A 56,797-nucleotide genomic window follows, 5' to 3' on the forward strand; every position below is an offset into this window, starting at 1 on the left:
CCCGGCAAGCCTCTTACGTTCCCCTGAAATCGATTCCAAGAACCCGTCTAGCCACTCCCCGGAGGCAGTTGATGCGCAGAAGTACCGGGACCCGCCTGGTGCTGTCCCTGAGCCTGTGCGGGGTGCTCACCGCCACCGCGCTCGCGTCCAGCCAGGCGGCACCGCCGGCCACCGAGGGGAACGCCGCCGAGGCGAACGCGACGGCGAACGCCGCCGACAGCGACTTCTTCTCGACCGTCGAGATCGACCCCGCCGCCACCGTCGGCGCCCCCTCCGTCGGGGACAACGTCAACCACGGCGACCTGTGGCCCAACTGCTGGGCCGACGACGACAACGTGTACACCGCCTACGGCGACGGCGTCGGTTTCGGCGACGTGTACAGCGACATCGGGGTCGCCAGGATCACCGGGACACCTGGTCAGCTGACAGGTGAGCAACTGGCCACCGAGGTCAGCCAGGCGTGGACGCCGGAGCACTCCCGCAAGCCCACCGGGATGGCCTGCGTGGACGGCGACCTCTATCTCGCCGTCCAGGACCTGGCGTTCGACTTCAACGACGCGCCGGCCGCGACCATCGCGCGCTCCACCGACAAGGGGCGGACCTGGGAGTGGGACACCTCCGCGCCGATGTTCGGCGACGGCGTGTTCACCACGGTGATGTTCCTCGACTACGGCAAGGACTACGCGAACGCGCCAGACGACTACGTCTACGCCTACGGCCTGGACCACAACTGGCGCGACTCGTTCAACGACCGGGTCCCCGACCCCGTCGACCTGTACCTCGGCCGGGTGCCGAAAGACGCCGTGACGGACCGCGCCGCCTGGGAGTTCGTCAGCGGCACGGACGGCTCGGGCGACCCGACCTGGTCGGCCGACATCGCCGACCGTTCGCCGGTGCTCCACGACGACCGGCACATCTACCAGGACGTCTTCGGCGAGGGGCGGGTGGAGAACACCACCGTCCTGAGCCAGGGCGGCATCGTCTACAACGAGGGGCTCGACCGCTACCTCTACACCTCGTGGACGGAGTACACCTTCGAGTTCTACGAGTCGCCGACCCCCTGGGGCCCCTGGGAGCGCTTCGACTCGCAGGACTTCGGCGGCTATCCGTGGCCGACGACGAAACACGGCGGCTACGGCGTGACGATCCCGTCCAAGTACATCAGCGAGGACGGCCGTTCGATGTGGATACAGTCCAACGTCTGCCCCTGCGGCGGCGGTTTCCCACCGGGTGAGCACTGGGCGTACACCTACTCGCTGCGGCAGATGCACGTCGAGCCCCGGGTGCCGAGCGAGCCGGAGAACGCGGCCGACCCGGCGCGCAACCTGGCGACGGAGCCCGGCACCACGGGCGTCGAGCGCGCGATCCACTTCGGCGGTCCCTCCGTCTACAACGACGGAGACCTGACGGCCAGTCAGGACGACTGGAACGACGAGCGGAAGTCCGAGAGTTGGTGGGGCTACACCTGGCCCCGGGAGTACACGATGGACCGCGTCGTCTACACGACGGGCGAGATGTTCGCGGACGGCGGCTGGTTCACCGGCGCCCCACGCGTCGAGGTGCGGCAGGACGGCGTCTGGACGGACGCCGGCGCGGTGACGGTGGAACCGCCGTACCCGGGCGACGCCTCGGCGGGGCCGAACCGCTCCTACACGCTCACCTTCCCGGAGACGGAGGGCGACGGGGTGCGGGTGATCGGGGCGCCGGGCGGCGACCGCACGTTCACCTCCATCGCCGAGCTGGAGGTCTACTACGGCGGCTGAGCACCACCCGTGCGCGCCTGAACGCGCCCGGCGCCGTCCCCGCCAGGCTCTAACCCGGCGGGGACGGCGCCGGAAGGCGCTCCGGCCCCCCGGTGCTGTCGCGGACGCTCAGCCCCGTGCGCAGCACCACGGTCTGGAGCGCCTTGTCGGAGCCGGCGATGCGCTCCTGGAGCAGCTTGGCGGCGGTGAACCCCAGCTCGTAGGACGGGAGTTCCACGGTGGTCAGGCTGGGCCTTACCAGTCCTGCCCAGGGCACACCACCGAAGGAGAGCACCCCGAACTCCGGTGGTGTCACCCCCGCTTCGCGCAGCACCTCCAGCGCGCCCACGGCCATCAGGTTGTTGGCGACGAAGACGGCGTCCGGCGGACGTTCCATGGACAGCAGGTCGGTCATCGCGGCCCGGCCGCCGCCCACCTTGAAGTCGGCGTAGCGGACGTAGGCGGTCAGCGGGTCGTCACCGTCCTCGGGGGTGAGGGTACCGTCGGCGAGCGCGTCGCGGAGCGCGGAGCGGTAGCCGGCCAGCCGTTCCTCGGAGGTGGAGGCGCCCTCGGGACCGGTGACGCAGGCGATCCGCCGGTACCGGGCGCGCAGCAGGTGCTCCGTGGCGGCCTCGCCCCCGTACTGGTTGTCCACCAGCACGGCGTCCACCAGCGCGCCGCGCGGCCTGCGGTCCACGGCCACCGCCGGCATCCCGCGCGCGGCCAGCGGGGAGAGGTCGGTCTGGGTGCGGGAGGCGGCGGCGACGATGACGCCGGCCATCTGCTCGGCGAGCGCTATGCCGAGGTAGCGGCGCTCCTTGTCGATGTCCTCGTCCGTGTTGCACAACACCACGGAGAGACCGGTCTGTTGGGCCGCGTCCTCGACGCCGCGCGCCAGCGAGGTGAAGAACGGGTTCTCGATGTCCGGGATGAGCAGCCCTATGACGCTGCCTCGTTGCTTGCGCAGCGACTGGGCGACGCGGTTGGGCTCGAAGCCCAGCTCGGCCGCCGCGCGCCGCACCCTGGCCGCGCGCTCGGGGGTGACCCGGCCGCCGTTGAAGACCCGCGAGACGGTGGCCGGCGAAACGCCAGCGGCCCGAGCCACATCCGTGATGGTCGTCATACGCTCCGCATCCCCACCCCCGGTTCGCCGACCGGGCTCTTGACACCGCTGTAGGGCGACCCTATGTTCGCGTGAAAAGGATTTCAAGCGCAGCCGCTCAGGCCCGCGGGAGCCAGGGGCGCCTGCCCAACCAAGACCAGTGTTTTACTGCTAAAACACCGCGTGACATTCTCAGTTCTCTTTGAAATCGATTTCAGATCTGGGGGCTTGATGCCCCATCAAACGGTCCAAGGGGTGACCTACCAACGATGACGCACCTGGGAGTTGGACTCGACGGACTGGCGCAGCGCAGCCGGGCCGTGACCCGGTCCATCAGCGCGGAGAACTTCACCGGCGCCAAGGGCGAGGGCGGCAAGGCCGACGAGGGAACGGGCGCCCGCGCGGCGAGCCTGCTGGGACGGGGGTGGAAGGTCTCCCCCAGCATCGAGATCGCCCCGGGCGAGACCGCCACCCTGGCCGACATCCAAGGCCCCGGCAGGATCACCCACATCTGGTGCACCACGGCTCCGCACCGTGCCTGGCGCGGCACGTTGCTGCGGATGTACTGGGAGGGCGAGGAGGAGCCGGCCGTCGAGACCCCGCTCGGCGACTTCTTCTGCAACGGCTGGAACACCTTCAGCCAGGTCTCCTCCCTGCCGGTGGCCGCCAACCCCAACGGGGGGTTCAACGCCTACTGGCCGATGCCGTTCGCCGACTCGGCACGGATCACGCTGGAGAACCTGTCGGCCGAGACCGTCACGCTGTACTACCAGATCGACTACGAGCTGTCCGACGAGCGGAACGAGGACACCTCCTGGTTCCACGCCGTCTGGCGGCGCAGCCGCCCGGTGCCGGAGGGCGAGGTGCACACCCTGCTGGAGGGGGTGCGCGGCGCGGGGCACTACGTGGGCACCTATCTGGCCTGGGGCGTCAACAGCCCCGGCTGGTGGGGCGAGGGCGAGGTGAAGTTCTACCTCGACGGGGACGACGCCTACCCGACCATCTGCGGCACCGGCACCGAGGACTACTTCGGCGGCGCCTGGAACTTCGACGTCACCGGCGAGGGGTACACCGCGTTCTCCACCCCGTACCTCGGACTCAACCAGATCCTGCGCCCGGACGGGCTCTACCTGAGCCAGCAGCGGTTCGGGATGTACCGCTGGCACATCCCGGACCCCGTGCGGTTCGCCGAGGACCTGCGGGTGACCGTGCAGAGCCTGGGCATCGGCCCCGGGCACCACAACGGGCTCCCGCACCGCTACCGGCCGACCAGCGACGACATCGCCTCGACCGCGCTGTTCTACCTGGACGCGCCGAGCGCGCCCGGCGCCCGGCCGCCCGCGCCGGGCCTGCTGGACATCGAGGTGGACTGAACGACCCCGTCCCGGGCGGAGCCGCCGCCCGGGACCGATACCAACACCTAAGGACAGGAGCACGGACCATGCTCCAGCACGACAACGTTGTCGCGCGCCCCGGTCGACCACCCGGCCGCGCGCCCGGCCGGGGCAGCTCCCGCCGGGGCTTCCTCGCCGGGGCGGCGGGGGTGGCGACGGCGGCCGCCTCGCCGGCACTGCTCACGGGGTGTGGCTCGGGCGGTGGCAGCGGCGGGAAGCTGACCTTCTGGAACCAGTACGCCCCCCAGCGCACCGAGGACCCGGCCGTGCAGCGGCAGTCCCAGTGGTTTATCGACCTGGTTGACCAGTGGAACGCCACGCACGACCGGCAGATCGAACTGGTCTTCATCCCCAATGCCACCTACACGGACGGCGCCAAGCTGCCGTCCGCGTTCGCCGCCGAGTCGGGGCCCGACATCTTCCTGATCTCCCCGGGCGACTTCCTGCGTTACTACAACGGCGGGGTGTTGACCGACCTCACCCCGTACATGGACCGGGAGGCCATCGCGGACTACGGCGACTCGCTGGAGACACGCACCGTGGACGGCAGGGTCTACGCGCTGCCGATGGAGGTGGAGCCGCTGGCGATCTACTACTCGGTCTCCGCCTTCGAGCGGGCCGGCCTCTCCGAGGGGGACATCCCCACCACCTGGGACCAACTCCTCGACGTCGGCGACCGGTTGCGCGGCGACACCCGTGCGGGGCTGGCCTTTGACACCGAGCCCGGTTACTACCAGAACTTCACCTGGTACCCCTGGATGTGGCAGGGCGGCGGCGAGGTCTTCGCCGAGGACGGCTCGGTGACCGTCAACTCCCGGGCCACTCGGCAGGCCCTCCAACTCTGGCAGGACGCCGTCCAGTTCGGCATCTCCCCGCGCACCATGCCGGCGGCGGGTGACCTGTTGAACGCCTTCCAGGGTGACAACGTCGCGATGTGGCAGTCCGGCATCTGGGAGGTCGCCAGCTTCCGGGCCCACGCCCCCGACTTCGAGTACGGGGTCTTCAAGCTCCCCGTTCCGGACGGCGGTTCCTACACGACGGCGATGGGCGGCTGGGCGTTCTGCGCCAACGCGCAGGGCAAGGACCCGGAGGCGGCCGCCGAGTTCTGCGCCTGGGCGCTAGGAACGATGGACGAGCGCTGCATCAACCGCATGGTCGAGTGGTGCACCGTCGCCAAGACGGACATGGCGCCCCGGCAGACCGTGCTGGAGCTGGGCGAGGCGTCCGGCGGCTACGACTTCTGGGCGATGAAGAAGTTCCGCGACGAGATCTTCCCCGGTGGGCGCGGGGAGCCGCGCTACCCACCGGTGGTCTACAAGGCACTCTCGGACGCCATCCAGGGCTCCATGCTCGCCGGCCGCGACGTGGCCGGCCAGGCGGAGCGCGCGGAGGCCGCCATCCAGGCCTACGTCAAGAGCTACGAGGGGGCGAGTCTCATATGAGCGAGACCGTCGCGCCCGAGACGCGCACGCACGCCCCCGGGGGCGCCCAGCCGCGTCGCCGGGAGCGTCGCGGGCTGAGCAGGAAGCACCGCGAGTGGGTGGCGGCCGGGCTGTTCCTGGCGCCGGACGTGGTCGGACTACTGATCTTCGTCGCCGTTCCCATGGTGCTCTCGATCGCCCTGGGCTTCTTCCAGGTGAGCGGCTTCGGCTCCTACACCTGGGTCGGGCTCGGCAACTACGAGCGCATGATGAACGATCCGCTGTTCTGGGACTCGATGCGCATCACCGGACTGTACGTGGTGGTGCTGGTCCCGGTGCTGTTCTGCGTGAGCCTGGGGCTCGGACTGCTGATCAAGCAGAAGCTGCCCGGCATGGCGGTCTACCGCACGGCGCTCTTCCTGCCGTACGTCATCAGCCTGGTCGTGGTGGGCCTGCTCTGGAAGTTCATGCTGGACGACCAGGTGGGCGTCGTGAACCGCGCGCTGCGCTCACTCGGGATGGAGGGCGAGTCCTGGCTGGGCGACCCCAAGTTCGCGCTGTTCTCCGTCATCGCCGTGATGGTCTGGGTGATGATGGGGTACTACATGATCATTTTCCTGGCCGGGCTCCAGGACATCCCCGCCGAGTACTACGAGGCGGCCCGCATCGACGGCGCCGGCCCCTGGTCGACCTTCCGCAACATCACCTGGCCGCTGCTCCGCCCGACCAGTTTCTTCGTGCTGCTGATGTCCACCGTCGCCGCCATCACCGGCGGCCTGGACCTGATCTTCGTGCTGACCAACGGCGGTCCCGCCAACGGCACTTCACTGGCGATCTTCTACATCTACCAACAGGCGTTCGGCTTCGGCGAGTACGGCTACGCCTCGGCCATGGGCTCGTTCCTGGTGCTGATCATGGTCGCGTTCTCCGCGGTGATCTTCGCGGTCACGCGCGGCGGGAGGTTCGACAATGACAGCTGAGAACCGCGCCAGGCGCACCGGGCTGACCGTCGTCGCGATCGTGCTCTCCGCGATCACCGTCTTCCCCGTGCTGTGGATGGCGACCTCCTCGCTCAAGCCGCGCGACAGCGTCACCGACGGCCGACTCATCCCGCGCGAGGTGACGTTCGACAACTTCGTCTACGTCTTCACCGAGGTGCCGTTCGCCCGCTACATGTGGAACAGCTTCTTCATCTCGGCCGTGATCACCCTCGCGGCGCTGCTGTTCCACTCGATGGCGGCCTACGCGCTGGCCCGGCTGCGGTTCCCCGGGCGCGAGGCGATCTTCCTGTCGATCTTCGCGACGCTGCTGGTCTCGGCGCCCGTGGTGCTGATCCCGCTCTTCCTGGTGGCCAAGGAACTGAACCTGCTGGACAGTTACGCCGGTCTGATCATCCCGGCCATCTTCAACGCGTTCGGCATCTTCCTGCTGCGCCAGTTCTATCTCGGCTTCCCCCGGGAGATCGAGGAGGCGGCGATCGTCGACGGCGCGGGACACTGGCGGATCTACTGGAGCATCGTGCTTCCGATGTCGAAGCCGATCCTGGCCGCGTTGACCGTCTTCTTCTTCCTGGCCAACTGGAACGCCTTCGTCTGGCCACTGGTAGCGACCAGTAGCGAGGAGCTGACGGTGGTCCAGCTCGGCATCGCCTCCTTCCAGACGCAGTACGCCTCCAGTTGGAACTACATCCTGGCCGCGGCCACCGTCGCGGCACTCCCGATGCTGGCACTCTTCTTCGCCTTCCAGCGCCAGATCGTCGAGTCCATCAAGACCTCGGGCATGAAGTCCTGACGCCCGACACGCCACGGCGCCCCACGACGGCGCCGTGGCGGGACCGCCCGCCCCGACGCGGCACGCGTCGTTCAACCCCCGCGGAGGAAAACGCACCATGGCACGTATCGGCCTGCTCTCCCTCTCCGACGGCCGCGACTTCGTCCACCGCGACGTCACCGACCACATCGACCGCGCCGGCCGCGAACTGGCGGCCGTGCTCACGGCCGCCGGACACGAGGTGATCACCGCGCCCGAGCAGGTCAGCACCAACGAACTGGCCACCTCCCAGGCCCGTTGGCTGGCCGACCAGCACCCCGACGTCACCGTCATGCACCACTCGGTGTGGACGTTCCCGCACTTCACCATGCTCGCCGCCGAGGCCACGCCGGGGCCGCTGCTGCTGGTCGCCAACATCGACCCGCAGTTCCCCGGCATGGTCGGGATGCTGGCTGGCGGCGGCGGCCTCGACCAGATAGGGCGGGTGCACGCCCGCGCCTGGGGTGACCTGAACGACCCCGCCGTCGTCGGGCGCGTCCTCACCCAGGTGCGGGCCGCGGCCGCCGTGCAGGGGCTGCGCGGCTCCACCTTCGGCCGGATCGGCGGCCGGCCCATGGGGATGTACACCGCGGTGGCCAACCCCGACCAGTGGATGCGGCAGTTCGGCGTGGACGTCGAGGAGATCGACCAGTGGGAGATCGTCCGCCGCGCCGACAACGCCGACCCCGCCCGGGTCCGCGCCGGGCGCGAGTGGATCGAACGCCACGCGGCCGGCGTCCACTACGACGGGAAGCAGCTCACCCCGGAGCTGCTGGAGCGGCAGATCCGCTCGTACTACGCGATGCGCGAGCTGATCGACGAGTGGAACCTGGACTTCTCCGGCATCAAGGGCCAGCCGGAACTGACCACGCACTTCTGCACGATGGACGTCGCCGAGGCGTTCCTCAACGACCCCTACGACTGGGAGGGCCCGAAGGCCACCCATGTCACCGCCACCGAGGCCGACATGGACGGCGCGTTGACGATGCAGCTGCTGAAGCTGCTCACCGGCGACCCGGTGCTCTTCGCCGACGTGCGCCACTACCACGCCGACCGCGACCTGTGGGACCTGTGCAACTCCGGTCAGCACGCCACCTGGTACGCGGCACGCTCCGACGACCCGGCGGAGAACCTCTCCCGCGTGAACTTCCACCCGGAGGTCTTCTACTTCCCCGCCGGCGGCGCGTCCGTCCAGCACCTCGCCGCCCCCGGCGACCTGACGTTCGCCCGGCTGACGCGGCTGGACGGCGAGTACCGTATGCAGGTGACACGCGGCAGCCTGGAGAGCTACGACGACGCCACCAACGAACGGCTGATGCGCGCCTCCACCTACGAGTGGCCGCACGCGTTCGCCCGGCTGGAGGCGCCCGCCGAGGAGTTCCTCGGCCGGTTCGGCTCCAACCATCTGCACGCCGTGCCGGGCGACCAGGTCGACGCGCTGCGCGCCGTCTGCCGGCTGCTCGGCGTGCGCTGGGACGGGTTCGGCTCGGCCGCCGGGCCGGAGCGGGCGAAGGAGCGGGCGTGACCCTGCTGCTCGGCATCGATATCGGCACCTCCGCCTCGAAGGGCGTACTGGTGCGCCCCGACGGGGAGTTGGTCGCCCAGGCCACCCGGAGCCACGTCACGGCGACACCGCGCCCCGGATGGGTCGAGCACGACGCGCTCGACGTGTGGTGGGCCGACTTCCTGGCCCTCACCCGGCAGTTGCTCGACCGGGCGGCGGGCGAGGAGATCGCCGGGGTCGGCGTCAGCGGCATCGGCCCCTGCCTGCTGCCGGCCGACGCCGACGACAACCCGTTGCGTCCGGCGATCCTCTACGGCGTGGACACCCGCGCCGGCCGGCAGATCGCCGCGCAGCACGCCCGCTACGGCGAGGAGACGGTGCTGGCCCGCTGCGGCTCGCTGTTGACCAGTCAGGCGGTCGGGCCGAAGCTGGCGTGGGTGCGTGAGGAGGAGCCCGAGGTCTGGGCGGCCACGCGCCGCTGGTATATGGCCACTTCGTTCCTGGTAAAGCGGCTGACCGGTGCCTATGTGCTTGACCACCACTCCGCCAGCCAGTCCACCCCGCTCTACGACCCGGCCCTGGGGGCCTGGATCGAGGACTGGTGCGAGGAGATCGCCCCCGGCGTCGAGTGGCCGCGGCTGCTGTGGCCCGGCGAGGTCGCCGGCACGGTCACGCAGGCGGCCGCCGAGGCGACCGGGTTGCGGGCCGGCACGCCCGTGGTGGCCGGCACCGTCGACGCGTGGGCGGAGGCCACGGCCGCCGGGGTGGGCGCGCCCGGCGACCTGATGCTGATGTACGGCAGCACGATGTTCCTGGTCAACGTCGTCAGCACGCCGCGGCCGACGCCCCGCATGTGGACCACGAGGGGCGTCTTCCCCGGCACCTCCTGCCTGGCCGGCGGGATGGCCACCTCGGGCGCGGTCACGGGCTGGCTGCGGGACCTGACCGGCGCGGCGTTCGAGACGCTGGTCGAGGAGGCGGACGCGGCCGGGCCAGGCGCCGAGGGGCTGGTGATGCTGCCGTACTTCGCGGGTGAACGCACGCCCGTGTTCGACCCCGACGCGCGGGGCCTCGTGCTGGGGCTGACGCTCCGGCACGGCAGGGGGCACCTGTACCGGGCGGCGCTGGAGGGCACGGCGTTCGGCGTGCGGCACAACCTGGAGGTGATGGCGGACTCGGGCGGGGAACCGCACCGGCTGGTGGCCGTCGGCGGCGGCGCGCGGGAGCTGTGGACGCGGATCGTCTCGGACGTCACCGGCCGCCCGCAGGAGATCCCGCGTCACACCGTCGGCGCCTCCTACGGGGACGCGTTCCTCGCGGCCGTCGGCACCGGCCTGGCGGGTGCCGACGACATGGCGGCGTGGAACCCGGTCGCGCACACCGTGGAGCCTGACCCGGCGGCCGCCGAACGGTACGACCGGCTCTACGGGATCTACCGGGACCTGTACCCGGCGACCCGGGACGCGGCCCACGCGCTGGCGGCGGAGCAGTTGGCCGCCGAGGTCTAGGCGCTCCGCGGGGGCCCGGGTGCTCGGGTGCTCGGGTGCTCGGCACGGGGCGGCGGCGCGGGAGCGGGCGGTGCCCGTTGTCGGCCGCGGCCCGGTCCGCAGCACGCGCGCGGTTCCCCGCGCCCCCTGGGGGCGTGGGGAACCGCGCGGAAGTGATCAGGTCACCCCGAAGTGGTCAGGTCACCTCTTGTAGGCCACCGCGCCGTACTGGTGAACCTCCTCGGGGAGACCCAGGGCCAGGGTGTCGGGGCGCCAGCGGGAGCAGGAGACCAGTCCGGGCTCCAGCAGCTCCAGGCCGTCGTAGAACGGCCGGAACTCCTCCGGGTCGCGCAGGATGTAGGGCACGGGCGCCTGCGCGTTGTAGCCCTCGATCGCGGCCACGTAGTCCTCGCTGGTGCTGGTGCTGTCGTAGTGAACCAGGTAGCTGCCGGACGGCAGCCCCTCGACCAGCCGGCGGGCGAGGGAACGCGCCTCCTCGATGTCCTCGATGTGGCCGAGGATGCCCATCAGCATCAGCGCGGTCGGGCGGGAGAGGTCGAGGTGCTCCGCCGCCTGCTCCAGGATGGCCTCCGGCTCGCGGATGTCGGCCAGCAGATAGCGCGTGGCGCCCTGCGGGCTACTGGTCAACAGCGCCCGGGCGTGGGCGATGACCAGTGGGTCCTTGTCCACGTAGAGGGTGCGCGACTCCGGCGCGACGCGTTGCGCGATCTCGTGCGTGTTGTCGACGCTCGGCAGCCCGGTGCCGATGTCGAGGAACTGCCGTACGTCGGTCTCCTCGGTCAGGTGGCGCACCGCGCGGGCGAGGAAGTAACGGGCCGCACGCGCGCCGACGGTGATGCCGGGGAAGCGTGACTCGAACGCCTGGCCGGCCACCCGGTCCACCTCGTAGTTGTCGCGCCCGCCGAGCCAGTAGTTCCAGATCCGGGCGGAGTGCGGCACCGTCGTGTCGATGGCGTCACCGGTGTTCTCGTTCATGTGCTGCTCTTCCTGAAGACTGCTTCACACGGTCGCCGCGCCGGGCCGCATATGCCAGACGGGCCAAGTGGCGATTATGCGCCCGGAGTTGGCACGTGCGCACGACACGGGCACGGTTTCGGGCCCGGGTCGGGCACGAGCACGGCCGGCCGCCCGCCGTCGGACCGGGCGCGCCCGGTCCGACGGCGGCGTCTCACACCCTGGCGACGAACCTGGCCTCGACCAGCAGCTCGGGGAAGGCCAGCCGGGGCGTGCCGATCACCGTACTCGCGACCTGCGGGTCGGGCCGTCCGTAGGCCGCCTTGCGCACCGGCCCCCCGGAGGCGTGGATCGCGTCCAGGTCGATCGCGTAGATCACCTCCTCGACGACGTCGTCCAGGGAGGCGCCGAAACGCGCCAGCAGCTCGGCCGCGTTGGCGTACACCTGGCGCAGCTGCGCCGCCGTGTTGCTGGTCTCGGTGGCCCTTCCCGACGCGTCGCACGGCGCCGGGGCGACCAGTGTCTCCCCGTCGTGCGAGACCTGTCCCGAGAGGTAGACGGTGTCCCCGTGGCGCACCGCCTGCACGTAACCATGCGCCGTCTCCCAGGGCACGCCCCAGCTCTCGACCCGCTCGGCACCGCTCATCGTTCTCTCCTCGCTTCTGATGCGCCCTGTGCGCACACCCGGACGCTATGCGGCCGTTCCGGCGCGAAACAGACCCTGCCGTGCCAGGTGGAGCAGGGATCGTGCCAGTCGTGCCCCGCTCGTAAACTGGTCAGCTCCGGGGGCGGAAGCGGAAGGTAAACACGTGGTGGGTTCCAGCGCGGCAGGCGTCGGTGACACGGAGGTCGCCGTGCTCGCGCTGCCCCGCGCCTACGCGCTGGACGTCAGCATCGCGGCGCACGTCTTCGGCCGCCACCCCGGCTACTCGGTCGCCATCTGCGGCGATCCGGCCCCCGCCCGCCGCCCCGAAGCCGACGCGACCGCGGCGCGGGCGGAGGAGGAGGCGGCCGCGCGCCACCTCGCCGCGCAGCTCGGCCCCACCCGGCCGCTCGCGGACGCGGCCCGCGCCGGCATCGTGGTGGTGCCCGGCTACGACGATCCGGAACGCCCGGTTCCGGAGGCGGTGTCGACGGTGCTGCGGGCGGCGGTGGCGCAGGGGGCGCGGGTGGTCGCCGTCTGCACCGGCGTCTTCGCGCTGGCGGCCAGTGGCGCGCTGGACGGGCGCAGGGCGACGACGCACTGGCGCTACAGCGACCGGCTGCGGGCGCTGCGGCCGGCGGTCGACGTGGTGGAGAACCGGCTGCTCGTCGAGGACGGACCGTTCGTCACCTCGGCCGGCGCCGGGGCCGGGATCGACGCCTGTCTGCACGTGGTGCGCGCGGACTTCGGCAGCTCAGCGGCGGACGGCGTGGCGAAGGACGTCGTCGCACCCGCGCTCCGCCACGCCGAGGAGCCGCAGTACTCGGAGGTCCCGGCGCCCGACCGCGCGAGTCTGCGCGCCACCCGGGAGTGGGCGATCGCGCACGTGGCGGAGCCGCTCACCGTGCAGCGGATGGCCGACCACAGCCTGCTCTCGCGGCGGACCTTCGTGCGACGGTTCACCCGTGAGACGGGACTGCCCCCGATGCGTTGGGTCGCTCTCCAACGGCTGTACCACGCGCGGCGGTTGCTGGAGACCTCCGACTGGCCGGTCGAACGGGTCGCGGGAGCCGCCGGGTTCGGCAGCGCGGCGCACTTCCGAGCGTGCTTCCGGCGCGAGTTGGGCGTCACCCCGAGCGCCTACCGTCGCGAGTTCACCGAGGCGGAGGGGGCCCTGGCCGGGACCGACCCGACGGCCTGACCAGACAGTGACCAGGACGGTGACCAGTCCGGTGAGCCAGACCGGCTGACCAGACCAGCTGACCAGTCAGGTCGCCCCGCGCGTCCGCGTAAACCGATCAACAGACCACCTGACCAGTCGCCCGACCGGACTCCGCTGGTCTTGCGCGCCCCGCTGTGGTGTCATCGCTCCACGCACGCACGGGGGCGGCCGAGGGCGGGAAAGCGAGAGCGATGGCAACGGAGTTGGCGGCGGACGACCCACGGCGGGTGGGCAGGTACCGGATCACCGGGCGGCTGGGTGCCGGCGGGATGGGCCGGGTCTATCTGGGACGTTCCCCGGGCGGCCGGCTGGTCGCCGTGAAGGTGGTCCGCCCCGAGCTCTCCGACGACCCCGGCTTCCGCACCAGGTTCGCGCGGGAGGTCGCGGCGGCCAGAAAGGTCACCGGCCTCTTCACGGCCGCCGTCGTCGACGCCGACCCGGAGGCGCCGCTGCCCTGGCTGGCCACCGCCTATGTGCCCGGCCCCGCCCTGGACGAGGCGGTCGCGCGGCACGGGCCGTGGCCGGTGGAGGCGGTACGCGCGCTGGGCGCCGGGCTCGCCGAGGCGCTGGAGGCGATCCACGCCGCCGGTCTGGTGCACCGCGATCTCAAACCGTCCAACGTGCTGATCGCGCCCGACGGTCCGCGCGTCGTGGACTTCGGCGTCTCGGTCGCCGTCGAGGCCACCCAGCTGACCAGGACGGGCACGGTCCTCGGCACCCCGGGGTTCATGGCCCCCGAGCAGCTCAGCGGGCGGACGGTCTCGCCCGCGACCGACGTGTTCTCGTTGGGCGCGGTGCTCACGCACGCGGCCACCGGCACCGGTCCGTTCGGGACCGGGTCCGCCCAGTCCCTCAACTTCCGCATCGCCTACGAGCGGCCCGTGCTCGACGCGCTGCCCGCCGCGCTGCGCGAGGTGGTCGCCGGCTGTCTGGAGAAGGACCCCTCGCGACGGCCGGATCTGGCCTCGCTGCTGGACGAACTCGCCAGCGACGACCCGGACTTCACACCCTTCGCCGACCTCGCCGACCTCGCCGACGCCTCCGTGCCGGCCGGCCGGCCACCGACCCGCGTCGCCACCCCGGGCACCACCCGGCCGTCCGGACCGCTCGCGGGTGAGCCGGATGACGGGCCCGCCGGGGAGCCGGCCCGGGGCACGGCGGAGGAGACGGCCGACGGGGCGACCGAGAGGGCGACCACCCGTCGGGCACCGGCCGGTCCGCCGGAGCCGCCGACCGCCCTCCACTCCCCCACCCCGCCCGGCGCCGGGCCACCGCCGGCCCTCCTGCTCCCCGCCCGCCGGGACGCGGCGCTGCGCCGGGTCGCCCTCGCGCTGTGGTGCGCCCTGGTGGCGATCTCGCTCGCCATGGTGCTGCCGGCCGTCGACGGGGACAACGTGGTCACCGGACTCTCCGACGGCTCCTGGCCGTTCGCCGTCGCCGCCGCGCTGTGCCTCACCAGCTGCGGCACGGTGCTGGGCCTGCTGCCCCGGGTCCGGCGCGGAGCCGCCCTGCCCGACGGGGTCCGCGCCTTCCACGGCACCGTGACGGTGCTCACCGGCACGCTGCTGGCCGTCTTCGTCGTCGGTGGCCCCGCGAGCAACGACCTCGGCCCCGGGGTGTGGAGCTTCGTGCTCGGCACGCTGGCGATGGCCCCCGGCGCCCTCCCGCTCGCCGCCGCCGACCGACCGGACGGGAACCGTTGAGCCGTTGAGCCGTTGAGCCGTTGAGCCGTTGAGCCGTTGAGCCGTTGAGCCGTTGGCATCGAACGCCGGGCGGGAGCCGTCGACGTCGAACGCGGGACGGGGAGCGTCCCCCGTCGGCCCCGGTCAGCCGGTGTCGTCCCGGTCAAGCCGCAGGACCACCAGCACCGTGTCGTCCTCGGTCCCCTCGGGAGGCAGCAGGTCGGCCAGCAGCGCCTCGGCCAACTCCTCGGCCGGCGCGGTGCGATGGCTCGCCAGCGAGTCGGCCAGCCGGGCCAGGCCCCGGTCGATGTCCTCGTCGCGTCGTTCGACCAGCCCGTCGGTGTAGACGACCAGCACGTCCCCCGGCTCGAAGGCGACGCTGTCCTCGATCGTGCCGCCGCCCTCGGGGAGCAGTCCGAGTGGCGGGTTGGTCGCCCGGTCGAGGAGTTCGACGGTGCCGTCCAGACGGGCGAGCAGCGGTGGTAGGTGACCAGCACTGCTGTAGACCAGTCGACTGGCTGACCAGTCGACGTGGATCTTGACGGCGGTGGTCGACTCGGCGCCGGGGACGGAACGCGAGTAGAGGTCGAGGATGTTCAACGCCTCGGCCGGCGGCGTCGCGGCCCTGGCCAACGCGCTCAACGCGCTGCGCAACTGGCCCATGACACCTGCCGCTTCGAGCCCGTGGCCGACGACGTCACCGACCACGACCGACGAGTGAAGGGCGTCGACGTCGATCAGGTCATACCAGTCACCGCACACGTTCATCGTGGCGCTGGCCGGCTGGTAACGGACGGCGGCGTCGCGCGGCGCGAGGAGGTCGGGGGTCGGCAGCATCGCCTGTTGCAGCTCCATGGCGACATGCCGCTCCCGGGAGTGCGCCTCGCGCAGCCGCTCGTTGGTGTGCTGCAACTCGTCGGCCCTGGCCAGCAGGTCCGACTCCAGCCGCGCCCCGCCCGCGGTCGGCCGGCGGTCTTCGCGTCCCCGGCCTCCTCCCCGCTTTCCGTCCCGTCCCCGCGCCCCGTCCCGTCCACCGCCCGCGCCCCCGCCCTTGGTCCGCACCAGCCGGGTGACCTCCTCAAGCCGGTTGAGCAGCAGCCGCACCTCGCCGTCGGGACCGAGCACCGGGGCGTTGACGATGCTGAAGTACCGTTCCTCCCAGCGCCCGGCCCCCTCCTCCGGCTCCACGTCGTAGCGCTGGACGGCCATCACGTCGCGCCTGCGGGTGGCCAGTACGCGCTCCATCGACTGCCGCAGCCGGCGCACCCCGCTGGGGCGTTCGCTGTCCGGCTGGTCGGGGAACGCCTCGTAGGCGAGGCGGCCGATCACCTGCTCGCGCGGTCGGCCGGCGACCTCCAGGTAGGCGTCGGTCACGTCGACGAACCGCAGCTCCGTCGTGAGCAGCGCGAGCGGCGTCGGCGCCGCCCGGAAGGCCGCCCGGTAGTCGATCTCCGGCTCCGTCATCCTCGTCCGCCCCGTGTCGCTCGCTGTCCGGACTCTTCGTCCGGTGGCGTCACAGTAGGGGGCGAGGCCGTGCCCCTTCCCGCGCGCGCAACGGATGCCCCGCCAGGTCACACGGACGGCCCCGGGGCCGGCGGTCCGGCCGGGTCAGAGGCTGGCGAGCAGGTCGTCGAGGGGCGCCGGGACCCGGTCGGGCTCCAGGGCCTCGACGAGCACGCGGCCGTAGTGGATCTTGCGTCCCTTCTTGGTCCCGAGAAAACGCCGCAGCCGCTGCTGGTCAGTGCGGTCACGTTGCGCGGGTTGACGCAGGAAGGTTTCCAGTGGTCGCTGGTCACCTTCCGCTCTGACCAGTTCCTCGACGCGCCGGGCGCCCAACGCGCGGATCAGCTCGTCCTCCAGGTCGGCCGCGCAGACGAAGATGTTCTGCGGCCCGGCGCCGGCACGGGTCAACGCGCGTGCGTAGTAAGGGCGTTCGGCCTCATCGCAGAGGCCGGCCAGCCGCAGCCCGAGCCCGGTGGGCCCGAGGAGGTCGACAAAGCGACCCACACTCATCGCGCCGCCCATCGGCAGCACGCACACGCCCTCGGCCGCCAGGTCCCGGCCGCGTCGTTCGGTCAACGCGTCGACCGCCGCGATGTCGCTCGGCCCCTCGACCAGCACGACCGTCCGCACGTCGAGACGCCCGACCAGCTCCGCGGCGGGCTCGCCAGGACCGCCCGCCGCCCACGCCACGACCGCGTCCCGGAACGCCCCCATGTCAGCCATGGCACGAGTCTGCGCCCTCGGCGGCCGGGGCGGTAGGGGGTTTCCGCCCGCACGCCGCCGCGCCCCGCCACCCGTACCCGGCGCCCGTACCCGGTCCCCGGTCGCCGGCCTCGTCGTCCGGCCCCGTCGTCCGCGCGCCCGCGCCGAGCCCGCGCCGAGCCCGCGCCCGCGGGGCCGGTCAGCGCGCGGACGACGGCCGGGCGGTGCGGATCGGCTCGTCGGGGACCACGACGGGGGCGCCGGTGACCTCGTCGACCAGGACCCTGGCCGTCAGCCCGAACATGGTCCCGATCAGCTCGGGGGTGACGATCTCGCGCGGGTCGCCCCTGGCGATGATCCGGCCCTCGCGCATCGCCACCAGATGGGTGGCGTAGCGGGCGGCGTGGTTGATCTCGTGCAGAACCGCGACGACGGTCCTGCCCGCCTCCCGCAGCTCGCGCATCAGCCGCAACACCTCGACCTGGTGGCCGATGTCCAGGAAGGTGGTCGGCTCGTCGAGGAGGAGCAGCGGAGTCTCCTGGGCCACCGCCATCGCGATCCAGACGCGTTGGCGCTGTCCGCCGGAGAGCTGGTCGACACGGCGGTGGGCGAGGTCCAGGACGCCGGTGGCCCGGAGCGCGTTCTCCACCGCCCGCGCGTCCTCGCGCGACCAGCCGCGCAACACGCTCTGGTGCGGGTAGCGGCCCCGGGAGACGAGGTCGTGGACGGTGATGCCGTCAGGCGCGGTCGAGGACTGCGGCAGGAGGCCGACGCGGCGGGCGAGTTCCTTGGCGCCGTACCGGCGGATGTCCTTCCCGTCGAGCAGCACGCTGCCGCCGCGCGCGGCGTGCAGGCGCGCCAACGCGTGCAGCAGGGTGGACTTGCCGCAGGCGTTGGGGCCGATGACGACGGTGAGTTCGGCGTCGGGAACGTCGAAGTCGAGCCCGGGGAGGACGTCCCGGGCGCCGTAGCCCACGCGCAGTTCCCTGGCGGAGAGCCCGGGTGCGTCGGCCCGCCCCTCCGCCGGTCGGTCCGGCTGGGGAGTCCCCTTCATCTGCTTGGTTCCGTTCAACTGGTCAGGTGCTCCGTTCAACTGGTCAGGTCCGTTCCCCTCATCGGGTCCGGTCAACTGGTCGGGACCGGTCACCTGGTCAGAGCCCGCATCCGGTCAGTCGCGGGGCCTTTGGCCGTCTCGCCCGTTTCCTACTCCCGGTCCCGCGCGCGTCGGGCGACCCCCGCGCGCCGCTCCGCCCGATGTCGTTCACGAACGCCTCGACTCCACGACGAGCAGCCAGACCAGGTAGAGGCCGCCGAAGCACACGGTCACCGCGCCGACCGGCAACACGACGCCGGGGATGGCGTGTTGGGCCGCGACGTCCGAGGCGAGCAACAGCAGGGCGCCGACCAGGGCGGCGGAGGGCAGGTCGACGGAGCCGCCGCGCCGGGTGACGCGCCGGGCGATGTGCGGCGCGGCGAGCGCGACGAAGGAGATCGGTCCTGCCGAGGCGGTGACGAGCGCCGTCGTCACGACGCCGAGCAGCACCAGGACGGCCTTGGCCCGTTCGACCGGCACGCCGAGCGCCGCCGCCGTGGTGTCGCCCAGTTCCAGCTGCCGCAGCCACCGTCCGGCCAGCGGCAGCGCGGCGGCGACGGCGAGCGCCACTCCCCCCGCGAGCGCCAGCGTGGTCCAGTCCGCCCGGCTCAGCGTTCCGGCGCCCCACACGGCGGTGCGGAGCGCTTGCTGCTGCTCGGCCTTCACGAAGAACCAGGAGTTGAGCGAGGAGAGGAACGTCCCCACGGCGATGCCGACGATGAGGAAACGGAACCCGGAAAGCCCCCTGCGGAAGGCCAGGGCGTAGACCAGCCCCGCGGTCGCCACCCCGCCCAGCAACGCCCAGGCGGACAGGGCGACATAGCTGGTCGCGCCCAGCAGCACGGCGGCCACCACCCCGGTGAACGCCCCCGAGTTGAAGCCGATGACGTCCGGACTGCCCAGGGGGTTCCTGGTCAGGGACTGGAAGACGGCGCCGCTGACGCCGAGCGCGGCGCCGAAGAGCACGGCGGCGACGACACGGGGCAGCCGCCATTCCAGGACCACCGTGCGCAGGGTGCCCTGCTCCCGGCCGCTGAGGACGGACAGCAGCTCGGGGAGGGTGACCTGCGCGCGTCCCAGGGTGAGGGCCAGCGCCGCCAGCGACAGGACCAGCAGCCCGAGCAGTCCGCGGACCAGCAGCGGCCCGACCGCCACGCGCGCGCTGAACCCGCCTCGTCTGAGCACCAGATGGCGCGGGGCCCCCGGCTCCCGCCCCTCCCGCTCCCTCACGGCCCGAGACTGGTCACCGGTGTGGTCAGCGGCGTGATCACCGGTGTGGTCAGCCGTCCGGTCCGACTTCTGACCACCGTGGAACTGACCGGTCACCAACCGACCCTTCACAGCGCACTCGCCCTTCGCAGATGGACCATGACGATCAGCATCGGCGCGCCGACCAGCGCCACGACCACTCCGACCTGCAGCTCGCCGGAGCCGACCATGACCCGGCCCAGCACGTCGGCCAACAGCACCAGGGCGGGCCCGGCCAGCAGGCACAACGGCACGATCCAGCGGTAGTCGGGGCCGGTCAGCCAGCGCGCCGCGTGGCCCGCCATCAGCCCGACGAACGCCAGCGGTCCGGCCGCCGCCGTCGCCGAGCCGCAGAGCAGCGTCACCGCGACCACCACCCCGAGGCGCGTCAGCCCGACCCGCACGCCGACCGCGCGGGCCAACTCGTCGCCGAGCGCCAGCGCGTTGAGCGGACGCGCGCAGGCCAGCGCGACCACCAGGCCGGCGCAGACCCACGGCGCGACGGCGCCCACGGTGCCGACCGGCCGGTCGGCCAGGGTGCCGACGTCCCAGAACCGCACCCGTTCGAAGGTCTCGGTGTCCAGCAGCGCCAGGGTCTGGGAGAGCCCGACCAGCACGGAGCCGAGGGCCAGCCCCACGAGGGTGAGCCGCAGCGGGGTGGGGCTGCCGCGCCCCTGGGAGGCGATCAGGTAGACGGCTGCGGCGGCCGCGACCGCACCGGCGAAGGCGAAGTACAGATACTGGTCGACGCGGGTGACACCGAGGAACGCGACGGAGAGCGCGACGGCGAAGCCCGCGCCGGCGTTCACCCCCAACAGGCCGGGGTCGGCCAGGGGGTTGCGGGTCAGGCCCTGCATCAGCGCGCCCGAGACCGCGAGCGCGGCGCCGACCAGGACGCCGAGCGCGGTGCGCGGCACCCGGAGGTCGCGGACGGCGATGTGCTCGGGCGAGCCGTCGTGCCCGCCGAAGGCGCTGAGCACGGAGCTCAGCGGCACCTGGGTGGAGCCGACCATGATGCTCAGGGCCACGGAGACGGCCAGGAGCGCGGCGGCCAGCAGCAACGTGAGCAGGCGTGTCCGGGTGCGGCCGGCCAGCGGCTCTCGCGCGTCGCGCGCGTCGCCGTCCTCGGGTCCGCGCTCGCGGTGGTCCTCGCCCTCGCACGCGCTCACGCGTTGAACGTCTGCCACTTGTTCACGGTGCTCAGGTCCGTGGCAGTCACCTTTCCGGTGGTCACCTTCACAGTGGTCAGGCCGGCGTGCGGGGGCGGGGCCTGCCACGAGCCGGGTCGCGGGGTTCTCGTTCATGACCGCCCGCTACGCGACCCGGTCCGACAGCGCCAGGCGCGGATCGCGGCGCAGCACGTCGGCGTCCACCTCGCACTCCCGCGCGAGGGCGCGCAGCAGCCCGGAGCGCGTCGTGTAGCCGGCGCGCGCCGCCGCCAGCGTGGCCGGCGTGCCGGCGAGCAGCTCGGGTATCGCGGAGTTGAGGCGGGCGCGGGTGCGCCACCGGGCGAAAGCGAGACCGGTCTCGGCGAGGAAGAGCCGCTGCACCTGCCGCGCGCTCATGTGGTGGCGGCGCGCGAGCCGCTCCAGCGTGTCCGGGCCGCGCAGCGCGTCGCGCGCGATGGCGTGCGCCACCGGGTGGCGCGGCTCGACCAGCGGAAAGTACCGCGCACAGGCGGCGCGCAACGCCTCGCCGAGCGCCCGGCGGAACGGCGCGATCTGCGCCTCGGTGGTGGGCGCGGCCCCGAGCAGCACCGTCGCCACCCGACTCACCTCCGACAACACCGGAAGGCGCATCACCGGGCCGGGGGGCGCGTCCTCCGCGTCGAGCAACGGCCCGAGCACCAGGCCGCCCTCCGAGACACGGACGGCGTGCGGCACGCGCGCGGCGAGCCAGACGCTCTCCCCGGCCGCCAGACGGTAGGTGGTCTGGTCACCGGTGGTCAGGTGCGCGCGGCCGCTCACGACATGGACGAGATGCGGCAGTTCGTGCTGGTGGGTGTCGTGACCGGCGAACCGGATGGCGTGCTGCGGCACCACGGCGGCCAGCGGGGAGAGGGTCACGTGGCTCCTCCACGGTGAGCGGTGTTGCGAGAACGTGCGGTAGCGGTGTTGCGGACTCGTGCGGCCACGCGGGGCGTGACGCGTCGCGGGTCGTGACGCGTCACGGGTGGCGCCCCGTCGCGGTTGGTCGCCGGCGCCGCCGGTCGTGCGGCGCCGGGAACGATGGTCGTCCGGCGGCGGCTTCGGCGCCGGCGCGACGGCCCCCGTCCGGACGAGGACGTCAGCTGCGGCAGCCAACGTGTCACCCTGGGACCACCCGGACGAGGAAACTGAGGTTAGCCTAACCTCAGTTTCGATCGGCAGCATATGCCCTTTGTCATCATTCGTCTTCCGAGGTCGTCATGAAGCCCCCTCTCCGGCCCAGCCGTTCCGCCCCCGCCGCCCTCGCCGTCGCCACGGCTCTCGCCCTGGCCGGCTGCTCCTCGTCCGACGGCGCGGACGGTGGCGGCTCCGACTCCGCGACGCGGACCGTCACCACCGGCCAGGGGGACGTCCGGGTGCCCGAGGACCCTCGGCGCGTGGTGGTGTTGAACCACGCACTGGCCGGTTACCTCTACCACCTGGACGTGCCCGTCGCCGCGATCACCCCGGAGGCGGCAGACCAGGGCGAGGGCGCCTTCTCGGACGCCTGGGCGGCGGAGGCCGAGGAGGACGGAACCACCTTCCTCCCGTGGTCCATCGACGGATACGACATGGAGGCGATACTGGAGGCCGACCCCGATCTGATCGTCGGCGGCGGCCTCGGCTTGCCGCTCGTGCAGGCCGAGGAGGCGTACGAGGAGCTGAGCGGCATCGCGCCGACCGTGCTGGTCGGCGGCGAGTTGGACACCTGGCAGCAGCAGCTGTCCTTCCTCGCCGAGGACGTCTTCGACAAGCCGGAGCGGCACCGCGAGATGGTCGCCCACCACGACGAACGGGTGGCGGAGGTGCGCGACACCATCACCCCGCCCCCGGGCCCCGCCGCCTATCTGTCGATCACCGCCGACAACACGCCCTACGTCCTGATCGAGGACCAGGGGGTGCCGGCCGTACTGGAGGAGGTCGGCATCGAGGCCGCGCCGCTCTTCGCCGAGGGCGGCTTCGAGCCCTACACCAGCGGCGGCGACATGTTCGAGCTCTCCACCGAACAGATCGCGGGCACGCTGACCCAGCCCACCCTGTTCATCGCGGGTTTCAACGCCGACACGACGGATGTCGCGACGCTCTCCGAACAGCCGGCCTACGCCTCGCTGCCCTCGTTCGAGTCCGGCAACGCCCACGACCTGCCGTACTGGGTGGTGCGCCCCGACTACGACGACGCGCTGGCACTGCTCGACATCATCGAGGAGCTGTTCGGCTGAGATGGCGACACGGACTCTGGTGACCCACCCACTGGTACTGCGCCGGGTCGAGGTCGCCCACACCGAACGGGTCAACCCGCGCACGGTCCGCGTCACGTTGACCGGGGACCAGCTGGGCGCGTTCCACGCCGCCGAACGTGAGCAACCGGCCTTCGCCTCACCGGCGTTCGACGACCACGTCAAGCTCATCCTCACGGACGGCGGCCGGATCGAGGACGCGCTGCCCGTCCAACTCCCGCACGGCATCGAGTGGCCACGCGCGGAGCACCGGCTCTACCGCGACTACACCCCCAGGCGCGTCGGGGACGGCACGCTCGCACTCGACTTCGTGCTGGGGCACGACGGACCGGCCGCGGCCTGGGCGCAACGCGCCCGGGTCGGTGACGAGTTGTGGTTCGTCGGGCCGAAGTCGTCGACGGTGCTGCCGGAAGACCTCGACTGGATCGTGCTGCTCGGCGACGAGACCGCCCTCCCCGCCGTCGCGCGCTTCCTGGAGGAACGCCCCACCCATGCGCCGGCCGACCTCTACCTGACGCTCAGTCACCCGGACGCCCGCGTCGACCTGCCCACCCGCCCCGGCGACCGGGTGCGCTGGATCGAGGACCCGGAGCACGACCCGGCCCTTCCACTGCGGTTGGTCCGCGCGCACGCCTGGCGCGAGGGCACGGGGTACGTCTGGGGCGCGGGCGAGAGCCGGGCGCTGCTGCCGGTGCGCCGCCACCTGCGGAACGAGCGGGGCCTGGGCGCCGACCGGGTCAACATCACCGGCTACTGGCACGCGCGGACCTCGGAGGCGGCGGCCGACCCGGCGGGGGGCCGGGCCGGCGCGCCGCCCCGGGCGGGCGATCTCCCCTCGGCGGCCCTCGGCTGGTTCGCCGTCCGCGCCGCGCTGCGGCTGCCGGTGCTCGACACCCTGGCCGGCGCCGGGGCCCTGGACATCGGTGCGCTCGCCGAGCGCACCCGCGTTCCCCGACACCGGCTGGAGGCGCTGTTGAGCGTCCTCGTCCGGCACGGGCTGGTGCAACTCGCTGACGACACCGTGTCGTTGACCGCGTCCGGGGAGACCCTGGCGCATGACGAGCACGCGCGGGAGCGGTTCGACGGCTTCGACGCCGAACTGCTGCTCTCCCTGGCCTCGTTGGACGAGACGCTGCTGAGCGGCACGCCGGGCTGGGCACTGGCCCATGGGCGGACCGTCCGCGAGGCGGCCGCCGAGGACGCGGAACTGTACGGCGAGTTGGTGGAACGGGCGGAGTCCCTGGCGTTCGTGCTGGACGCGTTGGCCGCCGATCCCGTGGTGGCCGGCGCGTCCAGCGTGGTCCTGCACGGCCCGGGCGCGGCCGCCGTCGCCAACACGCTGCGTGACCGCGGCGTCCGGGCGGCGCTGACGGTGACCGGTTCGGTGGAGGCGCTGCGCGCGCTCCGGCCGCTGGTCAGGGACGAACGGGTCGCGTTCGGCGGCGAGTTCGGCGGTGAGTTCGGCGGCGAGTTCGGCGGCGAACTCGCCGAGCGGCCCGACGGAGGAGGGAGCGGAGAGACCGGTGGGGAATCGGTCGAGCCGCCCGGTCGGTTCGAGGTCGCGGTGGCCGCTCTCTCCCTCGCCCACCGCACGGATGACGAGGCGCGACGGCTGCTCGCGCGGGCACGTCGCGCCGCCGGGACCCTGCTGCTGGTGGAGTCACCGCGCCCGGACGAACTCGGCCCGGCCGCCGCTGACCAGCGGCTGCTGCGGACGGCCCTGACCGGGGTACCGTCCCGTTCGCCCGAGGCGGTCGCCGAGCTGGCGGCCACCGCCGGCTGGTGCCTGACGCGCACCCTTGCGCTGGGCTGGGGCTACGCCGCCCTGGTGCTGACGGAAGACGGGCCGGGGCTGGGCTGACGGGGGGCGCGGACGACTCCAACCGGCGCCGGTCCGCGCCCGGTTGGGGCGCCGGGCGCGGCGTCAGCGGGCCGCGCGGATGGAGTCGCCCAGCTCGCCGAGGAACGCGTCCGCTGCCTGCTCGGGCGTGGCGTCCCCGAAGAGCACCTGCTGGTTGTAGCGGCTGAGCAGCAGCGCGACATGGTGGAGGGCGACTGGAGCGCGCGCTCCGGGTTCTTCCTCGACCGCCACAACGAGATGCGCGCCGTGGAACGGACGCGCGGGCGTGCCCTCCAGTTGACCACCTCGGCCCTGGAACGCCTGGGCGCGGAGCCGTCGCATCCGCTGCCCGGCGCCGGTCCCGGCGGTCGGGAGCTGTGGGAGCATCTCGGTTCGGTGCGAGTCTCCGGCAGTTCAAACTCGCCCTGTTCTGCCGGGCGTTCGGCAGGCCGGTGCCGGGGGCGGAGCGCATCCGCGAGGCCACCCTGCGGTGCGTCCGTGAGGAGGAGTGCGCGGACGCCTGCTGGTTGCGGAACCCGATCGAGCTGGTCGAGGTGCTGGAGCCCCAACTGGGCGCGATGTCACGGCGGGACACCGACGAGCTGGTGCGCCTCTCGACGGCCAACGCGGCGCGGTTCGCCGCGGCCGACGGCGGGCGGTGAGCGGCTATCCGTCCCGCGCGCCGTAGCGCCGGGCAACCTCGTGGAAGGCCGCCTTGGGGCGACGTTCGCCGGTCTCGGTGACGGCGACCAGTCCGAAGCCGGCCCGGTCGAGGTCGGTCGCCGGGTCGTCCCGGTGCGGGAAGTCCGGCATGGCGTAGGTGAAGACGAAGCAGCCGTGCACGGCCTCCGCCGCGTACAGCGCGATGAGTTCCCCGAGGTAGCGGGCCTGGACGGACTCGTCGCGGGGATGCGCGCGCCGGATGCTCGGTGTGGTGGCATACCAGTTGACGATCTGGAAGGAACCGGCGCCGCGCGCATCCGCCCCGGTGAAGGCGCCGCAGCCGAACTCGGTGATGACCAGGGGCTTCTCGTGTGACCTGACCAGTTCACGCAGGCGTGGAACGTAGTCGTCCCGGTTGCCGGCCGAACGATAGAGGTTCACTCCGACCAGATCGAAGGGTGACCAGTCAGGGCTCTCCCAGCCGGCCGCCGCGTAGGTGAGCGGGCCGTGGAACCGGCGCCGCGCGGTGGCGGCGGCCGCCGCGAGCAGGTCGTTCAACCGCCGTTCGACCCGCCGTCGCAGCAGCCGGCGGAATCTGAGCACCACCCGCAGCCGCACGAAGGACCAGGGGCCGGGGACGATGCCGGGCACGGTGTGGGAGAACTCGCCGCCGACCATCAGCGTCACCCGACCCGGGTGGCGTACGCGCAACTCCTCGGCCCGGCGAGCGAGTTCGTCCAGACGAGCCAGGAGCAGGGCGCGGGGCAGCTCGGCTGAGTGCGGCCGCAGGTAGACGTCGAGCCCGGCGTCGAGGGCGAGTCGGCCGACGGCGACCAGCCGTGCGGTATCCGGGCCGATCAGCATCACGGTGGTACAGCGCAACTCGCGTGCGATGTCCCGCAGGTCGCGCCGCACCGCGTCCTCGCTCGCGTCGCCCACGAGGTAGGAGACGCCACGGACGTTCAGCATCGGGGATCCGCCGGGGTGTGAGGATTCATGTCCCGGACCCTAGGCAGGCCGCCCGGGTCGGTGCCTCCGCCGAACGGCCGGAGCCGGCCGGTCGAACGGCCACCGCCGGCCGCCACCGCCACGGGGACCCGTTATGCGCTTGGGTCCCGCGCGTCGTGGGCGAGCAGCGCCAGTTGCACCCGGTTGTCCAGTTCCAGCTTGGTCAGCGCACTGGACAGATGGGACTTGACTGTGCCGAGGGAGAGGTAAAGCCGTGCGGCGATCTCGGCGTTGGAGAGGCTCTCGGCGACGGCGTCGGCGACGGCGCGTTCCCGTTCGGTGAGGACGGACAGCCGCCGCCTGGCCCGTTCCGCCCGCGATTCGTCGCCGGTCCCGCTGGTGGCGTGTGTGATCAGCGCACGGGCGGCCGCGTGGGAGAGGGTCGGCTCGCCCCTGGCGGCGCCGCGCACCGCCTCCACGATCTCCTCGGGAGCCGCGTGCTTGACCAGATAGCCGACGGCTCCGGCGCGGATCGCCTCCAGCACGAGTCCGTGCTCGTCGAAGGTGGTCAACACGAGGACCCGGGCCGATGCGTCACGGGAGAGTGCACGGGTGGCCGCCAGGCCGTCCATGACCGGCATCCGGATGTCCATCAGCACCACGTCGGGGGCGTCGCGGCGCACCGCGTCGACCACCTCGGCGCCGTTGGCGGCCTCCCCGGTCACCTCGATGCCGTCGGCGCCCCGCAGCATCATCCGCAGCCCGGTGCGGACCAGCGGGTCGTCGTCGGCCAGCAGCACTCGGATCACGTCCTCACCTCGCCGGGCCACGGTAGCCGGGCGCACAGTGTGAACATGCCGTGCGCGGCGGCGTGTTCGAGCGTTCCGCCGTCCAGTCTGACCCGTTCGGCCAGCCCGGTCAGTCCGGCGCCGGCGCCGGGGATCCCGTTCCCGGCGGGCGCCCCTGGGGTGGCGCGCAGCGGGTTGCGGACCTCGACGGTCAGCTCCCCTCCCGGGCCGCCCGTCATCCGCACCGTCACCGGTGCGCCGGGCGCGTGCTTACGCGCGTTGGTCAGTCCCTCCTGCACCAACCGGTAGGCGGTGCGGTGGAGTTGCACGCGCAGCCCGGCCAGCGCCCGCTCGTCCAGGTCGCGGTGCGTCTCGACCCGCTGGCCTGCCGCCTCGGCCTCGCCCACCAGGGTGTCGATGTCCTCGATCCGACGCAGCAGCGAGACGGGCTCCCCCGCCTCGCCCTCCGCGTCGTCCTCGGAGCGGAGCAGGGACAGCACCTCCCGCAGTTCTCCGACGGCGGCGTGCGCGTTGCCCCTGATCACCTCGGCGCTCTCGGCGACCTCGACGTCGCTGAGCGCCGGGCCGCCGCCGTCCGCCGCCCGGCGCGAGCGGTAGGCGAGCGCCCCGGCGTGCACGGACAGCAGCGAGACGCGGTGCGCGAGCACGTCGTGCATCTCGCGGGCGATGGAACGGCGTTCGGCGTGCCGGGCCTCGTTCAGGCGGCGGGCGTGCTCGGCCCGGTCCCGTGCGGCGTCGGCGCGCAGCCGTTCCACCAGCAGCCGCCGCGAGCGCAGCGCGTACCCGAGGGCGAACGCGGCCAGCAGATAGGTGCAGCCGAACGCGAGGTCGAACCCCACGTTCCCCTCCGTGCTGGAGATCAGCACTCCCGAGGGGATCACCGTCACCGCGTAGAGCGCGCACAGCGGGAGGACGCGGCGCCAGGGAGCGCGCGCCGCGAGGTTGACGATGATCACCACGCCCGCCGGCAGGGCGCTGCTGGCCAGCGCGACGGTCGGCACGCCGATCAGCGCCACGGTGAGCGGCAGACGCCGGCGCCACCACAGCGCAAGGCAGGCCACCAGTCCGAGCACCGGGTCCCACTCGGCGATCAGCTCCGGCTGCTCGCCGCTCTCCTGGACGATGCCGAGGGTCACGAGGCCGAAGAGGACGGCCGTGCAGAACAGTGCCGTGTCGACCGCCCACCGGCCCAGGGCCCGCCGTGCCCCGAGGGCCCCCGTCTCGCTGCTCACGCCCCGAGCCTAGGCGGCCTTCCGGCGGGTGCGCCTCAGCCGTCCGGCCGGTGCGGCTCGGCCACTCGGCCGATGTGCCTCGGGAGCCTGTGCCCCCGGGGGATGTGTGCCCGGGGGGGATGTGTGCTCGGGGCCCGGGGGCCCGAGGCCCGGCCGGCCCCCACGCTCGCTCATCGCCCACCGCCCGCCCGCCGCGGTACCCCGCGCCCCCGAACCGCCTACCGGCCGAGGGGGGCGCGGGGAACGCGTGGGCTCACCGGGTCGGGGAGGCACCCCGGAGGGTCAGCTCGTACGGAAACGGGTCGCCGACGCCGACCTGGCCGGCCGGGTAGTTCCGGTGCTCGGAGGGGGTGGCGGCGACGACCAGCATCAGATGGGTCTCGCCGCCCTGGAGGCCGAAGTCGGCCGTCTCGCCGGGGCCGAAGGTGTCGCTGTAGCGGACGGAGAAGTCGGGGGAGACCGCGGCGAGCCGGAACCGCCAGTCCGCGCCGGAGAGGTCGGAGTCCCCGGTCAGGCCGACGGAGACCTGGTCGCCGCTCGGGGTCAGCTGGACGATGTTGTGCCCGTACTGGTGCGGCGCCTCGCTGTCGGCGATCCGGTAGCGGTCGCCGCCCAGGCTCTGGAGCGGGTCGGTGTGCAGCGGACGGTAGTCTCCGCCGTCGGTCCACAGGTCGCCGCGGATCGCGTCGCCGTCCGAGAAGTCGTAGACGACCTGCCGCGAGGTGTACTCCGCGATCAGCTCGGCGAACGCCTCGTGGTCGAGACCGAGAACGCGCTTGATGGTGTCGATCGGGTGCTCGCCCTGTTCGGCTTCGTACCAGAACTGGTCGATCACGTCCGGTCCGTAGAGGTCGCGGATCGTGTTGAACAGCATCCAGTCGCCGTAGTAGGTCTCCTGCGAGAGCCAGCGGAAGTGCTGCCGATCGATGAGGTAGCCGGAGCCGGCGACGACCTCGGGGCGCTTCATCCGCGCCAGGTAGTTGGCGTGTGCCTCCCAGACCGGTCCGGCCGCCGTGTTGCCCGCGCCCCAGCCGCCGCCGTGGCCGGCCGCGATGTTGAGGTCGACGGCGTAGATCTGGAGCACGTGACCGAACTCGTGGGACTCGACCCACTCGTCCCAGATCTTGTCGTACGGCAGGCACATGTGGCCGAGGCCGATGTCGTCGCCGCCCGCCCAGTTCGCCGGTGGCAGGAAGTCACCCGACCAGGTGCCGCAGAGGTGGAGGTTGATCCGGTACCGGGAGCCCACGGGGTGGTCGGCGGGGTCGACGAAGCCCACCTCGTCGACGTAGTACGCGTAGATCTCGTCCATGTGGTCCGCGACCCACTGCGGGTAGTTGTCGATCCCGTGGGTCTCCCGGCCCCAGGCGACGGCGTCGACCGCGTCGCCCCAACGGACGGCGAAGTGCTCCGACTCGGCGACGTTCCCCGTCTCGGCACCCGCGTCGACCATGAACTGGGGCACGCGTGTCTGCTTGTCCGCCCGCGTCCCGGCGTCCGACCTCGCGGTGGCGGCTTCCGACGCGGTGGCGGACTCGGGCGGGGCGCCGGCCGAGGCGGCGGGTCCGGAGAGCACGCCGGCGGTGGCGAGCGCGAGGACGAGCACGAGGCCACGGCGGCGCCGGCCGGAGGTGGCGGGCGTGCGCAGTCTTCGGAACATCGGTGAACCTTCCCGTCGCGGGTGGGGACGGCCGAACGTCGGCGCGCGGCCGCCGCCGGCCCAGGCAGGGGCGCTGAAGGACCCGTTGGGCCCGCGTACCCCGGTCGCCGCCGGCGGGCGAGAGGTTGCCGCGCTCCGGCATCGCGTCCATGGCGACGTGCCTCGCGTCCGGTCCCGGCGACCAACACCCCGGGCGCCCCGGGCCCGTCGGGCTCACGCGGTGCCCCGTGACGGGAGACCCCCTCCGCCGTTCCCCCGCCCCGGACCGTGGGACGACCGGGCCCTCCGTCTCCCCTCTCGCTGTCCATGGACGAGAGCGCGTCCACGGACAGCGACGGGGGGAACGGCGGAGGGGGAACGGCGGAGGGCCCGGTCGGACGCGCCTCCGGCGCCCTCGACCGCCGTGCGGATCAGCCGACTCCGCCGTCCAGAAGCCAGTGGTAGCGCAGGCGCCACGCGCGCTCCGTGCTGGCGAGCACCGTCGACAGCACGAGCATCGCGTTGAGCCACACCGGCAGCCGGGGCGCGGAGAACTCGCCGACCCGCTCGGCGACCGCGGGTATCTCGGTGAGTGGGGCGGCGATCTGGGTGAGCAGCAGCGCCAGGGAGACGATCAGCACGAGCACGGAGACAGAGCCGATCGCCCGGCTCAGCCCCGGACTCGTGTGTTCGAGCCGCGCCCGGCGCCCCTCGGCTGAGGCGCGGTCCGGGGTGAGCTGGTGCTCGGTCCCCGCGTCGGTCAGGAAGTGGCAGCGTTTGAGCCCGAAGCCGCTCATCGCGACCTCGACGCTGCCGCCCGGGACCGGGAAGCGGGCGGGCAGCTTCGAGGTGGCGTGCTGCTTGCCGTCGAGGTAGAGCTGGGCCTTGACCTCGTCGGACGAGCCGCCCATCCAGTGCCTGACGTCAACGGTGTAGAGCGCCGTCCCACCGTCGGGACGCGTCAGGCGAAGGTGGAACAGCGCGCGGAAGAGCAGCTGCCACCAGCGGAAGCGCTGCAGCGCGCGCCCGTCTCCCGGCCTGACTCGCTGCTCCGCCCGGCGGCGCCGCCACTCCTTCCACATGCGGGGCCTCTCCCTTTACTCGGCCGGCTCCGCCGCGCAGGCCAGGTCCTGCGAGGGGCGCTCACCGGTGGTCAGATAGGCGGTCACCGAGTCGTTCGCGCAGGTGTTGCTCCCGAACGGGTAGACGCCGTGCCCGCCTTGGTCGGCGGTGACCAACACGGCGCGCTGGCCGAGCGTCTCGCGCAGCTCCCGGGCGCCGGCCAGCGGCGTCCCCGGGTCGCGCTCGTTCTGCACGATCAGGATGTTCGACGGGCCCTCGTCGCCTATCCGCACCGGCGGCTCGGTCGCCTCGGCAGGCCAGAACGCGCACGGGTTGACGCTCGCCACGCTGCCGCCCAGCATCGGGTGGCGCTCCCGGTCGACGGCGACGGCCTCCTGGTAGGCCTCCACGGTGTCCGGCCACTCCGAGTCGGCGCATATCACGGCGAACCGCGACGCCATCAGATTCTCCATGTCCCCCACCACCGGCGGCAGGGACGGCAGCGGCTGCCCCGTATCGAGGGCCTGCCACGCCTCGGCCACCTGCGGCATCAGCGCGTCGACATAGAGCCGGTCGAACGTCAGCCCGCGAAAGAGCGTCCCGTCCACGCCCTCCGGGGACGGCTCGGCGTCCAGCCGCTCCGCCAACTCGAAGAACGTCTCCGTCACCTCCTCCGGCGTGGTGCCGAGGCCGTACTCCGGGTGCGCGGCGGCGTACTCCGCGAAGTCGGGGAAGCGGTCCTCGAAGCCCGGGGCGAACCTCCGCATCGCCGTGAAGTCGTAACCCCCGGCGCCCAACGCGCTGTCCAGCACCATCCGGTCGCCGCGCTCCGGGAACATCTCCGCGTACACCGAGCCGAGATAGGTGCCGTACGAGGCACCGAGATAGGAGACCGTCGACTCGCCCAGCGCCTCCCGGATCCGGTCCATGTCCCGGGCCGTGTTGGCCGTGGTCAGGTGCGGCAGCATCCACGCCGTGTCCGCGTCGCCGCAGCGCTCCGCGATGTCCCGCGCGTACTCCGCCTCGCGCTCCACGTCGGCGTCGGTGTGCGCGTACGTCGGGAAGTTCCCCCGGCTCTGCTGCTCCTCCGTCAGGTCACAGGTCACGCGCGTGCTCTCGCCCACGCCGCGCGGCGCGAAGCCGATCACGTCGTACGCGTCCAGCACCTCCTGCGGCAGCCCGCCGGCGGCGAGCTGGGCCGGGTACGCCAGCCCGGAGCCGCCGGGGCCACCGGGGTTGGTCATCAGAGCGCCGCGACGCTCGGCCGGCTCCTCGCTCGCCAGGCGCGAGACGGCGATCTCGATCTGCCGGCCGTCCGGGTCGGCGTAGTCGAGCGGCACCTCCAACGTGGCGCACTCCAGCCCCGGCGCCTCCACCCCCTCGGGACACGCGCCCCACCGGAGGCCGTCCGGGGAGTCCGCCACGGCCACCCCCGGGGCCGCCGTCACCGCCAAGGCGGCCACGACGAGCCCGAGAGACAGGGATCGATGCATCGGTAGGTCCTCCCCTTGGGGCGCCCACGGGCGCCCGCTCGCTCTCACCAGTCGGCGTATCGGCCAGGCGAGGTCACGGAGAACCGGCACGCGGTGAGCCAGGAGGTCACGCGAGGCCAACGGGTCAACGGGACCGAGGCGCCGGGCCGAGCGCCTACACAACGTGATCCAGTCTTCGCCCGGCGACGCCCCCTCGGCAGTGACATCCGTCATCACTTCCCATGAGGGAAGTCATGGACAGCCATGCCCCGCGCGGCACACCGGCCCGCTGCCCGACGCGACGTCAACTCCCCTCGTCAACGGTCCTGTTGCCCCGTCGACCCGCCACGCGGAGGCCACGCCGCGGAGCGCCGGGCCGCCGCGAGGACCCCGCCCGCGTACGGCCGCGGGGCACGGGCGCGGGGCGCGGGCCTACGGAACACGGGCCTACGGGGCACGGGGGCGTGGCACGTCGTAGCGTCGGGAGCGGCAAGACGTCGTCGCGAAGGATGCCCGCCGTGAACCCTCTGCTCGAACGACTCGGAGTGACCCTGCCCGTGTTCGCCGCCCCGATGGCCGGCGGCGCCGGCACCCCGGCGCTGGTGACGGCGGCCGGGCGGGCCGGCGGCCTGGGCTTCGTCGCCGCCGGCTACCGGACGCCCGAGGCGCTCGCCGAACAGATCGGCGCGGTCCGGGACACCGGGGTGCCGTTCGGCGTCAACGTCTTCGCGCCGCGCCCGGTGCCGGTCGCGCCCGCCGAGTACCGGCGCTACGCCGAGGTGCTGCGCCCCGAGGCCGAACGGTACGGCGTCGCGCTGCCCGAGGCACCCGTCGAGGACGACGACGGGTGGGACGCGAAGATCCGGCTGCTGCTGGAGGCGCCGGTCCCGCTGGTCTCGTTCACCTTCGGCCTGCCAGAGGCCGCCGTCGTCGAGGCCCTGCGCCCGGCGGGGACGCTCGTGGCGCAGTCCGTCACCTCGGCCGCCGAGGCGCGCGCCGCCGCCGACGTCGGGGTCGACGCCCTGGTGGTCCAGGCGTCGGCCGCGGGCGGCCACTCGGCGACGTTCACTCCGGAACGGCCGGTTCCCGACGTCCCGTTGCCCGCGTTGGTGGCCGAGGTGCGGCGGGCCGTCGCGCTTCCGCTGATCGCGACGGGCGGGATCGCGCACGCCGAGGGCGTGAGCGCGGCGCTGCGCGCCGGCGCGAAGGCGGCCATGGTGGGAACGGTGCTGCTGCGGACCGGGGAGAGCGGCGCGTCGGCGCCGCACCGGGCGGCGTTGGCGGATCCGGCGTTCGCCGGGACGGTCGTCACCCGCGCGTTCACCGGCCGCCCGGCGCGCGCCCTGCGCAATCACTTCACCGAGCGCTACGACGCGTCGGCCCCGGCCGGCTACCCCGCGCTGCACCACCTCACGGGCCCGCTGCGCCGCGCGGCGACGGCGGCGGGCGACACCCGGCTGATCCATCTCTGGTCCGGCACCGGCCACCGCGAGGCCCGCCCAGAACCGGCGGCCGAGACGCTGCGCCGGCTGGCGGGGGGCGCGTGACGCGCGTGCGCCCGCGTGCCGGACCGGCCCTCCGACCGGGGCGCGCGCCCGCGTGCCGGCGCGCAAGCCACTGCGGCCGACGCGGAAACCGCCGAGGCCGGCGCGGAAACCGCAGGGTCCGGCGCGGAAACCGCTGGCCCGGCGGGCGTCGGAGGGCAAGGATCAAGGGGTCCCAGACGGTCGGGAGAGGAAACACCATGGTGCGTCGGGTGGAGCTGCGGCGGATCGACGAGGAGGGCCTCGCGACCCTTCTCACGGTGGCCGTCGCGGACGCCGCCCCCGAGGAGGTCATGCCGCCGGTGACGGGACCGCCCGGGTGGACGACGGAACGACGAGAAGCCTTCCTGGCCTGGCACCGCGCCCGCCGCCCCGGACTCGGGGGCTCCCTCGGCGAGTCCACCTACGCGGTCCTCCACGACCGGGAGGTCGTCGGTTCGGCGCGCCTGGCGCGCACCGACCGCCGCGACGTCCTCGAAACCGGCCTCTGGCTCGCCCGTGCACAGCGCGGACGCGGCATCGGCACCGCCGCCCTCCGCGCGCTCCTCCGGGAGGCCGCGCGCGCCGGCGCGCGCGCCGTGGTCGCGGACACCACGACGCACAACACGGCGGCGCTCACCGCGCTGCGCCGCAACGGAGCGGTGCTCACCACCGGCACCGACGCCGGCAGCGGCACCGACACCGGCACCAGCAGCGGCACCGACACCGGCAGCGACAGAGACAGTGGCAGAGACGCCGCCAACGACGGTGGCAACGACAGCGGGGGACCGGGCGAGAAGACGGGCGAGAGGAACGGTGCGGTCCACGCCGAGTTGCCGCTGCGGCGCACCGGTTGATGGCGTAGACGGCGTTGACGGCGCAGACGGCGCCGGTCGGAACCTCCGCGCCCTTCACAGGCCCCACAGCCCCCACGCACGACGCACCACGCTCCCCCGCCGAGGGCCCGCCGCCGGGCCCCCGCCGCTCAGGCGTCGCTGACGCGGACCAGCGTGCCCCGCTCGTCGCGCGCGTAGACGCGGCGCGCGTTCTTGTCGATCTTGGCGACGACCTCGGCGGCCAGGTCGACGCCGTTCATCTCGGCCAGCGCCGTGAGATAGAGAAAGACGTCAGCCAGCTCCTCGCCCAGGCCGTCCTCCTTCCGGCACCAGGCGGTGAACGCCTCGCTCACCTCCGCCGTGAGCAGCCCGAACTCCAGGGCCACATCGGTTGTGTTGAACCCCTTGGCCTGCTTGTTCTCCCAGGCCAGCCTCTGGGCGGATGCGATGTCCACGTCTCCTCCGACGATGCCGCGGCAGCTATGCCGAAAAGGGTGAAAGGGTGAAGCGGTAGGGGCGGGGGCGACGGCGGTCGCCTCACGAGCGGGTGGCGAGCCGTTCCAGCAGCGTGGCGCTGCGCGCGAGCAACGCCCGTTCCTCCGCCGTGAGTTCGTCCTCGATGGCCCGCGCCAGCCAACCGACCCTGCGGTCGCGCTCCGCCTCCAGCGCGTCGCGCCCGGCGGCCGACAGCTCGACCAGCGACTTGCGGCCGTCCGTGGGGTGCGCCCGGCGGGTGACCAGGCGCTGGTCCATGAGCAGTCCGACGACCCGGGCCATCGACTGGGGGCGGACCCGCTGGTCGGCGGCGAGGTCGCTGGTGGTCATCGCGCCGTTGCGGTCGAGCGCGCCGAGCACGGCGACCTGCCCCATGGGGATGCGGTCCTCGTGGTTGACGCGCCGGGTGAGCTTGCCCATCGCGGTGCGCAGTTCGGCGGCGAGGGCGGCGGCTTCCGAGGTGGACATACGGCACTTTACCGCGTTGACCAGCGCGGTTGCAGCCAAAGTGCGCAGGCAGACTGCACAGACAGCCTGCACAGCGAATCTGCACAGCTAATCTGCACAGGCAAGCTACACAGGCAAACTGCACAGCATTGCTGTATGGTTGCGGCTGTCGGGCCCAGCGCCAGCGTCGTCGCAGCCGGGGCCACGACCACACGGCAACGGGAAGGAACTCCCATGTCCCCGACGACAGCGGAGACGGCGTCAACGACCAACGCGGGAACGGCGGGTGAGACGGGCGGCACCGCCGTCCGGAAGGTCACCGCCCGCACCGTGGTCGACAGCCGGGGCAACCCGACGGTCGAGGTCGACATCGTCCTGGCCGACGGCTCCCGGGGGCGCACGGCCGTGCCCTCCGGCGCCTCCACCGGCGCGCGGGAGGCCGTGGAACTCCGCGACGGGGATCCGAGGCGCTGGCACGGCAGGGGTGTCGACCGCGCGGTGGCCCATGTCAACGGCGAGATCGCCGCCACCGTGCGCGGCCGGGACGCGGCGGACCAGGAAGGGCTCGACGCGGCCCTGACCGCGCTCGACGGCACACCCGGCAAGGCACGCCTCGGCGCCAACGCGCTTCTCGGCGTCTCCCTGGCCGCCGCGAAGGCCGCGGCGGCGGCCCGCCGCCAGCCTCTCTACCGTTACCTCGGCGGGGCCGGGGCGCGGCTGCTGCCGCTGCCGATGATGAACATCGTCAACGGCGGCGCCCACGCCGACAATCCGCTGGACTACCAGGAGTTCATGATCGCGCCCGTCGGCGCGGCCACCTTCGCGGAGGCCGTGCGGATGGGCAGCGAGGTCTTCCACACCCTGCGCCGCGACCTGCTCGCCGCCGGGCACTCCACCGGCGTCGGCGACGAGGGCGGCTTCGCGCCCGCGCTGCGCACCGCCGAGGAGGCGCTGGACTTCGTGACGGCGGCCGTCGAACGCGCGGGCTACCGCCCCGGCGCCGACATCGGTCTGGTCATGGACCCGGCGTCCTCCGAGTTCTTCCGCGACGGGATGTACCACTACGCGGGCGAGGGAGTGCGCCGCACCCCCTCCGAGCACGCCGACCACCTGGCCCGGCTCATCGACGCCTACCCGGTCGTCTCCGTCGAGGACCCGATGGCGGAGAACGACCTGGACGGCTGGCGCGAGCTCACCGCCCGCGTCGGCGACCGCTGCCAGCTCACCGGCGACGACGTCTTCTGCACCAACGAGGCCCTGCTGCGGGAGGGCATCCGCACCGGCGTCGCCAACTCGGTCCTGGTCAAGGTCAACCAGGTCGGCACGCTCACCGAGGCGCTGGCCGCGGTGACCACGGCCCACCGGGCGGGCTGGACGGCCGTCGTGTCGCACCGCTCCGGCGAGACGGAGGACACCACCATCGCCGACCTGGCGGTGGCGACCGGCTGCGGGCAGATCAAGACCGGCTCGCTCTCCCGCTCGGACCGCACGGCGAAGTACAACCAACTGATCCGCATCGAGGAGGAGTTGGGCGAGGCGGCGCGCTACGCCGGCCGTTCCGCGCTGCGCGGGGCGCACGGGGCCTGAGGCACGGGGGCGCGCCGGCGGGAACGGTGAGGGCGCCGGCGGAGGCGCCGGCGCGACCGCCGTGGCCGGAGAACGCCGTTCACGTACCGCCGGGCGCGCGCTCCTGCTATGGTCCCCTCCCCCCATGCCCTCGGCCGGCGCCGTCCGGCCCGACCCCAGAACGGGACAACGCCTCGTGAGCAGCGCAGACGCCCAGCACTCCCCCGTCTCCGACCGGCCCTTCCGACTGATCGTCACCGGTGGCGGCACCGGCGGGCACACCTATCCGGCGCTGACGGCCGTGCGGACCCTGACCGCACGACTCGCCGCGCGCGGGCGGGCGTTGGACGTGCTGTGGGTCGGCACCGCGGACAGTCTGGAGTCGAGGGTCGCGGCCGCGGAGGGCATCCGGTTCGCCTCCGTGGCCACCGGCAAGATCCGCCGCGCCAGCAACCCGCTGAAGATGCTCTCACCGGCCAACGTCAGGGACATGGGCCGCGTTCCCCTCGGCGTCGCGCAGGCCCGCAGACTGGTCAACGACCACCGGCCCGACGTGGTCCTGGCCACCGGGGGCTATGTCGCCGTCCCCGTCGGGCTGGCCGCCAGGCTCTGCAAGCGGCCCCTGGTGGTCCACGAGCAGACGGTCCGCCTCGGTCTGGCCAACCGCTCCCTCGCCGGCCGCGCCACCCGGGTGGCCGTCTCCTCCGAGTCCACGCTCCCCCTGCTGCCGGAGCCGGCCAGGCCCCGGGCGGTCGTCACCGGCAACCCGGTCCGCCCCGAAGTCCTCACCGGCCAGCCGGAGAAGGCCCGCACCGCCCTCGGCCTGACCGGCTTCGCACCCGACCTGCCCACCGTCTACGTCACCGGCGGCGCACAGGGTTCGCAGCAGATCAACGGCCTGGTGCGGGACATCCTGCCCTGGCTGCTCGCCCAGGCCAACGTGATCCACCAGTGCGGGCCGGCCAACGTCGACGAACTGCGCGGCCACACCGCGTCGTTGCCCGCCGAACTGGCCGCGCGTTACCTGCTGACCGGCTATGTCGGCGCCGAACTCCCCGACGTGCTGGCCCTCGCCGACCTGGTGATCTCGCGCAGCGGCGCCGGCACCATCGCCGAGCTCACCGCCCTCGGCAAGGCCGCCGTCCTCGTGCCGCTGGCCACGTCGGCCGGCAACGAGCAGGCGCACAACGCCCGCCACCTCCAGGACGCCGGCGCCGCCGTCGCCCTCGCCGACGCCCCGACGGCCGACACCCTCCGCGCCGCCCTCGCCCCGCTGCTGACCGACCCGGCCGCCCGCACCGCCATGGCCGACGCCGCCCGCGCGCAGGGCCGTCCGGACGCCGCCGAACGCCTCATCGACACGCTCCTCGACGCGGCGGGGGAAGCGGCGGGCGCGTAGGACGCCCCCCGGCCGGGACGGCCCCGCCGCGCCCCTCGGATGGTTACGCTGGGCTTATGCCAGGGGAGGAAGAAGGCGTCGCGCGGGACCACGGTTGGTGGGTCGCCCGGCTGGACGTCGACGCGTCCGCCCCGCGCGGGTACCGGGTGGAGTATCTCCCCGGCGGTGCCCACGCGTCGCGCGCCGACGCCGGGAAGGCCGCCGTCGCCCAGGCGGGGGAGGACGGCGGTCCCGCACCGCGCGCTCCGGGGTCGGTGGACGTGGTGGGCCGTGCCGGCACCTACTGGGTCACCTTCGACCGGAGGCGGTCACTCTCCCTCGAACTCGCCGACGCGGACGGCGATCCGGTCCGTCTGGGAGTGCGGCTGACCCCGCCCGGATCGCCGGCGTCGGCGTCGGCGCCGCCCGGAAGGCACGCGCGGCGTTCGGCGCCGGACGCGACGCGCGAAGGGCTGGCCCCGCCGGACGGCGATCGCCACATCAACCGCCGCAAGCTCCCCATCCCGCTCCAGGCCGAGGGCGGGGCGATCACGTTGTGCGGCTCGGTGGGAGGTCTGCTCGCGCTTCAGGGCCTGCTCTCCACGTCCCACGCCGGCGCGGCGGAGGCCGCCGGGTACTCCTTCGTCCCGGCGGCCGTGCTCCTGGTCGCGGCCTGCCTCTGGCACCGGAACTGGTACCCCCGCGCCTCCAGGGCCTACCGGGAGCGCGTGAGGACGGGCCGGCGTTGACGCCTGCCGCCGCGGAGGCGGAGCGGCGGCCCCCTCGCGCGGGTTCCGCGCGGCTCAGGGCAGCAGCGCCATGCCCTCCGGGACGTCGATGCCGAACTCCCCCACCAGCACCCGCCGCACCTCCCCCTCGTCCGCCAACTCGCGCCTGGTGACCGTTCCGTCGCGCGCCGTCTCAGTCAACTCCCTTCCGTCCAGCAGCAGATGTCTCGCGCTCAGGGTGCGCTGGACGATCGGTCGCCGGATGAACGGGGAGTCGGAGTAGGTGGCCGCGTACCAGTTCTGCGTCACCAGGTCGGACAGCGCGAACGGCTCCTCGGTGAACGCGAGTTGCGCCGCCCAGTCATCTTCCCGCCACGCCTGGAGCACCCACTGCGGCAGCGGCCCGTCGTGCGGCACCTGGACGAGCCGGTGCCGCCGCCCGTCGGCGCGGAACTCCACGTCCGGCACCAGCGGCACCGGCTCCACCATGGCGCCGAGGTTTCCGAAGCCGACGTCCCCGAGGTGGGGCCTGGGGTCGTCCGCCGCCCGCACCAGCAGCAGCGCGTGCGCCCGCGGCCGGCTCTCCAGCCGCTCCGCGCCCACCACCACCCGTCCACTGAGCACCGTCACCCCGAAGCCCAGCGCCCGCAACGCCCCGGCCAGCAGCAGGTTGTGCTCGAAGCAGTAGCCACCGCGTCGGCCGTGCACCAACTTGGCCGTCAGGTCGTCGAGTTCGAGGGAGGGAACGGCGCCGCGCAGCGGGTCCAGGTTCTCGAACGGGAGGGACAGCAGATGTGCGCGGTGCACCCCGCGCAAGGTCGCCAGGTCGGCGGAGCGCGCGCCCCGCCAGCCGATCCGGTCGAGGTAGGCGTCGAGGTCGAACCGCTGTTCGTCAGGCATACGGTGACGCTAACCAGCGCCCCGCCACCCCGTGATCGGCCGCGGGGCCGAGGACGACCGGGCCGTTGGACCTAGCGATCCGGCACGCCGGGACCGGGACCGGCGCCCGAGGCCGCGGTCCTCGCCACGTGGGCGGCGGCCAGCGCGCACGCGGTCAGCAGCAGCGCGAGGCTCGCGGTGAGCGCCGCCCGCAGACCGAGCAGCGCCAGCAGCCCGCTGATCGCGATGATGCCCAGCGAGCTGGCGGTGCGCTGGAGCGCGAACATCTCCGCCCGCCGGCCCGGGGGCGAGAGTTCGTCCAGCGCCAGCGAGTAGAAGGTGCTCAGCATCGGCAGGAAGAGCCCGACGACGGCGGCGCCGGCGAGGGTCACCGCCAGGTGCCCGCCGGTGAGCACCAGCGCCGAACCGGTGGCCATCGCCGCGAGAAAGGCGACGACCCGCCGGGGCGTGGGCTTCCGGTTGCGCACGCTGACCCATATGCCGCCCATGACCGAGCCGACGCACAGCGTCAGCGCGAACAGGAACGCCCAGCCGGGGTCGAGGCCGAAGGCCAGCGCGAACGGAACCGCGCCGACCTCCACGGCGGCCGCGGCGGAACCGCTCGCGGAGGCGCAGAACAGCCAGAGGAACACCGCCCGGGGCACCCGCGTCCGGGCCCGGTTCACCTCGTTCACCTGGAGTCCGCGCGCCTCGGGGACGCTCGGCATCAGGACGAGGGGGCCCAGTCCCAGCACGGTGACCACCGCCATCGTCCAGGCCGGCGAGACGGCCCCGAGCAGCGAGGCGAGCACGGGCGACAGCGCGAAGGAGACCTCGGTCAGCGTCGCCGCCACACCCAACGCCCGGGGCAGACCGGCCGGTTCCACGAGGTAGTTGAGCAGCAGCCGCATGTAGCCGTACGCCGCGCCGTTGACGACGCCGGCGGCGACCACGGCGACCACGACCAGCGCGAACGGGGCCCTCGCCGCGGCCAGGAGCGTGACGGCGGCCAGGGCCAGCGCGCGGACGCCGATGAGCGCGCGCAGATAGCGCACGCCGTTGAACCGCCGTCCGATCCGCGCCACGGGAACGGCCCCGAGCACCTGCGCCGCCGTCATCGCCAGCACCAGCGCGGCGCCGGACTCGGCCGTGCCCGTGAGGGGCAGCGCGATCAGCGCGAACGCGATGGGCGCGGCGGCCTGGGGGACGTTGAACGTTCCGCAGCCCGCCTGCCACCGTAGGATGTCCAGCCTCGAACGAGAGGTGCGGGCCGCGCGCCCCCGCGGGGTCGTGGCGGTACGGGCCATCGGAGCCTCATCTCTCGTTCGGAGCGTGCGGCCGGGCCCCGGAAGCACGCCGAGGTGAGCACTATATTGCCCACCCCGGAAGTTCGTCGACGCCATTACCGACCCGAGGTGAGGACGCATGGCCGAGCGCATCCGGCCCGAGGTGGCCGTCCTCGTGGGGCGGCGCATCCGGGCGCTGCGGTCGGCCGCCGGACAGAGCGTCGCCGGCCTCGCGGAGCGCAGCGAGGTCAGCCGGCGGATGCTCACCCAGATCGAACTCGGCCAGGCCAACCCCAGTCTCGGCACGGTCGACCGGATCGCGGCGGCGCTCGGGACCACCTTCGCGGCCCTCGTCGGCATGATCGGCGCGCCCTCGCCCGACGCGCTCAAGGTCTGGTCGACCCCGCACGGCAGCTGGGCGTATCTGCTCAAGGCGTCCGAGACCAGCCATGTCTCGGTGGAGCTGTGGAAGTGGCACATCGCCGGCGACGACAGCTACCGGGTGACCCCGACGCCGGGCGCGCCCGACACGATGGTGCACGTCTCGCACGGCGTGCTGCGGGTGCGCTCCGCCGCCACCGCGCTCCTCGCGAAGGAGGACGAGTCGGCGGCGATCCCCGGCGGCGCGCCCTACGCCTTCGAGGCGGACTCCGAGGCGGTCGACTTCCTCTCCGTGGTGATGATCACCCGCGAGGACGGCTGACCGGCCGGCCGGGACGGGTCCCGGCCGGCTCTGCTGCACTGGGCCCCCACGAAGTGGAGGTCACCATGGGCCTGTTCCGACTGTTCCGCGGGAAGAGGCACCAGCCTCCGTCACCCGCGCCCCCCGCGGCTCCCGTCAGCCGGCCGGCGCCACGGAAGCGGCGCGAGCCCTGGCTCGACCACGGCCTGCACCACGGCGCACACGTCCCCTGCGCCCGCTGCGACAGGCGGCTGCGCGTCGCGCTCCAGTCCCCGTCGTCCGTGACGGTCAGCCACGACGGCGCGCTCGACGGCATCGTGCTGGTCTGCGCCGACTGCGGCCGGCTGCTCTGCGCGACCTGCGCGCTGGCCGCCAGCGACAACCCCTATCTGCCGAGGTGCGACGGCTGCCGGGGCAACGTCACGCTGCCGATGTCCCGCTGAACCGTCGCCGGCGCGGCGCCCCGGGCCGCCGCACGCGGCCCGTCCGCGTTCCCCGGAACCTCAGCCGTCGGCCAACGCCCGGTCGAGCAGCGGGATCAGCCGGTCCCAGTGGCGCCGCAGCCCGGCGGCGTCGAAGGCCGCGGTGTCGGACATGGTGAACCCGTGGGCCGTGCCGGGGTAGATCTCCGAGGTGTGGTCGAGCCCCGCGGCGTCCAGGTCCCGGTTGAGCGCGTCCAGCGCCTCGGGGGTCAGGTCGCTCGCGGCGTGGCCGAAGTGGGTCGTGGCGGCGATCTTCGCCAGGGTCTCCGGCCCGTCCGCGGCGACGGGGGCGTGGAACGCGGCGAGGGCCGCCACCCGGTCGGGGTGGGCCGCCGCGGTGCGGACCGCCAGCAGACCGCCGAAGCAGTAGCCGGTCACCCCGACGGGCCCGGCGGCGACCTCGGGCTGTTCGGCGAGGAACGCGAGGTAGGCGTCGGCGTCGCGCAGCGTCCGGTCGAGGGTGTGCGCCTCGATCAGCGGCATCAACTCGCCCAGCAGCGCGGGCCGGACGTCCTCCCCGATGTGCTCCGGCAGGTCGACCAGCGGTGCCGGACCGCTCCGGAAGAGGTAGTGGGGAACCAGCACGTAGTACCCGTGCCCGGCCAGTTCGCCCGCCAGCTCCCGCAGCACGGGCCGGTCGCCGAAGGCGTCCGCGTACATCAGCACCCCCGGGTGCCGCCCCCCGCCGTCCGGAAACGCGGCGAAGGCACCGGCGGGGCCGTCCGAGGTCGGGATCTCCAGCGTCCTGATGTTCATCGACTCTCCTGTCGTGGTCACCGCTTCCCTGCCGTGGTCACCGCGTCGAGCCGTGACCCACACGGCGGGAGCGGAGTCGGCGAAGCCGGCCGGGAGGGGCGGAGCGCGCGGCGCGGCGGGCTCCGCCGTTCAGTCCTTCCGCAGCTCCTCGGCGAGCATCACGAGGATGCCGCTGGGGCCGCGGAGATAGGTGAGCCGGTAGACGTCCCGGTAGTTCGCCACCCCGCGCAGCGGACGGCAGCCGTGGCGCGCCGCCACCTCAAGGGCCTCGTCGAGGTCGTCGACCGAGAAGGCGACGCGGTGCATCCCGATCTCGTGGGGCAGTGTGGGCTCCGTCTCGATCGCCTCGGGGTGGACGTACTCGAAGAGTTCGAGACGTCCGCCCCCGTCCGGCGTCTGGAGCATGGCGATATGGGCGTGGTTGCCGTCCAGACCGACGGCCGTCTCGGTCCACTCCCCGCTGACCGTGTCGCGGCCGACGACCGTGAGGCCGAGATCGGTGAAGAAGGAGATCGCCGCTTCGAGATCGCGTACGGCGATGCCGACGTTCTCCAGTGTGATGGCCATGCACCGCACCCTACCGAGCCGGGCGTCACCCGGCGCCGGCGGCGCGGGCCACCACGACGCACGAGATCGTGAAACGGCCCTCGCGCGCGCGTTCCTCGGTGCTGCCGGTGAGCGGGAAGGTGCGGGTGGTCAGCGGAGTGAAGCCGTTCCCCGCGACGAAGTCGAAGAACTCCTCCGGGCTGCGCCAGAGATAGATGTGGTCGGGCGCCGGGCTGTTGACCGGCACGTTGAGGAAGATCCGCCCGTCCTCGCTCAGCAGTCCGCGCAGGGAACGCAGCACCGCGCCCGGGTCCTCGACGTGTTCGAGCAGTTCGCTGGCGACGACGAGGTCGAACGTGCCGTCCCGCGGGCCCTCCCGGATGTCGTGCCGGGCCAGCGTCGTTCCCTCGACGCCGAGTGCGGCCAGGTTCCGCCCGGTGTACGCGAGCATCGCGTCGCTGATGTCCCATCCGGTCACGTCGCAGCCCAGCCTGGCACCCGCCATGGCGAGGAACAGCCCGTGGCCCGGACCGACCTCCAGCAGCCGCTTCCGCGCGCCACGCCGTTCCAGGAACGCGCGGACGTATGTCTCGCCGACCCTGGCGTGGTTCTGCCACAGCACCTGGGTGAGCAGCAGCCCCCGCTGGTAGTGGCTGACGCGCGGCTCCTCGAAGACCCCGGAGTCCCGCACCTCCCGCACCGTGGCGTACCGGTAGCGGCCGTGGCGGCGGAAGAAGTGCTCCTCCCGCAGGAGTTCGACGCACAGCCGACGGTAGCCGATCGCGGCCTCGGCGGCCTCGTGCGCGATGAGCCGCCAGACCAGGCCGGCGGTCTCCTCGGCGAAACGGAGCTGTTCCGCGCTCTCCCCCTCGAAGCGCAGGGCGAGGAAGTCCTCGTGCTGCGGCCAGACGTCCACGACCTGGGCGACGATCCGCGCGAGGTGCTCATACCCCCCGGCGCCGAGCTTCCCGGCGACCGTCGTGTCAGCCGCCCTGGGCATCGGACTTCTCCCCCCGCCGGGCCTCGCCGAGCTGCCGGGCCTCGCCGAGCAGATAGCCGGCGAGCGCCTCGATAGTCGGGTAGTCCCACGGCACGTTCGGATCGAGGACGAGGCCCAGTTCGTCCTCGATCTCCACCAGCATGGTCACCGTGTTCACGGAGTCCAGCCCGTAGGAGGCCATCGGAACGTCGGGCCGGATCTCGTCCTGGCTCACCCGGGCGTGGACGGCCAGTCGCTCGGTCAGCCATGCCGTGAGGTCTTCGGGAGTGGGCGGGGTGGAGGAGGGCAAAGCGACTCCTTAGGAGGGGGCTTGTTAGGAGGGGGCTTGGATGTCGTCGAAGAGCACGTTCAGGCGGTCGGGACCGCGGAGGGTCAGGTTGGGTCGGTACGCGAGCCCGTTCTCGGCCAGCGAGGGTGCCGTCACCCGGGACGCGAACATCTCCAGGACGATGCGCGCCTCCAGCCGGGCGAGGCCCGCGCCGAGGCAGAAGTGCGGCCCGGCGGAGAAGGACAGATGCCGGGCACCCGGCGGGCGCGTGATGTCGAACGTGTCGGGGGCGTCGAAGACCTCGGGGTCGCGGTTGGCCGCCCCCAGCAGGAGCACCACGGTGTCGCCGTCCAGGACGGGCAGCGACCCGATGTGCCCGTCCCCCCGGGCCACCCGCGACGTCAACTGGACCGGCGCGTCGTAGCGCAGCACCTCCTCGACCGCCCCGGCCGCCAGCGAGGGGTCCCCCCGCAGCAGCTTCAGCTGGTCGGGGTGGTGCAGCAACGCGAGGACGCCGTTGCTGACCAGGTTGACGGTGGTCTCGTGACCGGCGTTGATGAGCAGGACGCAGGTGGCGAGGGTCTCGCTCTCGCTGAGCCGGTCGCCGCTCTCCTCCACCTGGACCAGATGGGAGACGAGGTCGTCTCGCGGCGAGCGGCGCCGCTGGGCGATCAGCTCGCGGAAGTAGGTGATGAACTGCACGCGGGCACGGGCGGCTTCGCTGGTCGCCCGGGGAGCGACCAGCCCGGGGAGCGGCGGCTCCAGGGCCTCGGACAGCTTTCCCGACCAGTCCTCCAGCAGGTCGCGGTCCTCGAAGGGCACGCCGAGCAGCTCGCAGATCACCCGCAGCGGCAGCGGGTAGGCCAGCTCGGAGACGATCTCGAAGCGGCCCCGCCGCGCCGCCTCCCGGAAGAGTCCCTCGGCCAGTTCCCGGATCCGCGGTTCGAGCCTCGCGACGACCCGCGGGGTGAACGCCTTCACCACCAGACGGCGCAGTCTCGTGTGGTCCGGCGGGTCCAGGTGCAGGAAGTTGCGGGTGCGGGGCCCCTTCGACGCGGGAGCGAGCCGGGCCCGGTCCCGCTCGCTGCTCATCCGGGGATCGCGCAGGACGGCGGAGCAGTCCGCGTGCCGCCCCACCACCAGCAGTCCGTCGGAGACCGCGTAAGGAGAGGCCGCCCTGAACGAGGCGAGCAGCGGATACGGGTCGAAGCGGCTCGCCGGGTCGACGAGCCGTGCGATGTCCGGGTGGTCGGCGGTCATCTGGTCACCCCCGCGACACTGTGCGGTACTCCGCTATGCATGGCCTATCCCTCCGCTATCCGGTTCGAATGCCGCTCTCGGCAGGCGGCCGCGGCCCTCGACCCCCCGTTCCAGCAGGCGGACCAGGGCGTCACCCGGCGGCTCCGAGCCCGCGTCGCCGTCCCCGGGAGTCGCCGGGGCGATGGCGGCGCGCCGGCGCAGGTCGCCGGCCGCCGAGGTCATGTCGGCCGCCAGGGCCTCCAGCACCTCGGCCACCGGGTGGGCGTTGGCCGTCAGGACGTCCGACCACAGCGCGGGGCTGCCCTCGGCCGCGCGGGTCATGTCCCGGACTCCCTGGCCGACGAGCCGCAGCGTGGCGTTGTCGACGTCCCGCAGCCGCGCGGCCAGCAGCGCGGCGACCAGCCGAGGGGCGTGCGAGACCAGGGCCATCGCGCCGTCGTGCGCCGCCGGGTCGGCCAGCACCGGCACCGCGCCGCACAGCGAGACCAGCTCCAGGCAGGTGTTGAGCGCCGCGCCGCTGGTGAGTCCGGTCGGCGTGAGCACCCAGGGCCGGCCGTCGAACAGCCCGGGGCTGGCGACGGTCGGCCCGTCGTGGTCGGCCCTGACCAGCGGGTGGCCGCCCACCAGGGTCGTCAGGTCGCAGCCGCCGGCCGCGACCTGACGCTGCGGCCGCACCTTGACGCTCGCGGTGTCGGTGTAGCAGCGCGCCAGGCCCCGCCCCTGCTGGGCGGCGAGCGCGTGCGCCACCTGGGCCGGCGGCACCGCGAGCACCGCGATGTCCACCGGCCCCGGCGGGGGTTGGGTGGTTCCGGCGCCCTGCCCCTGGGCGACGCGCACCGCGTCCGGGTCCACGTCCAGCAGATAGGTGACCACCCCCCGCGCCCGCAGCGCGGCGCCGACGGAGGTGCCGATGCGGCCGGTTCCCACGATGGCCGCTGTGCGCATACGTCACACTCCCGGTGTGGCTCGGCCGCTCAGTCCGACATCGCGACCAGCACCCGGCGGCTGCCGGTGAAGGGCCTCCGGCCGTGGGCCACCAGCACGTTGTCGATGAGCATCAGGTCGCCGCGCCGCCAGTCGACGTCCACCGCGCCCGTCAGGCCCGCCTCCTGGATCTGCCGTACGTACTCCGCGGGGATCGGACTCCCGTCGGGGAACGTGGTGTTCTGGGGCAGTTCGTCCTCGGGGAGCAGCGTGGCGAGTTCGGCGGCGGTCTCGTCGCCGAGTCCGACGGGGTGCCACTGGTCCGCCTGGTTGAACCAGACCTCGGTGCCGGTGACCGGGTGTCGCGCGGTGGCCGGGCGGATCGACCTGACCCGGATGCCGCCGTCCGCCTTCCACTCCCACTCGGCCCCGCTGCCGTCCAGGTACTCCTCGACCTTCTCCCGGCTGTCCGTCTCGAAGGTGTCCTGCCAGCTCTTGCCGAACCCGAGGCCGTCGTGCAGGTTCTGCACGTAGCAGACGCCGCAGGAGAACGCCTCGCGGATCTCGGGGTCCAGGCTCCGCAGCCACAGCGCGCCGTCGAGCACCGGTGTCGCCCCGCCCCCGCCCGGCTCGACCTCGCAGAAGAACGCGAGCCTGGCAGGCCAGGCGTGGGCGTAACTCATCTCGTTGTGCATGAAGATGGTGTACTCCGGCGGGTACTCGGTCGACGTGTACACGTTCTCGCCGACCCCGCTGACCTTGGTCCTGGGCGAGTCGCCGTGGACATAGGCCAGCCGGTTCGGAAGCAGCCGGTCGAGCACCGGGTCCAACTGGTCGGCGGTGACCCGGAAGTCGCGGAAGACGATCGCCTTCTCACGGGCGAGCAGCTCCCCCAGCCCGTCCCCGATCTCCTCCAGCGTGGACCGCAGCGCCTCCGCGCCGCCCCCGTCGTCCGCGGTGATCTCCAGCGGAGCCCAGAGCGCTGCGTCGCTCTCGTGCGTAGCCATGTCGCCATGCCTCTCGTTGTTGTGGAACGTACTGCCTGTGCTGACGTCAGGTCTGCGGCCACGCGTCGGGGAAGAGACGTCGCTCCGTCGCCCGCCACGGGGAGCGGGCCCCGAGGAGCCGGCCGTTCCCGGCCCGCCGCCGAGGAACCGTTCGGCGAGCGCGGCATGGCGCGCGCCAGCGGGCGAAGCCCTCGTCGGGGTCGAGCAGGGCTTCGGTGAGCCGCCTCACCACGTCCGCCCGCCGCCCCGACGGGTCGGGCTCCCGGCCGCGACCCGCGCCCGCTCCGCGAACGCCGCGGGCCCTGGCCGGCCCTCGACCGGGGTGTCCGTGACTTCCATGCCTCTCGCCTTCCGCGTCGTTGCCGTCCTGGCCGGCGCTGCGTCGCCGCGCGCGGGCCGCGTCAGTGCGTGTCGGCCGCCGGCCCGGACGCCTCCGGCCGCATGTGCGCAGAGATGATCCGCCCGATCTCGCCGAGCATTTCGGGACGCGTCAGGTCCCGGTGGGCGCACGGCAGGACGTGGGTGTCGATCCGGCCCGTCACGTAGGGCCGCCACGCCTCGCTCCTGCCGCCCGGGGCCTCCACCGGCGCCCGCGGGGTGGAGGCGAAGAAGACCACGTCGCCGTCGAACCGTCCGGACACGGAGTCGTTGGTGAGCCGGACGTTGTTGAGGAACACGTCCTTGACCGCGAGCAGCGACGCGGCGTCCAGGTCGGCGATCGGGGCGCCCCGTTCCCGCAGCAACTCCCGCAGGCGGTCCAGTCCCGGCCCCTCCGTCAGCGGGCCCGCCGGGAGCCGCGCCTCGGTGTCCGCCAACTGCCGGGTGAGGAACTCGTGTTCGTCCACCTCCTCGCCCCGGCGCGCGCCGGTGCTCGGGGAGGCGTCGAGCACGGCGAGCAGCTCGACGGTCTCGCCCTCCTCCCTGAGCCTGGCCGCCATGGCGTGGGCCACCCGCCCGCCGAACGACCAGCCGAGCAGCCGGTACGGACCGCTGGACCTGACCTTGCGCAGCTCGGCGAGGTAGTCCTCGACCATCGCGGTCAGGCTGTCTGGCAGCGGCACCCGCTCGGCGATCCCGCGCGCCTGGATGCCGTACACCGGGATCTCGGGGTCGATGTGCCGCAACAGGCCCGCGTACGCCCAGCTCAGCCCGCTGCCCGCGTGCACGCAGAACAGCGGTGCCCCGTCACCGCGCGAACGCAGCGGAAGGATCACGTCGTAGGGGCCGCCGCCGTCCCCTCCGTCGTCCAGGCGCCGGGCGAGCTCGGCCGGGGTGGGCGACTCGAACAGGTCGCGGGCGGACAACTCGGCGCCCAGCACGTCGCGGACCCGCGCCACCAGCCGAATCGCCAGCAGCGAGTACCCGCCCAGTTGGAAGAAGTCGTCGTCGACCCGCACCTCCTCCAGACCGAGCGCCTCGGCGAAGAGTTCGCACAGCACCCGCTCCCTGGGCGTACCCGGCACGCCGCCGTCGGTGCCCGACCGTCGCGCGGGCTCGGGCAACGCCCGGTGGTCCACCTTGCCGTTGGCGCTGAGCGGCAGGCCGTCCAGCACCGTGAACGACGCGGGCAGCATGTGGCGCGGGAGCCGCTCCACGAGGTGCTCGTGCAGCGCGTCGGGGGTCAGCCGGGCGCCGGTCACCGCGGTGGCGTAGGCCGCGAGGGTCTTGTCCCCCGCCTCGTCCTCCCGGACCGTCACCACGCACTGGGCCACCGCCGGGTGCGCTCCGAGCACGGCCTCGATCTCGCCGAGCTCGATCCGGAAGCCCCGGATCTTGACCTGGTCGTCCGCCCGTCCGACGAACTGGAGCTGACCGTCGGCCCGCCAGCGGGCGAGGTCTCCCGTCCGGTACATGCGGTCGCCCGGCTCGCCGAAGGGCTCGGCGACGAAGCGTTCCGCCGTGACGTCCGGGCGGTCCAGGTAACCGCGCGCCACCCCGGCTCCGGCCACGTAGATCTCCCCCGTCACGCCCTGCGGCACCGGGCGCAGTCGGGAGTCGAGCAGATGGACGCGCCGGCCCGGGATCGGCCTGCCGATCGGCACCGGCCCGGGGCCGCTGTCCGGACGGCACACCCCGTAGGCGGCGGCCACCGTGGTCTCGGTCGGCCCGTAGCCGTTGAGCATCCGGCGCCCGCCCGGCAGCCAGCGGGCCGCCAGTTCCGGCGGGCAGACCTCGCCGGTGACCGTCAGGGTCACCGAGGCCGGGATGCTTCCCTGCGGGAGGGTGGCGACGGCCGCCGGCGGGGCGGTCAGGTGGGTGATGCCGCGCTCGGTCACCAGCGCCGCCAGGTCCGGTCCCAGCAGGCGTTCCCGCGGAGCGAAGACCAGCGTCGCCCCGGACAGCAGGGCGGTGGTCAGGTCCCACGCGGAGGCGTCGAAACTGGTGGACACCAGTTGGAGCACCCGGTCGCCGAGCGTCGGTTCCAGACCCGCGCGCTGGGCCGCCACCAGGCTCGCGATGCCCTGGTGCGTCACCACCACCCCCTTGGGGCGGCCGGTGGAGCCGGAGGTGTAGACGACATACGCGGGGTGGCCGGTCAGCAACGGCCCGGTCCGGTCGTCGTCCGTGGGGTCGCCGTCCGGCAGTTGGGCCAGCGCGGCCCGGGTGGCCTCGTCGTCGACGGCCAGCAGTTCGGCCTCTCCCTCCTCGACCGGCAGTCGCGCACCGACCTCGCCGGTGGTCAGGATGAGCCGGGGCGCGGCGTCCCGCAGCATGAACGAGATGCGGTCGGCGGGATAGCCGGGGTCGATCGGCAGATACGCCGCGCCGGCCTTGAGGACGGCGAGCCAGGCCACGACCAGCTGCTCGGAGCCGGGAATCGCCAGCCCCACCCGTTGCTCGGGGCCGATGCCCCGACGGGTGAGCAGCGCGGCGAGCCGGTTGGCCGCGGCGTTGATCTCGGCGTAGGTGAACGCCTCCTCCCGTCCGCCGTCGTTGATCACCGCCGGCGCCCCTGGGGTGAGCGCCGCCTGCCGCTCGAACAACGCGGGCAGCGGCAGTTCCGGCAGCTCGCACGGGGCCCCGGTGGCGAGCGCGGCTGCCCGGCGGTGCTGCTCCTCGTCGAGCAGTTCGAGGCGGCTCAGCGGGAGTTCGGGCGACGTGACGGCCGACCACAGCAGCCGGCGAAGACTCGCGGCGAGGGTGCGCACGGTGCCCTCGTCGAACAGGCCGGTGCGGTACTGGAGGGAACCGCTCATCCCCGCCGCGCGGCCGTCGTCGTCATGCCGCTCGGAGAAGACGAAGGCGAGGTCGAACTTGGCGACCGGGTGGGACAGCCGCTCCCGGTCCACCCGCAGCCCGGGGAGTGTCTCGCCGAGCGCCTGCCGCGCCCTCTCGTCGATGTTCTGGAAGGCCAGAAGCACCTGGAAGAGGGGGTGCAGGGACGGCGTACGCGGCGGATTGACGGCCTCCACCAAGCGCTCGAACGGGATGTCCTGGTGCGCGTAGGCCGCCAGGTCCGCCTTCCGCACCCGAAGCACCAGGTCCCGGAAGGAGGGGTCGCCCTCGGTCCGCGTGCGCAGCACGAGGGTGTTGACGAAGAAGCCGACCAGTTCCTCGGTGACGGCGTCGGTGCGCCCCGCGACAGGCGCGCCGATGGGGATGTCCGTTCCGGCCCCCGTCCTGGTCAACAGGGCGGCGATCGCGGCCTGCACCACCATGAAGGGGGTCGTCCCGGTCTCCCGCGCGAGCGAGACGACCTGCTCGTGCAGCTCCGCCGGAAGGTCGAGGCGCACCTCGTCGCCCCGCTGCGAGACCAGCGAGGAACGGGGTCGGTCGGTCGGCAGCTCCAACTCGTCCGGGAGACCGGCGAGAGCCGACGTCCAGTGCGCCAGTTGGGCCGAGATCACGCTGCGCGGGTCGTCCTCCGACCCCATGATCTCTCGCTGCCACAGGGTGTAGTCCGCGTACTGCACCTCGGGCGTCGTCGGCCCGGTGTCCACGCCCTCGGCCCGGCGGCGGTAGGCGGCGACCAGGTCCCTGTTGAGCGGGATGCGCGACCAGCCGTCACCGGCGATGTGGTGCAGAAGCAGCAGCAGCACGTGCGCGTCGTCCGCCAGCCGGAACAGCCATGCCCGCAGCGGGAGTTCTGTCGCCAGGTCGAAGGTGTGCGTCGAGGCGTCCGCGAGGTGCTGCGGCAGTTCGTTCGCGTCGGTGTTGACGGTGGTGAGGGTGAGGTCGGCCTGTTCCGGGGTGAGGATGGTCTGCCTCGGGCCCTGGTCGTCCTCGGTGTAGAGGGTGCGCAGGGATTCGTGGCGTGCGACGAGGTCGCCGAGCGCCTGGCGGAGTGCGTGGTGGTCGAGTTTCCCGGTGAGGCGCAGTGCGGTGGGGATGTTGTAGGCGGGCGAGGGCCCTTCGAGCTGGTGGAGGACCCACAGGCGCTGCTGGGCGTACGACAGCGGGATGCGGTCGGGGCGTTCACGGGGGGTGAGGGGGGCACGGGCGCCGTCGGCGCCGTCCAGCACGCGGCTGAGCCGGGCGACGGTCGGGGCTTCGAAGAACTGACGGAGCGGTAGTTCGGTGCCCAGGGCAACGCGGATGCGGCTGACGAGGCGGGTGGCGAGGAGGGAGTGTCCGCCGAGGTGGAAGAAGTCGTCGTCGATGGTGACGTGGGGGATGTTGAGGATGTCGGCGTAGAGACCGCAGAGCATTTCCTCGCGGGGGTTGCGCGGTTCGCGGCCGCTGCCGGCGGCGCGGTCCGGTGCGGGGAGTGCGTTGCGGTCGAGTTTGCCGTGGGGGGTGAGGGGGAGTGCGTCGAGGGTGACGAGGGCGGTGGGGACCATGTAGTCGGGGAGGTGGGCTGCCGTGTGGTCGCGGAGCTCGTCTTCGGTGACGGGTGCTTGGGTGACGGTGTAGGCGATGAGGCGTTGGTCGCCCGGGGTGTCCTCGCGGAGGATGACGGTGGCCTGGGTGACGGCGGGGTGGGTGGTCAGGACGGCTTCGATCTCGCCGGGTTCGATGCGGTGGCCGCGGAGTTTGATCTGGTGGTCGGTGCGGCCGGCGTAGGCGAGTTGACCGTCCTCGCGCCAACGCGCCAGGTCCCCCGTCCGATACATCCGTGCCCCGACACCGCCGTGGGGGTCGGCGACGAAACGCTCGGCCGTCAGCCCGGGGCGCCCGTGGTAGCCACGGGCCAACTGCGGTCCGGCGAGATAGAGCTCGCCGGTGACCCCGGGCGGGACCGGACGCAAAGCGGCATCCAACACACGCGCACGCATCCCCGGAAAGGGACGCCCGATCGGGACCAGCCCACCGGGGGCCTCCTGGCCGGGAGCCAGATGGTACTCGGTCGCGGTGATCGTGGTCTCGGTCGGACCGTAGGCGTTGATCACCGTGACATCCGGGTGCCGCTTGCGCCAGGCGTCCAGATCATGCCCGTGCAGCGCCTCACCCCCCAGAATCAGCGTCTGGGTCGGAGACACCCGCGCCGGAAGGGCGGCCAACAGCGGCAGGTGGGAGGGGGTGGCCTTCAACAACGTCGTCTCGGGCGCGTCCTCGTCCAGGTCGGCGAGGTGCAGGGTGCCGCCGGTGACCAGCGGCGTCCACAACGCGGTGCCCGTGTGGTCGAACGCCAAAGGCGAGTGCAGGAGAGTGGTGCCCGCAGCCGCGGTGTAGGTGGCGCGGGCGTGCGCCAGATAGGCCGCCAACGCCCGGTGTTCGACCACCACACCCTTCGGCCGGCCCGTGGAACCCGAGGTATACAGCAGATACGCCGGATACCGCCCCCGATCCGGACCACTCCGCTCCTCCTCCGAGAGGTTCCCACTCGGATAGGTCTGCCACTCCACCCCGTCCAAAGACGTCAGGTGCAGCGCCGGTGCGGCGTCGGTCAGGATGTGGGCGATGCGTTCGGCCGGGTAGTCCGGGTCCAACGGCACATACGCCGCACCGCTCTTCCACACCCCCAGCAACGCCGTGACCACCCCCACCCCCCGCTCCATCTCGACCGCCACGAACCTCTCCGGCCCCGCACCCCGCTCGCGCAACCACCGCGCGACCCGGTTGGCCCGCGCGTTCAACTCCGCATAGCTCATACGCTCGTTCGCGTCGACCAACGCCACCGCATCCGGCACCACCGCCGCCCGTTCCTCGAACAACGCCACCGCGTCCACCACCGGCACCCGCGGCCCCGGCCCCGCACCCCACTCCTCCACCAACCGCCGCTCCCCCGCCGCCAACAACTCCAACCGCCCCACCAACCCACCACCACAACCCCCCACCAACCCACGCAGCACCCGGAGGAGCTGGTCCATGACGCGGTGGGCCAGCTCCTCCGAGACCAGGTCGGGCTGGTAGTCGAGCCGGAGCGAGAGCCCGGAGCGGGCCGCCGCGACCAGGGCCAGCGGGTAGTGGCTGCCGCTGCGGCCGCGAGCCCCGGTCAGCCGAACGCCGTCCAGGCCCTGTCGCGCGGCGCCGGAGTCGACGTTCACGGGGAAGTTCTCGAAGACCACGACGGTGTCGAAGAGGTCCTCGTAACCCGCCAACCGCTGGATCTCGGCGAGCCCGATGTTCAGATGGGACCGCAGTCCCACCTGCTGCCGCTGGAGTCGGGCGAAGAAGTCGGCCAGTGGCTCCGAGGGGCGCAGCCGCACCCGCACCGGCAGCGTGTTGATGAACAGCCCCACCATGGTCTCGATGCCCGCGACCTCGGGCGGCCGGCCGGACACGGTGGCGCCGAACACCACGTCGTCGCGTCCGGTGAGCGAGCCGACGACCAGTGCCCAGGCGCCCTGCACCAGCGTGTTGAGGGTGAGGCCCTGTTCCCGGACCACGGCGCTCAGCGCCCGGTAGGTCTCCGGGTCGAGGCGGCGCTCGACGCGCTCGGGTATGACGGCCGGACGAGTGCCCGCGTCCGGGACGACCCGGGTGGGGCCGTCCAGGTCGGCCAGCGCCTCCCGCCACTCGTCCACCGCCGCCTGGCGGTCCTGGTCGGCCAGCCACTGGAGATAGGCGCGGTACGGCTTGACCGGCGGCAGTTCCCCGTCATCGCCCCCCGACCGGTAGAGAGCCACCAACTCCCTCACCACCAGCGGCCGGGACCAGCCGTCGAAGAGGATGTGGTGGTAGGTCATCACCAGGCGGTAGGACCGTTCGGTGAGGCGGAGCAGGGTGAACCGCAGCAGCGGTGGCCTGGCCAGGTCGAAGGGCCTTCTCCGGTCCTCCCGCAGCAGCGCGTCGGCCCTGGCCAGCCGCTCCGGCTCGGCCAGGTGGGACAGGTCCGCCTCCTCCCACGGCACCGTGACCTCGTACGGGATGAACTGGACCGGCCGGCGGAGCCCCTCGTAGCGGAAGCCGGCGCGCAGGTTGCCGTGGCGGGCGAGCAGGGCGTCCGCGGCGGCGCGCAACGCGGCGAAGTCCAGTGCGCCCTCCAGGTCGAGGGTCTGCTGGACGGTGTAGACGCTCTCGGCCCCCTCGTCGTACACGCTGTGGAAGAGCAGCCCTTCCTGGAGAGGGGCCAAGGGCAGGATCTCCTGCAGGCCAGATCGCGTCATACCGACTCCTTGATAAAGCGAGCGAGGCGGGCCGCTCCGGTCGTCGCCTCGTCTGCGGTCACATAGCTGCAGGAGAGGCGCAGCTGCCGGTCGCCGCCGCCGTCGAGGTGGAAGTAGCGCATGGGAGTCCACATCACGCCGTAGTCCTGGGCGGAGGTGCGCAGGGCGCTCTCGTCGGCGGGGAAGGGAACGTCGACGGTGAGGAAGAAGCCTCCGTCGGGGTCGTTCCAGCGCACGCCGAGCGCGGAGCGTACGGCGGGCGGGAACTCGCGGGCGAGGGTGTCGCGTACGCGTCGCATCGTCTCCTGGTAGTGCCGCGCCGCGGCCTCGTTCCTGCGGCGCAGGCTGCCGCCCTCGGTGATCAGGAGTCCGGCGACCGCCGCCTGGCTGACGCTGGGGGTGTTCACCGTGACCATGCTCTTGATCTTGGCGAGTTCGTCGGCGAGCAGCCCGGTCCCGCCGACCCTGTGGACCCGCTGGTCGGCGACGACATAGCCGACGCGGGCGCCGGGGAACGCGGTCTTCGCGAACGAGCCGAGATAGATGACCCGTTGACGCCGGTCCAGAGACTTGAGGGTGGGTCGACGGCAGCTGCTGAACAGCCCGTACGGGTTGTCCTCCAGGAGCA

General features: G+C 73.1%; 48 protein-coding genes (1 of these 48 running past the window's edge). 19 read left to right on the plus strand and 29 right to left on the minus strand.

Translation table 11 applies throughout. From position 1 onward, the window contains the following. Nucleotides 1-71: 71 nt before the first annotated feature. Nucleotides 72-1,763, plus strand: coding sequence for a glycoside hydrolase family 183 protein (locus CRP51_RS20870; RefSeq protein ID WP_097232814.1), 1,692 nt, complete (start codon nucleotides 72-74; stop codon nucleotides 1,761-1,763). A gap of 49 nt (nucleotides 1,764-1,812) precedes the next feature. Here the strand turns inward: CRP51_RS20870 and CRP51_RS20875 are convergent, their stop codons facing one another. Then, nucleotides 1,813-2,865, minus strand: coding sequence for a LacI family DNA-binding transcriptional regulator (locus CRP51_RS20875; protein ID WP_097232815.1), 1,053 nt, complete (start codon nucleotides 2,863-2,865; stop codon nucleotides 1,813-1,815). Between the two features lie 248 nt (nucleotides 2,866-3,113). Here CRP51_RS20875 and CRP51_RS20880 point away from each other — a divergent pair, with 248 nt between their 5' ends. From CRP51_RS20880 to CRP51_RS20905, 6 genes are all read left to right on the plus strand, one after another. Beyond that, nucleotides 3,114-4,217 carry a glycoside hydrolase family 172 protein gene (locus CRP51_RS20880; protein WP_097232816.1) on the plus strand — a complete coding sequence of 368 codons (1,104 nt, stop codon included), beginning with the start codon at nucleotides 3,114-3,116 and terminating at the stop codon, nucleotides 4,215-4,217. A gap of 68 nt (nucleotides 4,218-4,285) precedes the next feature. Continuing rightward, complete coding sequence (locus tag CRP51_RS20885; RefSeq protein WP_097232817.1) at nucleotides 4,286-5,680, plus strand: ABC transporter substrate-binding protein; 1,395 nt, start codon at nucleotides 4,286-4,288, stop codon at nucleotides 5,678-5,680. Next, complete coding sequence (locus CRP51_RS20890) at nucleotides 5,677-6,639, plus strand: carbohydrate ABC transporter permease (protein WP_097232818.1); 963 nt, start codon at nucleotides 5,677-5,679, stop codon at nucleotides 6,637-6,639. The genes CRP51_RS20885 and CRP51_RS20890 overlap by 4 nt, the downstream gene beginning before the upstream one ends. Next, a complete protein-coding gene (locus tag CRP51_RS20895) occupies nucleotides 6,629-7,450 on the plus strand; it encodes a carbohydrate ABC transporter permease (protein WP_097232819.1) in 822 nt (273 codons plus the stop codon). Before CRP51_RS20890 ends, CRP51_RS20895 begins: the two co-directional genes overlap by 11 nt. A gap of 97 nt (nucleotides 7,451-7,547) precedes the next feature. Beyond that, a complete protein-coding gene (locus tag CRP51_RS20900) occupies nucleotides 7,548-8,993 on the plus strand; it encodes an L-fucose/L-arabinose isomerase family protein (RefSeq protein ID WP_097232820.1) in 1,446 nt (481 codons plus the stop codon). Beyond that, nucleotides 8,990-10,480 (plus strand): FGGY-family carbohydrate kinase, encoded by a 1,491-nt coding sequence (locus tag CRP51_RS20905; protein WP_097232821.1) that lies wholly within the window; start codon nucleotides 8,990-8,992, stop codon nucleotides 10,478-10,480. The genes CRP51_RS20900 and CRP51_RS20905 overlap by 4 nt, the downstream gene beginning before the upstream one ends. Nucleotides 10,481-10,660: 180 nt before the next feature. Here the strand turns inward: CRP51_RS20905 and CRP51_RS20910 are convergent, their stop codons facing one another. Together CRP51_RS20910 and CRP51_RS20915 are read right to left on the minus strand one after the other, a co-directional pair. Continuing rightward, nucleotides 10,661-11,455 carry an SAM-dependent methyltransferase gene (locus tag CRP51_RS20910; protein ID WP_097232822.1) on the minus strand — a complete coding sequence of 265 codons (795 nt, stop codon included), beginning with the start codon at nucleotides 11,453-11,455 and terminating at the stop codon, nucleotides 10,661-10,663. A gap of 193 nt (nucleotides 11,456-11,648) precedes the next feature. After that, nucleotides 11,649-12,080, minus strand: a complete 432-nt coding sequence (locus CRP51_RS20915) for a Rid family hydrolase (protein WP_097232823.1) — start codon at nucleotides 12,078-12,080, stop codon at nucleotides 11,649-11,651. 163 nt (nucleotides 12,081-12,243) lie between these two features. Between CRP51_RS20915 and CRP51_RS20920 the strand changes: the two genes are divergently transcribed. Both CRP51_RS20920 and CRP51_RS29190 read left to right on the plus strand, forming a co-directional pair. Next, entirely contained in the window at nucleotides 12,244-13,278 is a 1,035-nt protein-coding gene (locus CRP51_RS20920) for a GlxA family transcriptional regulator (RefSeq protein WP_245880715.1), read from the plus strand. 212 nt (nucleotides 13,279-13,490) lie between these two features. Next, nucleotides 13,491-15,002 (plus strand): serine/threonine-protein kinase, encoded by a 1,512-nt coding sequence (locus CRP51_RS29190; RefSeq protein ID WP_097232825.1) that lies wholly within the window; start codon nucleotides 13,491-13,493, stop codon nucleotides 15,000-15,002. Nucleotides 15,003-15,125: 123 nt separating this feature from the next. Here CRP51_RS29190 and CRP51_RS20930 read toward each other — a convergent pair whose 3' ends face one another. The 6 genes from CRP51_RS20930 to CRP51_RS20955 all read right to left on the minus strand — a co-directional run bounded on the left by CRP51_RS20930 (nucleotide 15,126) and on the right by CRP51_RS20955 (nucleotide 21,593). Next, nucleotides 15,126-16,445: a PP2C family protein-serine/threonine phosphatase gene (locus tag CRP51_RS20930; RefSeq protein WP_097232826.1), complete on the minus strand. Its 1,320-nt coding sequence runs from the start codon at nucleotides 16,443-16,445 to the stop codon at nucleotides 15,126-15,128. 144 nt (nucleotides 16,446-16,589) lie between these two features. After that, nucleotides 16,590-17,207, minus strand: coding sequence for a TOPRIM nucleotidyl transferase/hydrolase domain-containing protein (locus CRP51_RS20935; RefSeq protein WP_097232827.1), 618 nt, complete (start codon nucleotides 17,205-17,207; stop codon nucleotides 16,590-16,592). A gap of 178 nt (nucleotides 17,208-17,385) precedes the next feature. Next, nucleotides 17,386-18,240, minus strand: coding sequence for an ABC transporter ATP-binding protein (locus tag CRP51_RS20940; RefSeq protein ID WP_097232828.1), 855 nt, complete (start codon nucleotides 18,238-18,240; stop codon nucleotides 17,386-17,388). A 207-nt stretch (nucleotides 18,241-18,447) separates the two neighbouring features. After that, nucleotides 18,448-19,509, minus strand: a complete 1,062-nt coding sequence (locus CRP51_RS20945; protein WP_342749086.1) for a FecCD family ABC transporter permease — start codon at nucleotides 19,507-19,509, stop codon at nucleotides 18,448-18,450. Between the two features lie 107 nt (nucleotides 19,510-19,616). Continuing rightward, entirely contained in the window at nucleotides 19,617-20,696 is a 1,080-nt protein-coding gene (locus CRP51_RS20950) for an iron chelate uptake ABC transporter family permease subunit (protein ID WP_342749087.1), read from the minus strand. 144 nt (nucleotides 20,697-20,840) lie between these two features. Next, nucleotides 20,841-21,593 (minus strand): AraC family transcriptional regulator, encoded by a 753-nt coding sequence (locus tag CRP51_RS20955; RefSeq protein WP_245880716.1) that lies wholly within the window; start codon nucleotides 21,591-21,593, stop codon nucleotides 20,841-20,843. Between the two features lie 341 nt (nucleotides 21,594-21,934). Here CRP51_RS20955 and CRP51_RS20960 point away from each other — a divergent pair, with 341 nt between their 5' ends. Together CRP51_RS20960 and CRP51_RS20965 are read left to right on the plus strand one after the other, a co-directional pair. Continuing rightward, complete coding sequence (locus CRP51_RS20960; protein WP_097232831.1) at nucleotides 21,935-22,933, plus strand: ABC transporter substrate-binding protein; 999 nt, start codon at nucleotides 21,935-21,937, stop codon at nucleotides 22,931-22,933. A gap of 1 nt (nucleotide 22,934) precedes the next feature. Continuing rightward, nucleotides 22,935-24,812 (plus strand): SIP domain-containing protein, encoded by a 1,878-nt coding sequence (locus CRP51_RS20965; RefSeq protein ID WP_097232832.1) that lies wholly within the window; start codon nucleotides 22,935-22,937, stop codon nucleotides 24,810-24,812. A gap of 63 nt (nucleotides 24,813-24,875) precedes the next feature. Here CRP51_RS20965 and CRP51_RS20970 read toward each other — a convergent pair whose 3' ends face one another. Beyond that, complete coding sequence (locus CRP51_RS20970) at nucleotides 24,876-25,178, minus strand: hypothetical protein (protein ID WP_097232833.1); 303 nt, start codon at nucleotides 25,176-25,178, stop codon at nucleotides 24,876-24,878. On the opposite strand from CRP51_RS20970, the gene CRP51_RS20975 reads away from it, so the two are divergent. Then, nucleotides 25,169-25,453: a hypothetical protein gene (locus CRP51_RS20975; protein WP_097232834.1), complete on the plus strand. Its 285-nt coding sequence runs from the start codon at nucleotides 25,169-25,171 to the stop codon at nucleotides 25,451-25,453. The two genes, CRP51_RS20970 and CRP51_RS20975, sit on opposite strands and share 10 nt — an antisense overlap. A 4-nt stretch (nucleotides 25,454-25,457) precedes the next feature. Here the strand turns inward: CRP51_RS20975 and CRP51_RS20980 are convergent, their stop codons facing one another. From CRP51_RS20980 to CRP51_RS21005, 6 genes are all read right to left on the minus strand, one after another. Continuing rightward, nucleotides 25,458-26,423, minus strand: a complete 966-nt coding sequence (locus tag CRP51_RS20980) for a glycoside hydrolase family 113 protein (RefSeq protein WP_097232835.1) — start codon at nucleotides 26,421-26,423, stop codon at nucleotides 25,458-25,460. Between the two features lie 131 nt (nucleotides 26,424-26,554). Then, nucleotides 26,555-27,211, minus strand: a complete 657-nt coding sequence (locus CRP51_RS20985; RefSeq protein WP_097232836.1) for a response regulator transcription factor — start codon at nucleotides 27,209-27,211, stop codon at nucleotides 26,555-26,557. Beyond that, nucleotides 27,208-28,443 carry a sensor histidine kinase gene (locus CRP51_RS20990; protein WP_097232837.1) on the minus strand — a complete coding sequence of 412 codons (1,236 nt, stop codon included), beginning with the start codon at nucleotides 28,441-28,443 and terminating at the stop codon, nucleotides 27,208-27,210. The genes CRP51_RS20985 and CRP51_RS20990 overlap by 4 nt, the downstream gene beginning before the upstream one ends. A 253-nt stretch (nucleotides 28,444-28,696) precedes the next feature. Further along, nucleotides 28,697-30,103: a DUF6055 domain-containing protein gene (locus tag CRP51_RS20995; protein ID WP_097232838.1), complete on the minus strand. Its 1,407-nt coding sequence runs from the start codon at nucleotides 30,101-30,103 to the stop codon at nucleotides 28,697-28,699. A 410-nt stretch (nucleotides 30,104-30,513) separates the two neighbouring features. Next, nucleotides 30,514-31,164 (minus strand): hypothetical protein, encoded by a 651-nt coding sequence (locus CRP51_RS21000; protein ID WP_097232839.1) that lies wholly within the window; start codon nucleotides 31,162-31,164, stop codon nucleotides 30,514-30,516. A gap of 15 nt (nucleotides 31,165-31,179) precedes the next feature. Then, nucleotides 31,180-32,637, minus strand: coding sequence for an alpha/beta hydrolase (locus CRP51_RS21005; protein ID WP_097232840.1), 1,458 nt, complete (start codon nucleotides 32,635-32,637; stop codon nucleotides 31,180-31,182). A gap of 488 nt (nucleotides 32,638-33,125) precedes the next feature. Here CRP51_RS21005 and CRP51_RS21010 point away from each other — a divergent pair, with 488 nt between their 5' ends. Further along, nucleotides 33,126-34,163, plus strand: coding sequence for an NAD(P)H-dependent flavin oxidoreductase (locus CRP51_RS21010; protein WP_170970625.1), 1,038 nt, complete (start codon nucleotides 33,126-33,128; stop codon nucleotides 34,161-34,163). Between the two features lie 197 nt (nucleotides 34,164-34,360). Further along, nucleotides 34,361-34,996 carry a GNAT family N-acetyltransferase gene (locus tag CRP51_RS21015; protein ID WP_245880717.1) on the plus strand — a complete coding sequence of 212 codons (636 nt, stop codon included), beginning with the start codon at nucleotides 34,361-34,363 and terminating at the stop codon, nucleotides 34,994-34,996. 128 nt (nucleotides 34,997-35,124) lie between these two features. Here the strand turns inward: CRP51_RS21015 and CRP51_RS21020 are convergent, their stop codons facing one another. Further along, nucleotides 35,125-35,430, minus strand: a complete 306-nt coding sequence (locus CRP51_RS21020; protein ID WP_097232842.1) for a nucleoside triphosphate pyrophosphohydrolase family protein — start codon at nucleotides 35,428-35,430, stop codon at nucleotides 35,125-35,127. An 82-nt stretch (nucleotides 35,431-35,512) separates the two neighbouring features. Then, complete coding sequence (locus CRP51_RS21025; RefSeq protein ID WP_097232843.1) at nucleotides 35,513-35,938, minus strand: MarR family winged helix-turn-helix transcriptional regulator; 426 nt, start codon at nucleotides 35,936-35,938, stop codon at nucleotides 35,513-35,515. Nucleotides 35,939-36,151: 213 nt separating this feature from the next. Between CRP51_RS21025 and eno the strand changes: the two genes are divergently transcribed. The 3 genes from eno to CRP51_RS21040 all read left to right on the plus strand — a co-directional run bounded on the left by eno (nucleotide 36,152) and on the right by CRP51_RS21040 (nucleotide 39,610). Next, nucleotides 36,152-37,504 carry a phosphopyruvate hydratase gene (eno, locus tag CRP51_RS21030; protein ID WP_097232844.1) on the plus strand — a complete coding sequence of 451 codons (1,353 nt, stop codon included), beginning with the start codon at nucleotides 36,152-36,154 and terminating at the stop codon, nucleotides 37,502-37,504. A gap of 175 nt (nucleotides 37,505-37,679) precedes the next feature. Beyond that, a complete protein-coding gene (locus CRP51_RS21035) occupies nucleotides 37,680-38,882 on the plus strand; it encodes a UDP-N-acetylglucosamine--N-acetylmuramyl-(pentapeptide) pyrophosphoryl-undecaprenol N-acetylglucosamine transferase (protein ID WP_245880718.1) in 1,203 nt (400 codons plus the stop codon). 56 nt (nucleotides 38,883-38,938) lie between these two features. Further along, nucleotides 38,939-39,610 carry a hypothetical protein gene (locus CRP51_RS21040; RefSeq protein ID WP_097232846.1) on the plus strand — a complete coding sequence of 224 codons (672 nt, stop codon included), beginning with the start codon at nucleotides 38,939-38,941 and terminating at the stop codon, nucleotides 39,608-39,610. 54 nt (nucleotides 39,611-39,664) lie between these two features. Here the strand turns inward: CRP51_RS21040 and CRP51_RS21045 are convergent, their stop codons facing one another. Next, on the minus strand, nucleotides 39,665-40,489 hold the full coding sequence (locus tag CRP51_RS21045; RefSeq protein ID WP_097232847.1) for an arylamine N-acetyltransferase family protein: 825 nt from the start codon (nucleotides 40,487-40,489) through the stop codon (nucleotides 39,665-39,667). Nucleotides 40,490-40,560: 71 nt separating this feature from the next. Continuing rightward, nucleotides 40,561-41,775, minus strand: a complete 1,215-nt coding sequence (locus CRP51_RS21050) for an MFS transporter (protein WP_097232848.1) — start codon at nucleotides 41,773-41,775, stop codon at nucleotides 40,561-40,563. Nucleotides 41,776-41,893: 118 nt separating this feature from the next. On the opposite strand from CRP51_RS21050, the gene CRP51_RS21055 reads away from it, so the two are divergent. Both CRP51_RS21055 and CRP51_RS21060 read left to right on the plus strand, forming a co-directional pair. After that, nucleotides 41,894-42,457 (plus strand): helix-turn-helix domain-containing protein, encoded by a 564-nt coding sequence (locus CRP51_RS21055; protein ID WP_097232849.1) that lies wholly within the window; start codon nucleotides 41,894-41,896, stop codon nucleotides 42,455-42,457. A gap of 65 nt (nucleotides 42,458-42,522) precedes the next feature. Beyond that, nucleotides 42,523-42,879, plus strand: coding sequence for a hypothetical protein (locus CRP51_RS21060; protein ID WP_141514637.1), 357 nt, complete (start codon nucleotides 42,523-42,525; stop codon nucleotides 42,877-42,879). Nucleotides 42,880-42,939: 60 nt separating this feature from the next. Here the strand turns inward: CRP51_RS21060 and CRP51_RS21065 are convergent, their stop codons facing one another. The 9 genes from CRP51_RS21065 to CRP51_RS21105 form a co-directional block, all read right to left on the minus strand. Further along, entirely contained in the window at nucleotides 42,940-43,674 is a 735-nt protein-coding gene (locus tag CRP51_RS21065) for a dienelactone hydrolase family protein (RefSeq protein WP_097232851.1), read from the minus strand. A 129-nt stretch (nucleotides 43,675-43,803) separates the two neighbouring features. Further along, entirely contained in the window at nucleotides 43,804-44,241 is a 438-nt protein-coding gene (locus CRP51_RS21070; protein ID WP_097232852.1) for a VOC family protein, read from the minus strand. Between the two features lie 25 nt (nucleotides 44,242-44,266). Continuing rightward, entirely contained in the window at nucleotides 44,267-45,220 is a 954-nt protein-coding gene (locus CRP51_RS21075; protein ID WP_097232853.1) for a class I SAM-dependent methyltransferase, read from the minus strand. Next, complete coding sequence (locus CRP51_RS21080; protein WP_097232854.1) at nucleotides 45,204-45,509, minus strand: acyl carrier protein; 306 nt, start codon at nucleotides 45,507-45,509, stop codon at nucleotides 45,204-45,206. The genes CRP51_RS21075 and CRP51_RS21080 overlap by 17 nt, the downstream gene beginning before the upstream one ends. A gap of 24 nt (nucleotides 45,510-45,533) precedes the next feature. Continuing rightward, nucleotides 45,534-46,748, minus strand: a complete 1,215-nt coding sequence (locus tag CRP51_RS21085) for a cytochrome P450 (RefSeq protein WP_097232855.1) — start codon at nucleotides 46,746-46,748, stop codon at nucleotides 45,534-45,536. A gap of 33 nt (nucleotides 46,749-46,781) precedes the next feature. Then, complete coding sequence (locus CRP51_RS21090) at nucleotides 46,782-47,693, minus strand: prephenate dehydrogenase (RefSeq protein ID WP_097232856.1); 912 nt, start codon at nucleotides 47,691-47,693, stop codon at nucleotides 46,782-46,784. 29 nt (nucleotides 47,694-47,722) lie between these two features. Further along, entirely contained in the window at nucleotides 47,723-48,679 is a 957-nt protein-coding gene (locus tag CRP51_RS21095; RefSeq protein ID WP_097232857.1) for a TauD/TfdA family dioxygenase, read from the minus strand. A 401-nt stretch (nucleotides 48,680-49,080) separates the two neighbouring features. Continuing rightward, the gene (locus CRP51_RS21100; RefSeq protein ID WP_097232858.1) at nucleotides 49,081-56,169 is read right to left on the minus strand and encodes a non-ribosomal peptide synthetase; all 7,089 of its coding nucleotides are present in this window, start codon (nucleotides 56,167-56,169) and stop codon (nucleotides 49,081-49,083) included. Next, nucleotides 56,166-56,797: the 3' end of an aminotransferase-like domain-containing protein gene (locus tag CRP51_RS21105; protein ID WP_342749088.1), read on the minus strand. It continues 682 nt past the right edge of the window; 632 of the gene's 1,314 nt are visible here — the last part of the coding sequence; its start codon lies off the right edge, out of view; the stop codon is at nucleotides 56,166-56,168. Before CRP51_RS21105 ends, CRP51_RS21100 begins: the two co-directional genes overlap by 4 nt.

It is taken from the genome of Streptomyces zhaozhouensis, from assembly GCF_900230195.1.
Taxonomy (GTDB): domain Bacteria; phylum Actinomycetota; class Actinomycetes; order Streptomycetales; family Streptomycetaceae; genus Streptomyces; species Streptomyces zhaozhouensis.

Excerpts from the sequence above, each read along its gene's own strand:
- CRP51_RS21045 (WP_097232847.1), bottom strand. The coding sequence starts at position 40,489 with ATGCCTGACGAACAGCGGTTCGACCTCGACGCCTACCTCGACCGGATC.
- CRP51_RS21070 (WP_097232852.1), bottom strand. The coding sequence starts at position 44,241 with ATGGCCATCACACTGGAGAACGTCGGCATCGCCGTACGCGATCTCGAA.
- CRP51_RS20910 (WP_097232822.1), bottom strand. The coding sequence starts at position 11,455 with ATGAACGAGAACACCGGTGACGCCATCGACACGACGGTGCCGCACTCC.
- CRP51_RS20935 (WP_097232827.1), bottom strand. The coding sequence starts at position 17,207 with ATGGCTGACATGGGGGCGTTCCGGGACGCGGTCGTGGCGTGGGCGGCG.
- CRP51_RS21025 (WP_097232843.1), bottom strand. The coding sequence starts at position 35,938 with ATGTCCACCTCGGAAGCCGCCGCCCTCGCCGCCGAACTGCGCACCGCG.
- CRP51_RS20870 (WP_097232814.1), top strand. The coding sequence starts at position 72 with ATGCGCAGAAGTACCGGGACCCGCCTGGTGCTGTCCCTGAGCCTGTGC.
- CRP51_RS21005 (WP_097232840.1), bottom strand. The coding sequence starts at position 32,637 with ATGCATCGATCCCTGTCTCTCGGGCTCGTCGTGGCCGCCTTGGCGGTG.
- CRP51_RS20960 (WP_097232831.1), top strand. The coding sequence starts at position 21,935 with ATGAAGCCCCCTCTCCGGCCCAGCCGTTCCGCCCCCGCCGCCCTCGCC.
- CRP51_RS21090 (WP_097232856.1), bottom strand. The coding sequence starts at position 47,693 with ATGCGCACAGCGGCCATCGTGGGAACCGGCCGCATCGGCACCTCCGTC.
- CRP51_RS21050 (WP_097232848.1), bottom strand. The coding sequence starts at position 41,775 with ATGGCCCGTACCGCCACGACCCCGCGGGGGCGCGCGGCCCGCACCTCT.
- CRP51_RS20930 (WP_097232826.1), bottom strand. The coding sequence starts at position 16,445 with ATGACGGAGCCGGAGATCGACTACCGGGCGGCCTTCCGGGCGGCGCCG.
- CRP51_RS21040 (WP_097232846.1), top strand. The coding sequence starts at position 38,939 with ATGCCAGGGGAGGAAGAAGGCGTCGCGCGGGACCACGGTTGGTGGGTC.
- CRP51_RS21010 (WP_170970625.1), top strand. The coding sequence starts at position 33,126 with ATGCCCGCCGTGAACCCTCTGCTCGAACGACTCGGAGTGACCCTGCCC.
- CRP51_RS20890 (WP_097232818.1), top strand. The coding sequence starts at position 5,677 with ATGAGCGAGACCGTCGCGCCCGAGACGCGCACGCACGCCCCCGGGGGC.
- CRP51_RS21100 (WP_097232858.1), bottom strand. The coding sequence starts at position 56,169 with ATGACGCGATCTGGCCTGCAGGAGATCCTGCCCTTGGCCCCTCTCCAG.
- CRP51_RS20880 (WP_097232816.1), top strand. The coding sequence starts at position 3,114 with ATGACGCACCTGGGAGTTGGACTCGACGGACTGGCGCAGCGCAGCCGG.
- CRP51_RS21065 (WP_097232851.1), bottom strand. The coding sequence starts at position 43,674 with ATGAACATCAGGACGCTGGAGATCCCGACCTCGGACGGCCCCGCCGGT.
- CRP51_RS20900 (WP_097232820.1), top strand. The coding sequence starts at position 7,548 with ATGGCACGTATCGGCCTGCTCTCCCTCTCCGACGGCCGCGACTTCGTC.
- CRP51_RS21075 (WP_097232853.1), bottom strand. The coding sequence starts at position 45,220 with ATGCCCAGGGCGGCTGACACGACGGTCGCCGGGAAGCTCGGCGCCGGG.
- CRP51_RS20885 (WP_097232817.1), top strand. The coding sequence starts at position 4,286 with ATGCTCCAGCACGACAACGTTGTCGCGCGCCCCGGTCGACCACCCGGC.
- CRP51_RS29190 (WP_097232825.1), top strand. The coding sequence starts at position 13,491 with ATGGCAACGGAGTTGGCGGCGGACGACCCACGGCGGGTGGGCAGGTAC.
- CRP51_RS20875 (WP_097232815.1), bottom strand. The coding sequence starts at position 2,865 with ATGACGACCATCACGGATGTGGCTCGGGCCGCTGGCGTTTCGCCGGCC.
- CRP51_RS21085 (WP_097232855.1), bottom strand. The coding sequence starts at position 46,748 with ATGACCGCCGACCACCCGGACATCGCACGGCTCGTCGACCCGGCGAGC.
- CRP51_RS20980 (WP_097232835.1), bottom strand. The coding sequence starts at position 26,423 with ATGCTGAACGTCCGTGGCGTCTCCTACCTCGTGGGCGACGCGAGCGAG.
- CRP51_RS21060 (WP_141514637.1), top strand. The coding sequence starts at position 42,523 with ATGGGCCTGTTCCGACTGTTCCGCGGGAAGAGGCACCAGCCTCCGTCA.
- CRP51_RS20970 (WP_097232833.1), bottom strand. The coding sequence starts at position 25,178 with ATGCTCCCACAGCTCCCGACCGCCGGGACCGGCGCCGGGCAGCGGATG.
- CRP51_RS21055 (WP_097232849.1), top strand. The coding sequence starts at position 41,894 with ATGGCCGAGCGCATCCGGCCCGAGGTGGCCGTCCTCGTGGGGCGGCGC.
- CRP51_RS20895 (WP_097232819.1), top strand. The coding sequence starts at position 6,629 with ATGACAGCTGAGAACCGCGCCAGGCGCACCGGGCTGACCGTCGTCGCG.
- CRP51_RS20940 (WP_097232828.1), bottom strand. The coding sequence starts at position 18,240 with ATGAAGGGGACTCCCCAGCCGGACCGACCGGCGGAGGGGCGGGCCGAC.
- eno (WP_097232844.1), top strand. The coding sequence starts at position 36,152 with ATGTCCCCGACGACAGCGGAGACGGCGTCAACGACCAACGCGGGAACG.
- CRP51_RS20995 (WP_097232838.1), bottom strand. The coding sequence starts at position 30,103 with ATGTTCCGAAGACTGCGCACGCCCGCCACCTCCGGCCGGCGCCGCCGT.
- CRP51_RS20915 (WP_097232823.1), bottom strand. The coding sequence starts at position 12,080 with ATGAGCGGTGCCGAGCGGGTCGAGAGCTGGGGCGTGCCCTGGGAGACG.
- CRP51_RS20965 (WP_097232832.1), top strand. The coding sequence starts at position 22,935 with ATGGCGACACGGACTCTGGTGACCCACCCACTGGTACTGCGCCGGGTC.
- CRP51_RS21000 (WP_097232839.1), bottom strand. The coding sequence starts at position 31,164 with ATGTGGAAGGAGTGGCGGCGCCGCCGGGCGGAGCAGCGAGTCAGGCCG.
- CRP51_RS21015 (WP_245880717.1), top strand. The coding sequence starts at position 34,361 with ATGGTGCGTCGGGTGGAGCTGCGGCGGATCGACGAGGAGGGCCTCGCG.
- CRP51_RS21095 (WP_097232857.1), bottom strand. The coding sequence starts at position 48,679 with ATGGCTACGCACGAGAGCGACGCAGCGCTCTGGGCTCCGCTGGAGATC.